Annotated in this window: 46 protein-coding genes, 1 tRNA gene and 1 pseudogene (1 of these 48 cut by a window edge); 24 read left to right on the top strand and 24 right to left on the bottom strand. The window is 72.8% G+C overall.

The features are described from left to right. On the bottom strand, positions 1-1,174 hold the 5' portion of the coding sequence (locus tag ACZ407_RS04455; protein ID WP_468125383.1) for an ABC transporter substrate-binding protein. The gene continues 152 nt to the left of window position 1, outside the view; 1,174 of the gene's 1,326 nt are visible here — the first part of the coding sequence; its start codon is at positions 1,172-1,174; its stop codon lies off the left edge, out of view. A gap of 99 nt (positions 1,175-1,273) precedes the next feature. On the opposite strand from ACZ407_RS04455, the gene ACZ407_RS04450 reads away from it, so the two are divergent. Next, positions 1,274-2,311 carry a LacI family DNA-binding transcriptional regulator gene (locus ACZ407_RS04450; protein ID WP_468125381.1) on the top strand — a complete coding sequence of 346 codons (1,038 nt, stop codon included), beginning with the start codon at positions 1,274-1,276 and terminating at the stop codon, positions 2,309-2,311. A gap of 99 nt (positions 2,312-2,410) precedes the next feature. On the opposite strand, the gene ACZ407_RS04445 is transcribed toward ACZ407_RS04450, so the two are convergent. The 4 genes from ACZ407_RS04445 to ACZ407_RS04430 form a co-directional block, all read right to left on the bottom strand. Beyond that, positions 2,411-2,483: transfer RNA gene (locus ACZ407_RS04445), tRNA-His, on the bottom strand. Positions 2,484-2,601: 118 nt separating this feature from the next. After that, complete coding sequence (gene orn / locus ACZ407_RS04440) at positions 2,602-3,204, bottom strand: oligoribonuclease (RefSeq protein WP_468125380.1); 603 nt, start codon at positions 3,202-3,204, stop codon at positions 2,602-2,604. 83 nt (positions 3,205-3,287) lie between these two features. After that, positions 3,288-4,466, bottom strand: coding sequence for a helix-turn-helix domain-containing protein (locus ACZ407_RS04435; RefSeq protein ID WP_468125379.1), 1,179 nt, complete (start codon positions 4,464-4,466; stop codon positions 3,288-3,290). Positions 4,467-4,842: 376 nt separating this feature from the next. Beyond that, on the bottom strand, positions 4,843-4,992 hold the full coding sequence (locus ACZ407_RS04430) for a hypothetical protein (RefSeq protein WP_468125378.1): 150 nt from the start codon (positions 4,990-4,992) through the stop codon (positions 4,843-4,845). A gap of 465 nt (positions 4,993-5,457) precedes the next feature. Between ACZ407_RS04430 and ACZ407_RS04425 the strand changes: the two genes are divergently transcribed. Then, the gene (locus tag ACZ407_RS04425) at positions 5,458-5,985 is read left to right on the top strand and encodes a universal stress protein (protein ID WP_468125376.1); all 528 of its coding nucleotides are present in this window, start codon (positions 5,458-5,460) and stop codon (positions 5,983-5,985) included. Positions 5,986-6,083: 98 nt separating this feature from the next. Beyond that, entirely contained in the window at positions 6,084-6,647 is a 564-nt protein-coding gene (locus tag ACZ407_RS04420) for a GPR1/FUN34/YaaH family transporter (protein WP_468125375.1), read from the top strand. A gap of 95 nt (positions 6,648-6,742) precedes the next feature. Here the strand turns inward: ACZ407_RS04420 and glmS are convergent, their stop codons facing one another. Both glmS and ACZ407_RS04410 read right to left on the bottom strand, forming a co-directional pair. Next, a complete protein-coding gene (glmS, locus tag ACZ407_RS04415) occupies positions 6,743-8,560 on the bottom strand; it encodes a glutamine--fructose-6-phosphate transaminase (isomerizing) (protein ID WP_468125373.1) in 1,818 nt (605 codons plus the stop codon). Positions 8,561-8,642: 82 nt separating this feature from the next. Next, positions 8,643-8,918 (bottom strand): hypothetical protein, encoded by a 276-nt coding sequence (locus tag ACZ407_RS04410; RefSeq protein WP_030008735.1) that lies wholly within the window; start codon positions 8,916-8,918, stop codon positions 8,643-8,645. 182 nt (positions 8,919-9,100) lie between these two features. Between ACZ407_RS04410 and ACZ407_RS04405 the strand changes: the two genes are divergently transcribed. After that, positions 9,101-10,708, top strand: coding sequence for a beta-N-acetylhexosaminidase (locus ACZ407_RS04405; RefSeq protein ID WP_468125372.1), 1,608 nt, complete (start codon positions 9,101-9,103; stop codon positions 10,706-10,708). A 154-nt stretch (positions 10,709-10,862) separates the two neighbouring features. On the opposite strand, the gene ACZ407_RS04400 is transcribed toward ACZ407_RS04405, so the two are convergent. From ACZ407_RS04400 to ACZ407_RS04355, 10 genes are all read right to left on the bottom strand, one after another. Further along, positions 10,863-12,659: an IucA/IucC family protein gene (locus tag ACZ407_RS04400; RefSeq protein ID WP_468125371.1), complete on the bottom strand. Its 1,797-nt coding sequence runs from the start codon at positions 12,657-12,659 to the stop codon at positions 10,863-10,865. Further along, positions 12,656-13,243 carry a GNAT family N-acetyltransferase gene (locus ACZ407_RS04395; protein ID WP_468125370.1) on the bottom strand — a complete coding sequence of 196 codons (588 nt, stop codon included), beginning with the start codon at positions 13,241-13,243 and terminating at the stop codon, positions 12,656-12,658. Before ACZ407_RS04395 ends, ACZ407_RS04400 begins: the two co-directional genes overlap by 4 nt. After that, a complete protein-coding gene (locus tag ACZ407_RS04390; RefSeq protein WP_468125368.1) occupies positions 13,240-14,544 on the bottom strand; it encodes a lysine N(6)-hydroxylase/L-ornithine N(5)-oxygenase family protein in 1,305 nt (434 codons plus the stop codon). The genes ACZ407_RS04395 and ACZ407_RS04390 overlap by 4 nt, the downstream gene beginning before the upstream one ends. Beyond that, entirely contained in the window at positions 14,528-16,009 is a 1,482-nt protein-coding gene (locus ACZ407_RS04385; RefSeq protein ID WP_468125367.1) for a pyridoxal phosphate-dependent decarboxylase family protein, read from the bottom strand. The genes ACZ407_RS04390 and ACZ407_RS04385 overlap by 17 nt, the downstream gene beginning before the upstream one ends. A 123-nt stretch (positions 16,010-16,132) precedes the next feature. Beyond that, a complete protein-coding gene (locus ACZ407_RS04380; RefSeq protein WP_468125365.1) occupies positions 16,133-17,113 on the bottom strand; it encodes a siderophore-interacting protein in 981 nt (326 codons plus the stop codon). A gap of 28 nt (positions 17,114-17,141) precedes the next feature. Continuing rightward, on the bottom strand, positions 17,142-18,182 hold the full coding sequence (locus ACZ407_RS04375) for an ABC transporter substrate-binding protein (RefSeq protein WP_468125363.1): 1,041 nt from the start codon (positions 18,180-18,182) through the stop codon (positions 17,142-17,144). 202 nt (positions 18,183-18,384) lie between these two features. Beyond that, a complete protein-coding gene (locus tag ACZ407_RS04370; protein ID WP_468125361.1) occupies positions 18,385-19,545 on the bottom strand; it encodes an acyl-CoA dehydrogenase family protein in 1,161 nt (386 codons plus the stop codon). Between the two features lie 7 nt (positions 19,546-19,552). After that, entirely contained in the window at positions 19,553-20,470 is a 918-nt protein-coding gene (locus tag ACZ407_RS04365) for a hydroxymethylglutaryl-CoA lyase (protein WP_468125482.1), read from the bottom strand. An 11-nt stretch (positions 20,471-20,481) separates the two neighbouring features. Continuing rightward, positions 20,482-22,455 carry an acetyl/propionyl/methylcrotonyl-CoA carboxylase subunit alpha gene (locus ACZ407_RS04360; protein ID WP_468125359.1) on the bottom strand — a complete coding sequence of 658 codons (1,974 nt, stop codon included), beginning with the start codon at positions 22,453-22,455 and terminating at the stop codon, positions 20,482-20,484. Between the two features lie 20 nt (positions 22,456-22,475). Further along, a complete protein-coding gene (locus tag ACZ407_RS04355; RefSeq protein ID WP_468125357.1) occupies positions 22,476-24,092 on the bottom strand; it encodes a carboxyl transferase domain-containing protein in 1,617 nt (538 codons plus the stop codon). Positions 24,093-24,187: 95 nt separating this feature from the next. On the opposite strand from ACZ407_RS04355, the gene ACZ407_RS04350 reads away from it, so the two are divergent. From ACZ407_RS04350 to ACZ407_RS04335, 4 genes are all read left to right on the top strand, one after another. Then, positions 24,188-24,784 carry an SACE_7040 family transcriptional regulator gene (locus ACZ407_RS04350; protein ID WP_468125356.1) on the top strand — a complete coding sequence of 199 codons (597 nt, stop codon included), beginning with the start codon at positions 24,188-24,190 and terminating at the stop codon, positions 24,782-24,784. A 60-nt stretch (positions 24,785-24,844) separates the two neighbouring features. Further along, the gene (locus ACZ407_RS04345) at positions 24,845-25,630 is read left to right on the top strand and encodes a phosphatase (protein WP_468125355.1); all 786 of its coding nucleotides are present in this window, start codon (positions 24,845-24,847) and stop codon (positions 25,628-25,630) included. 89 nt (positions 25,631-25,719) lie between these two features. Then, positions 25,720-25,929: a type II toxin-antitoxin system VapB family antitoxin gene (locus tag ACZ407_RS04340; RefSeq protein ID WP_468125353.1), complete on the top strand. Its 210-nt coding sequence runs from the start codon at positions 25,720-25,722 to the stop codon at positions 25,927-25,929. Continuing rightward, complete coding sequence (locus ACZ407_RS04335; protein ID WP_468125352.1) at positions 25,926-26,348, top strand: PIN domain-containing protein; 423 nt, start codon at positions 25,926-25,928, stop codon at positions 26,346-26,348. The genes ACZ407_RS04340 and ACZ407_RS04335 overlap by 4 nt, the downstream gene beginning before the upstream one ends. A 54-nt stretch (positions 26,349-26,402) precedes the next feature. On the opposite strand, the gene tesB is transcribed toward ACZ407_RS04335, so the two are convergent. Together tesB and ACZ407_RS04325 are read right to left on the bottom strand one after the other, a co-directional pair. Then, complete coding sequence (tesB, locus tag ACZ407_RS04330; protein ID WP_468125351.1) at positions 26,403-27,287, bottom strand: acyl-CoA thioesterase II; 885 nt, start codon at positions 27,285-27,287, stop codon at positions 26,403-26,405. A gap of 5 nt (positions 27,288-27,292) precedes the next feature. Then, positions 27,293-28,450, bottom strand: coding sequence for an acyl-CoA dehydrogenase family protein (locus ACZ407_RS04325; protein ID WP_468125350.1), 1,158 nt, complete (start codon positions 28,448-28,450; stop codon positions 27,293-27,295). A 219-nt stretch (positions 28,451-28,669) separates the two neighbouring features. On the opposite strand from ACZ407_RS04325, the gene ACZ407_RS04320 reads away from it, so the two are divergent. The 3 genes from ACZ407_RS04320 (at position 28,670) to ACZ407_RS04310 (ending at position 31,812) form a co-directional block, all read left to right on the top strand. Continuing rightward, positions 28,670-29,638: an IclR family transcriptional regulator gene (locus ACZ407_RS04320; RefSeq protein WP_468125349.1), complete on the top strand. Its 969-nt coding sequence runs from the start codon at positions 28,670-28,672 to the stop codon at positions 29,636-29,638. 289 nt (positions 29,639-29,927) lie between these two features. After that, entirely contained in the window at positions 29,928-30,395 is a 468-nt protein-coding gene (locus tag ACZ407_RS04315; protein ID WP_468125348.1) for a hypothetical protein, read from the top strand. A 244-nt stretch (positions 30,396-30,639) separates the two neighbouring features. Beyond that, positions 30,640-31,812, top strand: a complete 1,173-nt coding sequence (locus ACZ407_RS04310; protein ID WP_468125347.1) for a serine hydrolase domain-containing protein — start codon at positions 30,640-30,642, stop codon at positions 31,810-31,812. Positions 31,813-31,879: 67 nt separating this feature from the next. Here the strand turns inward: ACZ407_RS04310 and ACZ407_RS04305 are convergent, their stop codons facing one another. Next, positions 31,880-33,820 (bottom strand): PucR family transcriptional regulator ligand-binding domain-containing protein, encoded by a 1,941-nt coding sequence (locus tag ACZ407_RS04305; protein ID WP_468125346.1) that lies wholly within the window; start codon positions 33,818-33,820, stop codon positions 31,880-31,882. A 139-nt stretch (positions 33,821-33,959) separates the two neighbouring features. Between ACZ407_RS04305 and speB the strand changes: the two genes are divergently transcribed. The 5 genes from speB to ACZ407_RS04280 all read left to right on the top strand — a co-directional run bounded on the left by speB (position 33,960) and on the right by ACZ407_RS04280 (position 42,908). Then, positions 33,960-34,922, top strand: a complete 963-nt coding sequence (speB, locus tag ACZ407_RS04300) for an agmatinase (RefSeq protein ID WP_468125481.1) — start codon at positions 33,960-33,962, stop codon at positions 34,920-34,922. Between the two features lie 39 nt (positions 34,923-34,961). Next, a complete protein-coding gene (locus ACZ407_RS04295; RefSeq protein WP_468125344.1) occupies positions 34,962-36,644 on the top strand; it encodes a thiamine pyrophosphate-binding protein in 1,683 nt (560 codons plus the stop codon). A gap of 110 nt (positions 36,645-36,754) precedes the next feature. Further along, complete coding sequence (locus ACZ407_RS04290) at positions 36,755-40,639, top strand: ABC transporter ATP-binding protein (RefSeq protein WP_468125343.1); 3,885 nt, start codon at positions 36,755-36,757, stop codon at positions 40,637-40,639. A gap of 134 nt (positions 40,640-40,773) precedes the next feature. Further along, entirely contained in the window at positions 40,774-41,226 is a 453-nt protein-coding gene (locus ACZ407_RS04285; RefSeq protein WP_468125342.1) for a hypothetical protein, read from the top strand. Positions 41,227-41,474: 248 nt separating this feature from the next. Then, positions 41,475-42,908 carry a S28 family serine protease gene (locus ACZ407_RS04280; RefSeq protein ID WP_468125341.1) on the top strand — a complete coding sequence of 478 codons (1,434 nt, stop codon included), beginning with the start codon at positions 41,475-41,477 and terminating at the stop codon, positions 42,906-42,908. Positions 42,909-42,995: 87 nt separating this feature from the next. Here ACZ407_RS04280 and ACZ407_RS04275 read toward each other — a convergent pair whose 3' ends face one another. Both ACZ407_RS04275 and ACZ407_RS04270 read right to left on the bottom strand, forming a co-directional pair. Continuing rightward, complete coding sequence (locus ACZ407_RS04275; RefSeq protein WP_468125339.1) at positions 42,996-44,822, bottom strand: glycoside hydrolase family 3 protein; 1,827 nt, start codon at positions 44,820-44,822, stop codon at positions 42,996-42,998. Positions 44,823-44,831: 9 nt separating this feature from the next. Next, positions 44,832-45,821: a LysR family transcriptional regulator gene (locus tag ACZ407_RS04270; RefSeq protein ID WP_468125338.1), complete on the bottom strand. Its 990-nt coding sequence runs from the start codon at positions 45,819-45,821 to the stop codon at positions 44,832-44,834. Between the two features lie 118 nt (positions 45,822-45,939). On the opposite strand from ACZ407_RS04270, the gene ACZ407_RS04265 reads away from it, so the two are divergent. After that, complete coding sequence (locus ACZ407_RS04265; protein ID WP_468125336.1) at positions 45,940-46,977, top strand: EamA family transporter; 1,038 nt, start codon at positions 45,940-45,942, stop codon at positions 46,975-46,977. Here the strand turns inward: ACZ407_RS04265 and ACZ407_RS04260 are convergent. Both ACZ407_RS04260 and ACZ407_RS04255 read right to left on the bottom strand, forming a co-directional pair. Beyond that, a pseudogene (locus ACZ407_RS04260) lies at positions 46,883-47,383 on the bottom strand (GNAT family N-acetyltransferase); the annotation flags it as partial. The gene ACZ407_RS04265 and the pseudogene ACZ407_RS04260 overlap by 95 nt on opposite strands. Before the next feature lie 54 nt (positions 47,384-47,437). After that, positions 47,438-48,442: a helix-turn-helix transcriptional regulator gene (locus ACZ407_RS04255; protein ID WP_468125334.1), complete on the bottom strand. Its 1,005-nt coding sequence runs from the start codon at positions 48,440-48,442 to the stop codon at positions 47,438-47,440. Between the two features lie 269 nt (positions 48,443-48,711). Here ACZ407_RS04255 and ACZ407_RS04250 point away from each other — a divergent pair, with 269 nt between their 5' ends. From ACZ407_RS04250 to ACZ407_RS04220, 7 genes are all read left to right on the top strand, one after another. After that, positions 48,712-49,521: a hypothetical protein gene (locus ACZ407_RS04250; protein ID WP_468125333.1), complete on the top strand. Its 810-nt coding sequence runs from the start codon at positions 48,712-48,714 to the stop codon at positions 49,519-49,521. Positions 49,522-49,678: 157 nt separating this feature from the next. After that, the gene (locus ACZ407_RS04245; protein ID WP_468125331.1) at positions 49,679-50,251 is read left to right on the top strand and encodes a GNAT family N-acetyltransferase; all 573 of its coding nucleotides are present in this window, start codon (positions 49,679-49,681) and stop codon (positions 50,249-50,251) included. 254 nt (positions 50,252-50,505) lie between these two features. Continuing rightward, positions 50,506-51,090 (top strand): cysteine hydrolase family protein, encoded by a 585-nt coding sequence (locus ACZ407_RS04240; protein ID WP_468125330.1) that lies wholly within the window; start codon positions 50,506-50,508, stop codon positions 51,088-51,090. Between the two features lie 29 nt (positions 51,091-51,119). Then, positions 51,120-52,142 (top strand): hydrogenase expression/formation protein HypE, encoded by a 1,023-nt coding sequence (gene hypE, locus ACZ407_RS04235; RefSeq protein ID WP_468125328.1) that lies wholly within the window; start codon positions 51,120-51,122, stop codon positions 52,140-52,142. A 28-nt stretch (positions 52,143-52,170) separates the two neighbouring features. Next, a complete protein-coding gene (hypF, locus tag ACZ407_RS04230) occupies positions 52,171-54,537 on the top strand; it encodes a carbamoyltransferase HypF (RefSeq protein ID WP_468125327.1) in 2,367 nt (788 codons plus the stop codon). Positions 54,538-54,541: 4 nt separating this feature from the next. Further along, the gene (locus tag ACZ407_RS04225; protein WP_468125325.1) at positions 54,542-55,876 is read left to right on the top strand and encodes a diaminobutyrate--2-oxoglutarate transaminase family protein; all 1,335 of its coding nucleotides are present in this window, start codon (positions 54,542-54,544) and stop codon (positions 55,874-55,876) included. Positions 55,877-55,968: 92 nt separating this feature from the next. Next, positions 55,969-56,688: a hypothetical protein gene (locus ACZ407_RS04220; RefSeq protein WP_468125324.1), complete on the top strand. Its 720-nt coding sequence runs from the start codon at positions 55,969-55,971 to the stop codon at positions 56,686-56,688. The last annotated feature ends 169 nt before the right edge of the window (positions 56,689-56,857 follow it).

Genomic DNA, 56,857 nt, shown 5'->3' with positions numbered 1-56,857 from the left:
CCTGCGCGGCCTTCGCGAAGATCTCGCCGATCGGCGCGTTACCGAAGTACGGGTGCTTCGCCCCGGCCACGACCGGCAGGCCGTATGCTGCCTGCGCGCTCGGGAAGCTGCCCCGCTTCTCGAAGAGCCTCGCCTGCTGGGCGGGCGCGGTCAGCCAGGCGGCCAGCTTCGCCGCCTCCTCCGTGTGCTTCCCGGCCTTCGGCACGACGAGGAAGGAGCCGCCCCAGTTGCTGGGCCGCGGGGCCTGCGCCACGTCCCACTTGTCCCGCCCGGCCGGCCCCGCCTTGTCCTGGATGTAGCCGAGCATCCAGGCCGGGCAGGAGACGGTGGCGAAGCTGCCGTTGGCGAAGCCCTGGTCCCAGGCCGGGGTGAACTGCTGGAGCTTCGCGCTCAGTCCGCCGGTGGAGAAGGAGGCCGCCAGGTCGAAGGCCTCGCGGACGGCCGGGTTGGTCTTGTAGACGACCTTGCCGCTCCCGTCGTAGAAGCGCTTGGCGCTGCTGCCGGTGACCGCGGCCATCACCCCGGAGGCCGAGTCGACGAAAGGCTTCCCCTTGCCGGCCTTCGCCTGGTAGCGCCGGCCCGCCTCCAGGTAGCGCTTCCAGTCCCCCGCCCACAGCGCCCCCACCGCCACCCGGTCGGTGGGCAGTCCGGCCGCGGCGAACAGGTCCTTGCGGTAGCAGATGCCCTGCGGGCCGATGTCCGTGCCGAGACCCACCGTGCGGCCGTCCGCCGTGGAGCCCTGGGCCCACTTCCAGGGGAGGAAGGCCGAGCGGTCCACCCCGGGCGCCTTGCCCAGGTCCACCAGCTTGTCGGCCTGGGTGGCTGTGATCTCCGCGATGTTGTTGACCTCGACCGCCTGGATGTCCGCGAGGCCGCTGCCGGTGCCGAGGTGGGTGAGCAGCTGCGGGTAGTAGTTCTCGTTCCGCTCGATGGAGGTCTGCTTGATCACGACGCCCGGGTGTGCCGCCGCGTACTCCTCGTAGAGACCGGCCTCCTTGAGGCCGAAGGCCCCGAAGACTCCGACCGTCAGGACGGTCTTCCCCTTGCCGCCGGCCACCCCCCGGTCCTCGGGGCCGTCCGGGTCGGAGGCGCACCCGGCGAGCAGCAGGGCGGCGCCGACGGCTGCGGCGAGGGACGTGCGGAGGGCTGTTCCGGGACCTGTTCTGGCGCGCATGGGCTTCTCCCTGAGGGGCTGACGTGCCGAGTGTCGTGTGCCACAGTGTGGGAGCGCTCCCACGCCCGTCAAGAGGTAGATTCCAAGAGGGAGGAAGCCATGAATGGTCGTGGGCGCAGCGGGGGACGGCCGACCCTCGAGGAAGTGGCGGCGCGGGCGGGGGTGGGGCGCGGCACCGCGTCCCGGGTGATCAACGGTTCGTCCAAGGTCAGCGAACACACCAGGGCCCTGGTCGAGGCCGCCGTGGCCGAGCTGGGGTACGTGCCCAACCGCGCGGCCCGGGCGCTCGCCGCGAACCGGACCGACGCCATCGCCCTCGTCGTCCCCGAGCCCGAGTCCCGGTTCTTCGCCGAGCCGTACTTCTCGGACGTGCTGCGGGGAGTGGGCGCGGCCCTCGCAGAGACCGACATGCAGCTGCTGCTCACCCTGGCCGGGAGCGACCGCGAGCGCCGCCGGCTGGCCCAGTACCTGGCCGCGCACCGGGTGGACGGGGTGCTGCTGGTGTCCGTACACGCCGGGGACCCGCTGCCCGAGCTGCTGGAGGAGCTGGGCATCCCGGCCGTGATCACCGGACGCCGGTCCGCCGAGGAGCCGCTGGCCTGTGTGGACTCCGACAACCTGGAGGGGGCCAGGGCGGCCGTCCGGCACCTCCTGGACCGCGGGCGGCGGGCGATAGCCACCATCACCGGCCCGCTGGACGTCTACGGCTCGCAGTGCCGCCTCGACGGGTACCGGCAGGAGCTCGCCGCGGCGGGGGTGGCCGCGGACGAGGGCCTGACCGCGGTGGGGGACTTCACCGAGGAGGGCGGCGGCCGGGCCATGGCCGAGCTGCTGCTCCGCCGCCCGGAGCTGGACGCGGTCTTCGCGGCCAGCGACGTGATGGCCGCGGGCGCCCGGCAGGTGCTGCGGGCGGCCGGCCGCCGGATACCCGGGGACGTGGCGCTGGTGGGCTTCGACGACTCCAGCGTGGCCCGGCACATGGATCCGGCGCTCACCAGCGTGCGCCAGCCGATCGAGGAGATGGGCCGGACCATGGCCCGGGTGCTGCTGGAGCAGATAGCCCGCGGGCCGGCGGCCCCGGGGGAGCGGCCGCGGATCGTGCTGCCGACCGAGCTGGTCGTACGGGAGTCCTCGTAGGCCCCTCGGCGGCAGGGCGGCCCGTCCGGGTCCGGCGGGTCCTCCCGGGGCAACGCAGAGGGCCCCGGTCCGCTTCCGCGAACCGGGGCCCTCGTACAGGGTGAGTGACGGGACTCGAACCCGCGGCCACCTGGACCACAACCAGGTGCTCTACCAACTGAGCTACACCCACCATGTCCGGTCGGAACACCGACCGGCCGAGGAAAAGAGTACAGGGTCCGGGCAGGTGCTCGCTCCCCGGTTCTCCGCCGCCCTTTCCCCCGGGCCTGCCGGAAGGGGTGCCGCGGGGGCTATTCGGCGGGCAGGACGTGCTTGGCGGCGATGCTCTTCGCGGTGTCCGAGTCCGGTCCCGGCTGCGGGACGAAGACGGCCTCGCGGTAGTAGCGCAGCTCGGCGATCGATTCCTTGATGTCGGCGAGCGCGCGGTGGTTGCCGTTCTTCGGCGGGCTGTTGAAGTAGGCCCGCGGGTACCAGCGGCGGGCCAGCTCCTTGACCGAGGACACGTCCACGATCCGGTAGTGGAGGTGGCTCTCCAGGGTGGGCATGTCGCGCAGGAGGAATCCGCGGTCGGTGCCGACCGAGTTCCCGCACAGCGGGGCCTTGCCCGGCTCCTTGACGTGCTCGCGGATGTACGCGAGGACCCGCGCCTCGGCGTCCGCGAGGGTGGTCCCGCCGGGCAGCTCGTCGAGCAGTCCGGAGGCCGTGTGCATCTCGCGCACCACGTCGGGCATCTGGTCGAGGGCGCCCTCCGGCGGGCGGATCACGATGTCCACGCCGTCGCCGAGCACGTTGAGCTCCGAGTCGGTGACCAGTGCGGCCACCTCGATAAGTGCGTCGTCCGTCAGCGAGAGCCCGGTCATCTCGCAGTCGATCCACACCATGCGATCGTTCATACGCCCCACCCTATGGGAGGTCCCGCGGATCGTACGTCGACAGATCCGCGGGACCTCGGCTCACCCGGGCGGTACGGGGACCGCTACGCGTGTTCCCGTGCCCCCGGCAGCAGTGCCCGGCCGGGGGAGTACAGCTCGGTCACGGACGGCCCGCTGGCCGCCAGGGCCGCCGCCGCCCGCTGGGGCTGCGGAGTGCGCTGGTGCGGGACCGGGCCCCCCATCTCCGCCACCTGGGCGTCGGCCTGCGGCCGCCGGGCCCGGTACGCGGACCGGTAGGCGGCCGGGGAGGACCCCAGCTGCCGCCGGAAGTGCCCGCGCAGCGCCACCGGCGAGCGGAAGCCGCAGCGTCCGGCGACCTCGTCGACCGAGTAGTCGGAGGTCTCCAGCAGCCGCTGGGCCTGGAGCACCCGCTGGGTGATCAGCCACTGGAGCGGCGCGCTGCCGGTCAGCGAGCGGAACCGCCGGTCGAAGGTGCGCCGGCTCATGTAGGCGCGGGCCGCCAGCGTCTCCACGTCGAACTGCTCGTGGAGGTGCTCCAGCGCCCAGGCGACGACCTCGGCCAGCGGGTCGGCGCCGATCTCCTCCGGCAGCGACCGGTCGAGGTAGCGCTCCTGGCCGCCGGTACGGCGCGGCGGTACGACGAGCCGGCGGGCCAGGGCCCCGGCCGCCTCGCTGCCGTGGTCCGTGCGCACGATGTGGAGGCACAGATCGATTCCGGCCGCGGTGCCCGCGGACGTGAGCACGTCGCCGTCGTCCACGAACAGCTCGCGCGGATCGACGTGGACGGACGGATACCGCTTGGCCAGCGTCGGCGCGTACATCCAGTGCGTCGTCGCGGGCCGTCCGTCGAGCAGGCCGGCGGCGGCGAGTACGAACGCCCCCGTGCACAGCCCGACGATCCGGGCCCCCTCCTCGTGCGCGAGACGCAGTGCGTCCAGCGCCTCCGGGGGCGGCGGTGAAGTGATCGACCGCCAGGCCGGGACGACGACGGTGCCCGCGCGGGCGATCGCCTCCAGCCCGTAGGGCGCGGAGAGTTCGAGCCCGCCGGTGGTCCGGAGCGGCCCTTCCTCGCCTGCGCACACAAGCAGTCGGTAGCGTGGAACTCCTGCGTCCTGCCGGTCAATGCCGAACACAGAGAGCGGAATGGAACTCTCGAAAATCGGACCGCCGCTGAACAGCAGCACCGCGACAATCTCCCTGCGGCGGCGCCCTGCGAGCTTCCGCCCCGCGTCTGCGATGACGGCGGTGGAATCCTGGCTCATGGCGCTAAGCCCCCCTTGGGTGTCGCGACTCCTTGGTCTGGTCGCACCTGCACGTTTCCCCTCGGCCTTGCACGTGATCCCCCGCCGTGAATACATGATCGAATCTACTGCGTCGCGTGGTGTCGGCGTGACAAGTTCAGCACGCAGCGCTATGTCGACTTGGCAACTTGGCGTAAAGCATTCGATCAGGAAGCGTTCCATTCCGCGACCTTGGTGGGAAGCGGGACGGGCGCCCGTGGCCTGTACCTGTAGGGTCCGAACCCCCCTCCCGCGGTGTCGTCCCTGGTGGTGGGGGGGTTGGGTGGACATTCCGCCAAGGGTTGTGCCCTGGCGCGAAGTTGGCTGAAAACCTACGTTGTGCGGGTGTGCGAACCAGTCAGCCCTGTGGGGGCCGGGAGTGCCGGCCCCGTGCGGCGGCCGCCGGCTCGGCGGCGAGCACCCGGGCGGCGGAGCGCTCGGTCTTCTCCGCGTGCCGGAGCATGATCCGGCAGGCCGTGGTGACGGCGACCAGTCCCAGGGTGGCCACGGCGGCTCCACCGAAAGACGTGCCGTACACCACCAGCACCACGGGCACGAGGACGCAGCTGAATGCTGCCCACCGTACGACCTCGCCTGCCGGATCCCCGGAAGGGTGAACCGTGTGCGGGGACGGGGGCGACTGGACGGGGTGAACCGGATGACCGGGCACGGAGTGCTCCCTGCGGGCTCTTCCTGGGCAGTCGGACTCTTGTCCAACGCCGTCCGCCCGGACTCGGTCACTCTTCCAAAAGGTGGCTCGTCACTGACCGTAGGGACCTCCGGGCATTGCCAAGGAGCCCCGGCTCCGGCATGCTCCGGGGGACGCTTTCCCAAGGGCCGCGGGCTCTGTGCACGGGGGGAGTGTCGCCGTACCCTTGGGGGTATGGGCTTGGGAAGATGATTCCCGGACAGCGCCCCCGACAGCACCGTCACCCTCCGTTGCCTCCCAAGGACCTTCTTCGCCGAGACACCCATGGCCGGTCACGAATTCCCCGAACCCGCGGACCGCAAGCGCAAGCAGGTCGCCGACCCCGTGTCGGACCTCCGAGCGGTCGAAGAGGCGCGCCATCCGTGCGACCCGGCCTTCCGGCACGGCGTCGTCGTCGGATTCGACGGTTCCACCTCCAGTGAGCGGGCGCTCGCGTACGCGATCGGGATGGCCCGCCGCTCCGGATCCGGTCTGATCATCGTCCATGTGGCCAACCGGCTGCCCACCACCGTGTGGGCCGGCTGCGAGCCCCCGGTCTTCGTCGACGTGCCGGACCACCGCACCGAGGTGCTGGGGCTGGAACTGGCCTGCGCCGACTACCTCTCCGAGATCCCCTGGATCCTCGTCGAGCGCGGCGGGGACATCTGCCACGAGCTGGAGGAGGTCGGCCGCGAGTATTCGGCCGACGCCATCGTGGTGGGCTCCACCCACGGCATCGTCGGGCGGATCTTCGGCTCGGTCGCGGGCCGACTGGCCAAACGCGCACAGCGACCGGTCGTTGTCATCCCGTGACCGAAATTGCGGTGCTTGGCCGGTTGTGGCGGGTTGTGAAGGGTACATAAAACTCGCTGGACAACAGCCAAACAACTGCAGATCGAAGGGAGCCCGCCGTGGACAACGAAGTCTCCGCGGGAAACACTGCCTCCGTCTCGACCCTGGGCCACGTCGCCCTCGGTCTCACCCTTCTCGCGATCGGTCTCGGCCAGACCGGCGTCCTCGACGGCGTCGGTGCCGGTGACGCGGTCTCTCTCGCCAAGTACGTCGGCGGCGCCGCTCTGTTCCTCCTCGGACTCCTGGAGTTCCGCGGCGGGAACGGCTTCAACGGCACGGCGTTCGCAGGCGTCGGAGCCTTCCTGTACACGTGGGCCGCGGGCAGCGGCGGAAACGCTTCTGCCGACGCTGCGGGCCTGTTCATGATCCTCTTCGCCCTCCTCGCGCTCACCCTCGCCATGGGGGCGTCGAGCGGGCTGTTCGGCCAGGGGGTCTACGGACTGCTGTGCCTGTCCCTCCTGCTGACCGGCATCGGCTCCTTCGCCGACACGAGCGGTCTGGTGAAGGCCGGCGGCTGGGTGGCCGCGGTGACCGGCCTGCTGGCCTGGTACGGCGCGACGGCGGCGCTGGCCCACTGGCCGACGGCCCTCGGCAAGGCCCGCGGCGGCGCGGTCGCGGCCTGACCGGCGGCGCGGAAGACGGACGGCCCCCCGTGCGGGATGCACGGGGGGCCGTCCGGCGTTCCGGGCCGCCGCCGGGGCGGGCCGGGGAGCGCCCGCTACTCGACGGTGACGGACTTCGCCAGGTTGCGCGGCTTGTCGATGTCCCGGCCCAGGGCCAGGGCGGTGTGGTACGCCAGGAGCTGGAGCGGGATGCCCATGAGGATCGGGTCGAGCTCGTCCTCGTTCTTCGGAACGATGATCGTGTGGTCGGCCTTCTCCTGCTCCTGGTGCGCGACCGCGAGGATCCGGCCGCTGCGGGCCTTGATCTCCTCCAGGGCGGCGCGGTTCTTCTCCAGCAGCGAGTCGCTCGGCACGATCGCGACGGTCGGCATGGCGGGCTCGATGAGCGCCAGCGGGCCGTGCTTCAGCTCGGAGGCGGGGTAGGCCTCGGCGTGGATGTAGGAGATCTCCTTCAGCTTGAGGGAGGCCTCCAGGGCGACCGGGTAGCCGCGGACCCGGCCGATGAACATCATCGACTTGGCGTCGGCGTACTCGGCGGCCAGCTTCTTGATGTCCTCCTCGCCCTCCAGGATCTCCTGGATCTGGGCGGGGAGCTTGCGCAGGCCCTCGATGATCCGCTTGCCGTCGGCGACGGACAGGTCGCGGATGCGGCCCAGGTGCAGGGCGAGCAGGGCGAAGGCGGTCACGGTGTTCGTGAAGCACTTGGTGGACACGACGCAGACCTCGGGGCCGGCGTGCACGTACACGCCGCCGTCGGCCTCGCGGGCGATCGCGGAGCCGACCACGTTCACCACGCCGAGGACGCGGGCGCCCTTGCGCTTGAGCTCCTGCACCGCGGCCAGCACGTCGTACGTCTCACCGGACTGGGAGACGGCCACGTACAGGGTGTCGGGGTCCACGACCGGGTTGCGGTAGCGGAACTCGGAGGCCGGCTCGGCGTCGGCGGGGATGCGGGCCAGGCCCTCGATGAGGGAGGCGCCGATCAGGCCCGCGTGGTACGAGGTGCCGCAGCCGAGGATCTTCACGCGGCGGATGCCGCGGGCCTCGCGGGCGTCGAGGTTCAGGCCGCCGAGGTGCACGGTGGAGAACTTCTCGTCGATCCGGCCGCGCAGGACGCGGTCCACCGCGTCGGGCTGCTCGGAGATCTCCTTGTGCATGTACGTGTCGTGGCCGCCCATGTCGTAGGAGGCGGCCTCCCACTCGACGGTCTCGGGGGTCGCGGTGGTGCGGGTGCCCGAGGTCGTGTAGGTGCGGAAGTCGTCGGCCTTCAGGGTGGCCATCTCGCCGTCGTCGAGGGTGACGACCTGGCGGGTGTGGGAGATCAGCGCGGCCACGTCGGAGGCGACGAACATCTCCTTGTCGCCGATGCCGAGGACGACCGGGGAGCCGTTGCGGGCCACCACGATGCGGTCGGCGAAGTCGGCGTGCATGACGGCGATGCCGTACGTGCCCTCGACCACCTTCAGGGCCTCGCGGACGCGCTCCTCCAGGGACTCGGCCTGGGAGCGGGCGATCAGGTGGGTGAGGACCTCGGTGTCGGTCTCGGAGGCGAAGACGACCCCGTCGGCCTCCAGCTTCACGCGGAGCTCGGCCGCGTTGTCCACGATGCCGTTGTGGACGACCGCGACCTTGTTCTCGGGGTCCAGGTGCGGGTGCGAGTTGACGTCGCTCGGGGCGCCGTGCGTGGCCCAGCGGGTGTGGGCGATGCCGGTGGTGCCGGCGAAGCGCTTGGGGACGCGGGACTCCAGCTCGCGGACGCGGCCCTTGGCCTTGACCACCTTCAGGGCGGGGGTCTTGGGGCTGTTCACGACGATGCCGGCCGAGTCGTAGCCGCGGTACTCCAGCCGCTGGAGGCCTTCCAGCAGCAGAGGTGCCACGTCACGCTTGCCGATGTAACCGACGATTCCGCACATAAGGTTGTTACCCCTCCTGAAGTTCCTGGGTGTGCCCGGTCCTGGCCGGCGGGCGGTTGCGGCCGGTGGGCCGGCGGACGGTTCAGCCGTAGACGATGCGGCGCAGCTGGCGGAGCGAGAGCTCCGGCGGCGCCACGGCGCGGTGCGGCAGCTCCGCCGCGATCCGCTCGAAGATCTCCGCGTTGACCGCGCCTCCGGACTGGAGCTCCCGGTGGCGGCGGCGGACGAACTCCTCGGTCGTCTCGTCGAAGTACGCCAGCACGTCGAGCACCACCCGGGCGGCCTCACCGCGCTGCAGCGCGGTGCTGCGCACCAGGTGGTCCACGAGGTCGTCGTGTGACGGGCGGCGATCGAGCACCCGTAGATACTGAGGGGTCGCCACCTTGAATTGCAAGAATCCTGCCCGATTCCGGGCAGGATCACAATGGTACGGACCAGCGGAACCGAAGAATCCGGTCAGAATGCCGCCAGTCGGGCGCGAATCTCCCACCCCCGGCCTGTTCCGTCGCCGCTCCCGCGAGATTGGCCTATACCTGAGGGATGAGACTTCTGCGCCCCCTGCGCTCCCTCGCCGCGCTGCTCGTCTGCGGGGCCCTCGCGGTCTCCTGCAGCGAGGCGCGGAGCGCGGACTCCCCGAAGTCCGGCGAGCGGGCCGGCCCGGCCGCGGCCCTCACCGCGTACGAACGGATCATCCCGGCCCCCGCGAGCACCGCCCCCGGCGGGCCCGGCTACACCCTCGACGCCCGGACGGCCCTGCGCGCCACCGCGGGCTCCCCGGAGGCCAAGCGGGTCGCCGAGCAGCTCGCCGCCGCCTGGCGCCCGGTCACCGGGCTGCCCCTGCCGGTCGCCGGCACCGACGCCGGGGTGGGCCGGGACGGGCTGCGGCTGCGCCTCGACGGGAACGCGGGGGCCTTCGGCGAGGAGGGCTACCGGCTGGAGATCGACGAGGACGGGGCGGTCCTGACCGCACACCGCCCCGCCGGGCTGTTCCGGGGTGCGCAGACCCTGCGCCAGCTGCTCCCGCCCGCCCGGGGCCCCTGGACGCTGGCGGGCGGCACGGTGACCGACACCCCCCGCTTCGGCTACCGCGGGGCCATGCTCGACGTGGCCCGGCACTTCTTCACCGTCGAACAGGTGAAGCGGTACGTGGACCAGCTGGCCCTCTACAAGATCAACACCCTGCACCTGCACCTCACCGACGACCAGGGCTGGCGGATCGCGGTGGCCTCCTGGCCGCGGCTGGCCACGTACGGGGGCGCCTCCGAGGTGGGCGGCGGCCCCGGCGGGCACTGGACCCGCGAGCAGTACAGGGATCTGGTCGCCTACGCGGGCGAGCGCTACATCGAGGTCGTCCCCGAGATCGACATGCCGGGCCACACCAACGCGGCCCTGGCCTCGTACGCCGAGCTGAACTGCGACGGCAGGGCCCCCGCCCGCTACACCGGGACCAAGGTCGGCTTCAGCTCCCTGTGCGTGCCCAAGGAGCGCACGTACGAGTTCGTCGACCAGGTGCTGCGCGAGATCGCGGCGCTCACCCCGGGCCGCTACCTGCACATCGGCGGGGACGAGGCGCACTCCACCAGCCACGCGGACTACGCGGTCTTCATGGACCGGGCCCAGGCCCTGGTCGCCGACCGGGACAAGACGGTCCTGGCCTGGCACCAGCTGACCGGCGCCCGGCCGGCCCCCGGCGCGGTCGTCCAGTACTGGGGCCACGACAAGACGAGCGCCGCGGAGAAGGCCCGGGTGGCCGAGGCCGCGCGCGCGGGCCACAAGATCGTCATGTCCCCCGCGGACCGGGTCTACCTGGACATGAAGTACGACCGGACCAGCCCTGTCGGGCTCACCTGGGCCGGGTACGTGCCGGTCCGGCGGGCCTACGACTGGGACCCCGGGGCCTACCTGCCCGGAGTGCCCGAGGAATCGGTGCTCGGCGTCGAGGCCCCGCTGTGGACGGAGACCGTCACCACCAGCCGGGAGCTGGAGTACCTGGCCTTCCCGCGGGTCATCGGGGCCGCCGAGCTCGGCTGGTCCCCGGCCGCCGCGCGGGACTGGACGGCGTACCGGCTGCGGCTGGCCGCGCAGGGCCCGCGCCTGGACGCGCTCGGCATCCGCTACTTCCGCGCCCCGGACGTCCCCTGGGAGTGAGCCGGGGCCGGGACGGGACGAAGGAGCCGGCGGAGGAGCCGGCGAAGCAGCCGGCCGAAGAGCGGGCGCACCCCCCGAGGGACCGTATTCGGAACGGGTGCGCCCGCTCTGCCGTCTGCCGGCCGGCGAGGGCCTGGGACGCCGGCCGGCGGTCTCAGCGGCGCGCGAAGGGCGCGACCGGGTTCTTGAGGGTGCCGACGAGCTGGAGCGCGGCGGCCGGGTCGGACAGGTCGACCATCTGCCGGTTGTTGCGCAGCTGGAGCCGGTTCAGGCAGGACAGCTGGAACTCCTCGGCGAACAGGTCGTAGCGCGCGAACCGCTCCGCGAGCTGCGGCATCGAGTCCTGGTAGGCCTGCCCGCACTCGGCCACGGCCCGCCAGAAGACCTCCTCCTCGCAGACCCCCTCGGAGGCCAGCAGGGAGCCCAGGAAGCGGAAGAAGCAGTCGAAGACGTCCGTGAACACGGACAGCAGCTTCATGTCCTCCGGGATGTCCGCCCGGATCCGCTCGACCGCGGGCGGCAGCACCGCGTCCGGGTCCATGACCACGATCTCCTCGGCGATGTCCTTGAACACCGCCCGCTTCACCACGCCGCCCTCGATGACGAGGATCGTGTTCTCCCCGTGCGGCATGTACGCGAGGTCGTACTGGTAGAAGCAGTGCAGCAGCGGCACCAGGTAGGCCCGCAGGTAGTGGCGCAGCCACTCGGCCGGGGTCAGCCCCGACTCCTCGATCAGCGCGGCCGCGAAGGACCGGCCCTCGGAGTCCACGTGCAGCAGCGCCGCCATGGTGGTCAGCCGCTCGCCGTCCTTCAGGGAGGCCACCGGGGACTCGCGCCACAGGGCGGCGAGCATCTTGCGGTAGGGCGAGTAGCGGTCGGTGGCCCGCTCGTACTGGCGGTGGTGGTAGCCGATCGCGGCGCGCTCGCGGATGATCGAGAACTCGACGCCGCGGAGCACCTCGTCGCCCTCGATGAGCTGGTGCAGCCAGTCGTTGATGGCCGGGGTGGCCTCCATGTAGGCGGCCGACAGGCCGCGCATGAAGCCCATGTTGAGGACCGAGATCGCGGTCTTGACGTAGTGCTTCTCCGGCGCGCTCCGGTTGAAGAACGTACGGATCGACTGCTGCGCCAGGTACTCGTCCTCGCCCTCGCCCAGCAGGACCAGCCGGCGGTTGGCGATCTCGGCGGCGAAGGTGACCGTGGTCTTGTTCCACCACTGCCAGGGGTGCACCGGCAGCAGGTGGTAGTCGGCGAGGTCGAGGCCCAGCTCCGCCAGCCGGGCGGCGAAGCGCTCGACGGCGGCGTCCCCCAGCTCGGCGCGGACGAAGGAGTCGTGGTCCAGGCCGGCGCCCGCGGTGAAGGTGGACACCTCGCGGTGGGCGGCCACCCAGACCAGTCGGACCGGGCTCGCGGCCTCGGGGGCGTACGCCCGGTACTCGTCCACGCCGAAGCCGAGGCGGCCGTTGTTGGCCACAAAGCACGGGTGGCCCTCGGTCATGCCGGTCTCGATGTCCTGGAAGCCGCTCTTGGCCAGGACGGCGGCCGGGACCTGCTCCTTGGTGTACTTGTAGGCGGCCCCGGCCAGGGTGGAGGAGATCTCCTCCAGGTAGACCGGGAGCACCTCGGCGCTCAGCCCGAGGGACTCGCGCAGCTCGATGTGGAAGTCGAGGGCGTCGAGGGGCAGCTCGGCGCCGTCGCGGTGGCGGGTGACCGAGGCCTCGTCCACCGCCCAGTGGTCGAGGGCGTGCCGCGCGGCGGCGAAACGATACTCCACGGTGCCGTCGTCGCTGCGGACGGCGTAGCGGCCGTCGCCCAGCGGCTCGGGGGTCAGCAGCCGCTCGTGGGAGAACTCGGCGAGGCCCTTGCGGACCAGGGCGCGGTTGGCGCGGGCCCACAGCTCGGGGGAGAGGTGGGAGACGGCGCCGGCCAGGTCGGTGCGCGCGGTGCTCATATCGAGGCCTCCGTGGTGAGGCCGGTGGCGGCCTCGAACTGCTCGCGGGTGCAGAAGCTGAGGAGCGCCTGCTTCTCGGGCTTGCGGATCTCGCGCTCGGGGACGAAGCCGACGGCCTCGTTGAGCGCGTGCACGGCCGTGTTGGACACGTCCGGCTCGACGACCACGCGGCGGACGGCCGGGTCGGCGAACAGGGCGGCCATGACCGTGGTGATCACGGCGCGGGTGAAGCCGTGCAGAGGGGTGTCGGACGGGGCGACCAGGAAGTGCATGCCCACGTCCCCGGGCTCCGGGTCGTAGAGGCCGACCAGCTCCAGCTGCGTCGGGTCGTAGCGCTCCATCAGGAAGGCCGGCCGGCCCTCGTGCAGGCCGATGAAGGCCTCGTGGTGCGGGTGCCCGGCGATCCGCGCGTACTCGCTCTCGACCTCCGCCGGGGACGCGTCCTGCATCATCCAGAACGAGGCCTTGGGGTGGGTCACCCAGCCGTGCAGCAGCGCGGCGTCGGCGTGCGGGTCGAGGGCGCGGACGGCGAACTCGCCGAGTGCCGCGTCCGTACGGGCGTGGAGGAGGTGGGTGGTGCTCATGCCAGGGTGCCTTCCGGGGCCGCGAACTGCTGGAACGCGATGGACTTCTCGACCTTGTAGTACTCGCGGCCGAGCAGCTCGCCGATGATGTACGCGTTCCGGTACGCGGCCATGCCCAGGTCGGGCGAGGTGATGGAGTGGGTGTGGACGCCTGCGTTCTGCAGGAAGATGCCGCTGCCGGTGGAGTCGATGCTGTAGTTCCGGGCCACGTCGAAGCGGCCGCGGCCGTCCCAGCGGATCCGGTCGCGGACCGGCTCCAGGAAGGCCGGGACCTCGTACTTGTAGCCGGTGGCCAGGATCAGGCCCTCGGTGGCCAGGGTGAAGTCGCGTTCCTGCTCCTCCTGGCGCAGCCCCAGGGTGTAGCTGCCCGAGGCGGCGTCGTACCCGGCGGCGTGCAGGGCGGTGTTGGTGAGCAGGGTGGTGGGGACCGGGCCGCCCAGGTTCTTCTGGTAGAGCAGGTCGAAGATCTCGTTGACGAGGTCCCCGTCGATGCCCTTGAACAGGCCCTTCTGCTCGCCCTCCAGGCGGTAGCGGGTGTCCTCGGGGAGGGCGTGGAAGTAGTCCACGTACTCCGGGGAGGTCATCTCCAGGGTCAGCTTCGTGTACTCCAGCGGGAAGAACCGCGGGGAGCGGGTCACCCAGTTGAGCCGGTAGCCGTACACGTCGATCTCGGAGAGGAGGTCGTAGTAGATCTCGGCCGCGCTCTGGCCGCTGCCGACCAGGGTGATGGACTTCTTCTTCTGGAGCTCCGCCTTGTTCTGCACGTAGGCGGAGTTGTGGATGACGTCGCCGGCCAGGCCCTCGCAGGCGGCGGGGACGTACGGCGGGGTGCCGGTGCCGAGCACCAGGCGGCGGGCCCGGTGGGTGTCGCCGCGGTCGGTGCGGACCTCGTACAGGCCGGCCTGCTCGTCGTACGCCACCTCGGTGACGGAGGTCGAGTACAGGACGTTGTCGAGCCGGTCGGCGGCCCAGCGGCAGTAGTCGTTGTACTCGGTCCGCAGCGGGTAGAAGTTCTCCCGGATGTAGAAGGAGTACAGCCGGTCCTTGTCCTTCAGGTAGTTCAGGAAGGAGAAGGGCGAGGTCGGGTCGGCGAGCGTGACCAGGTCCGACATGAAGGGGGTCTGGAGGTGCGCGCCCTCCAGGAACATCCCGGCGTGCCACTCGAAGTGCGGCTTCGACTCGATGAAGAGACCGTCGAGCTCGTCGATCGGCGCGGTCAGGCAGGCGAGCCCCAGGTTGAAGGGCCCGAGCCCGATGGCGATGAAATCGTGCGGCGCGCGGGGCTCACGAGGCGTGGACAAGGGATTCTCCCAGGTACTGCTCGGCGTGTTCGGCGAGGAGGTCGAGGACGGCCGCGATGTCGGACGTCGTGGTCTGCGGGTTGAGGAGGGTGAACTTCAGGTAGTGGGCGCCGTTCACCTTGGTGCCCGCGACGACGGCCTCTCCGGAGGCGAAGAGGGCCTTGCGGGCGTAGAGGTTGGCGCGGTCGATCCGGTCCGGGGACGTGATGCCTGCGGGCACGAAGCGGAAGACGAGGGTGGACAGCTGCGGCTGGACGACCACCTCGAAGCGGGGGTCGGCGGCGAGCAGGGCGTGACCGGCCGCGGCCAGGTCGCACACCTCGTCGAAGAGCTGTCCGACCCCGTCGGCGCCCATGACGCGCAGGGTCATCCACAGCTTGAGGGCGTCGAACCGGCGGGTGGTCTGGATGGACTTGTCGACCTGGTTCGGGATCCGCTCCTCGGCCATCCGGCGCGGGTTGAGGTAGTCCGCGTGGTACGTGGCGTGCTTGAGGGTGTCGCGGTCGCGGACCAGGACGGCGCTGGAGCTGACCGGCTGGAAGAAGGACTTGTGGAAGTCCACGGTGACCGAGTCGGCCAGCTCTATGCCGGAGAGGAGGTGCCGGCGGGTGGGCGAGACCAGCAGGCCGCAGCCGTACGCGGCGTCCACGTGCATCCAGGCGGAGTAGGCGGCGGCCAGCCCGGCGATCTCGGGGAGCGGGTCGATGGACCCGAAGTCGGTGGTGCCCGCGGTGGCGACGACGGCCATCGGGAAGAGGCCTTCGCGCTCGCAGGCCGCGAGCTCCCGGGCCAGGGCGGCGGTCTGCATGCGCTTGTTCCGGTCGACCGGGACGGAGACGACGGCCTCGTAGCCCAGGCCCAGCATGGCGGCGGACTTCTTGACGCTGAAGTGGCTGGCCTCGGAGGTGAAGATGCGGAGCTTGGGGAGGAGTTCCGCCTTCGTCAGCGGCGTCTCGCTGTTCTTCATCACCAGGCGGCAGGCCTCGTCGCGGGCCAGCAGCAGGGCGTGGAAGTTGGACTGGCTGCCCCCGGAGGTGAACACGCCGTCGGCGCCCGGGCCGAAGCCGATCCGGCCGGTGGTCCAGTCGATGAGCCGTCGCTCGATCAGCGTGCCGCCGATGGACTGGTCCCAGGTGTCCAGGGAGGAGTTGACGGCGGACAGGACGGCCTCGCCGAGCACGGCCGGGATGACGACCGGGCAGTTGAGGTGGCCGAGGTAGCGCGGGTGGTGGAAGTAGACCGCGTCCCGCAGGTAGACCTCCTCCAGCTCGTCGAGGGCGGCGGAGGCGTCTTCGAGCGGGGTGTCCAGGTCGATGTCCGCGATGACCGGGGTGAGTTCCTCGACGGAGATCCCGGTGTGCGGCCTGCTGGTGGCGGCGAGTTTGGCAGCGACACGCTCGACGCCCTCGATGACGGAACGCCGGTAGCTGTCCGCGGTCGTGTCATTGAGCAGATGCGAACGCATCAGGGGTTCCTCCGGGCAGGGAGAGGTCGGGGGGCTTGCTGCTTAGGTTAGCCTAACCTTAGTGCATCCCAAAACGAAGAGGGGCCCCGGTTTTCACCGGGGCCCCTCTTGTGAACTGCCTTACTACAGAGCCGAGTCGGGATCCTCGCTGGGAGCCCGGCCCGCGTACGCCTCGGCGAGGAGCTCCTCCTCGCTGGCGCCCAGCCGCCAGTAGCCGGTGAACTTCACCGCACGGCGGTCGATGTGACGTTCCTGCACGACGTGCCGGCGTACCGCCCGCACCGTCCCGGCCTCGCCCGCGATCCAGGCGTACGTGCCCGCACCCGCGGGGGAGTCCTCCGCGGGGGCCGCGGCGCGCAGGGCCGCGAGCGCCTGGGCGGTGCGGCCGGAGCCGTCCGCCGCCGGGTGGATCCAGACCACCTCGGCGCCGGCCGGGGCCGTCAGCTCCAGCCGGTCGTCCGCGTGCGGGACCTGGAACCAGGCGTGCACGGCGGTGCCTTCGGGCAGCCGCTCCAGGATCGCCGCGGCGGCCGGCAGGGCCGTCTCGTCCGCGTACATGAGGACCGTGTGCGTGCCGGCGGGCGGCTGGAAGCGCACCGACTTGTTCGCGGCCACGGTCGGGCCGATCGCCATGATGCGGCTGCCGGGCCGGGCGCGGCCCGCCCAGTGGGAGGCGGGGGAGGAGTCCCCGTGGAGGACGAAGTCGATGTCCACCTCCACCTCGCCGCCGGGGGAGCGGCGCTCCTCGCGCACCGTGTAGGAGCGCATCACGGGCCGCTCCGCCTCGGGCACGGCACGCCAGGCGCCGAACCAGGTGTCCTCGGCCGTGGACGGGAGCTCGGTGTGCTCCTGGTGCGGCAGCGGCAGGAACAGCGACAGGCTCTGGTCGTACCCGCCGGAGCGGAACTCCCGCAGGGACTCCCCGCCGAAGGTGACCCGCAGGAAGGAGTGGCCGATGCGGCGGGTGCGCAGCACCTCGAACGTGAAGAAGCGGAACTGCGCGGCGGCAGCGGCGGCCGCCTCCGCCCCGCTCGGCGCCTCGGCTGCCGGTGCGGTCGCAGCGCCTTCGGTGGCGCCGGACGTGGCCTCGGTCGGTGCGGTCATGGTGGTGAGTCCCCCCGGGGGCGTCGGGTCAGCTGACCTTCTTGGCGTTCTGGATGGCCTTCGCGAGGTCCTCCAGGATCAGGGCGCACTTCTCGTACGAGTAGATCGGCTCGGTCACGCGCGGGGTGACCTGGTTGGCCTTGACGGCGGGCAGCTGCGCCCAGGTGGGCTTGGCCGCCAGCTCCTTGGGCTGGAGGGTGCCGGTGCGGTTGTCCAGGAGGATCAGGTCCGCCTTGTACTCGTCGGCGTTCTCCCAGCTGAGGGTCTGGAAGAAGCCGCCCTGGTCGAGCTTCTTCGGGATGACGAACTGGACGCCGAGCTGCTCGAAGTACTTCAGGTCCGCGGAGGTCTTCGGGGTGGAGACGTAGAACTTGTCCGCCGCGCCGGAGCCGACGAGGACCTTGATGCCCGGGTTGGCCTTGGTGGCCGCGCGGACCTTGGCGGCCGCGGCCTCGAAGCGGGCCTTGGCGTCGACCGTCTTCTTGGCGTTGAGGTCGGCGCCCAGGGCCTTGGCGAGGTCGGCGGTGCGCGCCAGCGCCTTGTCGAGGGTGGCGTCGCCGCCCACGGAGACGGCGGCGGCCGGGGCCAGCTTCAGGATCTTGGCCTTGGACTCCTCCGGCACGTACCAGTACGTGCCGTCCCAGGTGTTGGTGACGAGCAGGTCAGGGCGCAGGGAGGCGTACTTCTCGACGTTGAACTCGCCCCAGACGTTGCCGAGGAGCTCGACCTTGGAGATGTCCATCGAGCCGGCCTGGACGTCGGGCTTGCCGTCGGCGGTCTTGGTCGGGCCGAAGACGCCCTTGACCTGGACCCCGTAGTCGTAGAGCGCGGCGGCGGTGCCGGTGAAGGCGACGACGTTCTTCGGGGCGGCCTTCAGGCTGATGTCCTTGCCCAGGTCGTCCTTGAAGCTCCAGGGGCCGGAGGCCGCGGTGCCCTTGTCCTTGCCGCCCGTCTCGTCCTTCGCCGAGTCGGAGCCGCCACCGCACGCGGTGAGGGCGGCGACGAGGCCGAGGGCGCCGCCGGCGGCGAGGATGCCGCGACGGGAGAGGGTGGTTCGGGACTTGGGCATGTCGATGTCCGCTTTCGTGCGTGCCGGGCGGCCACTGGGCCGTTCGGAGGGAAGGTTAGCCTAACCTTGGCCGAAAGCGGTAAGGGGGCCCTAAGTTTTCTCAGGGCCCCCTTGAGTTCCATCTGCGCACGCCCGCACGCGGCGGACGCACGGACACCGCGTGCGGGCGCCCAACCCGCAGGTCGGGCAACGGATTCGAGCGTCAGGCGCCGAACCCCAGCTCGCGGGCGATCAGCATGCGCTGCACCTCGCTGGTGCCCTCGCCGATCTCCAGGATCTTGGAATCGCGCCACATGCGGGCCACCGGGTACTCGTTCATGAACCCGTAGCCGCCGTGGATCTGGGTGGCCTCGCGGGCGTTGTCCACGGCGACCGTCGAGGAGTACAGCTTCGCCAGCGCGGCCTCCTTCTTGAAGGGCTCGCCGTGCACCAGGCGGGAGGCGGCGTCGCGCCAGCCGAGCCGCGCCATGTGCGCCCGCAGCTCCATGTCGGCCAGCTTGAACTGGATCGCCTGGTTGTCGCCGATCGGACGGCCGAAGGCCTCGCGCTCCTTCGCGTACTTCACCGACTCGTCCACACAGCCCTGCGCCAGGCCGGTGGCCAGCGCCGAGATGGCGATCCGGCCCTCGTCAAGGATCCGCAGGAACTGCGCGTAGCCGCGGCCCTCCTCGCCCACCAGGTTCGCCAGCGGCACGCGGACGTTGTCGAAGGAGAGCTCGCGGGTGTCCGAGGCGTTCCAGCCCACCTTGGAGTACGGGGCGGCCACGGTGAAGCCGGGGGTGCCGGAGGGCACGATGATCGAGGAGATCTCCGGACGCCCGTCCGCCTTGCGGCCGGTCACGGCGGTGACCGTCACCAGGCCGGTGATGTCCGTGCCCGAGTTGGTGATGAAGCACTTCGAGCCGTTGATGACCCACTCGCCGCCGTCCTTGACGGCGGTGGTGCGGGTGCCGCCCGCGTCCGAGCCGGCACCCGGCTCGGTCAGGCCGAACGCGCCCAGCATCTCGCCGGAGCACAGCTTGGGCAGCCACTCCTGCTTCTGCGCGTCCGTGCCGAACAGGTACAGCGGCATGGCGCCCAGGGAGACCCCGGCCTCCAGGGTGATGGCCACCGAGGAGTCGACGCGGGCCAGCTCCTCCAGGGCGATGCCGAGGGCGAGGTAGTCGCCGCCCATGCCGCCGAACTCCTCGGGGAAGGGCAGGCCGAACAGGCCCATCGCGCCCATCTCGCGGACGATCTCGTACGGGAACTCGTGCCGCTCGTAGAAGTCGCCGATCTTCGGGGCGACCACGTCGTGCGCGAACGCCTCGACGGTGCGGCGGAGTTCCTCGTGCTCGGGGGAGAGCCGGTGGTCGAGGGACATGATTCTGCTACTCCTTGTGGGAGAGGGCGCGGACGGTACGGGAGGGGCTGGGACGGCCCAGCCGTTCGGCCATCCACACGCTCGTGGCGGTGAGGGCGGCCAGGCCGACCCCGGTCTCGATGCCGAGGCCGTCGAGCATCCACACCAGGTCTTCGGTGGCGAGGTTGCCGGTGGCGCTCTTGGCGTACGGGCAGCCGCCGAGGCCGCCCGCGGAGGCGTCCACGGTGGTGACCCCGTGCCGGAGCGCCGCATACGTGTTGGACAGGGCCTGGCCGTAGGTGTCGTGGAAGTGCACACCGATCCGGTCGGTGCCCACCCCGGCCTCGTTCAGCCCGGTCAGGAGGGCCGTGACGTGCCCGGGGGTGGCGACGCCGATGGTGTCCCCCAGGCTCAGTTCGTCGCAGCCCAGGTCGAGCAGGGCCTTGGCCACGCGGACCACCTGCGGCACCGGGACAGCCCCCTCCCAGGGGTCCCCGAAGCACATCGACAGGTAGCCGCGGACGTGCATCTCCGCCTTCTTGGCGCGCGTGACGACCGGCTCGAACATGGCGAGCGACTCGTCCACGGTGCGGTTCAGGTTCCGCGCCGCGAAGGTCTCGGTGGCCGAGCCGAACACCGCGATGCGGCGCACCCCCTGCTCCACGGCCCGGTCCAGCCCGCGCTCGTTGGGCACGAGCACCGGCAGGTCCGCGCGGACGTCCGCGAGCAGGGGCAGCAGCTGCTCGGCGTCGGCGAGCTGGGGCACCCAGCGCGGGTGCACGAAGCTGGTGGCCTCGATGGTGGTCAGGCCCGCGGCGGCGAGGCGGTGGATGAACTCCGCCTTCACCTCCACCGGGACGGTGCTCTGCTCGTTCTGGAGGCCGTCCCGGGCCCCGACCTCGTGGATGCGGACCCGGGCCGGGAGGCCCGGCGCGGGCACCGTCATGGGCAGGCCGATCACTTCGCCGCCTCCTTGTCGTCCTCGTCGTGCGGGGTGACGACCGCGAGCACCTGGTCCATCGCCACGGTGGTGCCGGGGGTCACGTCCAGCTCGGTGACGGTGCCGGCGTGCGGGGCGGAGATGACGTGCTCCATCTTCATGGCCTCGACGACCAGCAGGCTCTGGCCCTGGGCCACCTCGTCCCCGACGGCCACCTTGACCACGGTGACCGTGCCGGGCATCGGCGCGGCCAGGGTGTCGGCGCCGCCGTGGCGGGCCCCGCCGAGGCTCGCCGCCACCGGGTCGTGGTCCAGGACGTGCCAGGTGTCCCCGTCCCGGCCCAGCCAGACGCCCTCGGCGCTGCGGGCGTACGAGAAGTGGTGCACGATCCCGTCGACGGTCACCGACACCCGGTCCGCGGCCACCTCGTGGCGGCTCCGGTCCTTCGCCTCGTACTGCACCGGCTCCTGGCCGGACAGCCGGAACCAGTGCCGCAGCGGGGCCGGGGTGCCGCCCAGGCGCCAGCCGTTCGGCACGCCGAACGGGTCGGTCCAGCCCCCCTGTGCGGCCGGGGCGGCCAGAGCCGCCTCGCGGACCGCCGCGGCCGCCTCGAACACCTCGGCCGGCACCCCCTCGGGCAGCAGCCCGTCGAGCTCGCGCTCCACCAGGCCGGTGTCCAGCTCCCCGCCGACCACGTCGGGGTGGGCCAGCAGGCGGCGCAGGAAGCCGGTGTTGGTGGCCACGCCCAGCACCGTGTTCTGCGCCAGCGCGGCCCGCAGGGTGCGCAGCGCCGCCGCCCGGTCCGGACCCCAGGCGATCACCTTGGACAGCATGGGGTCGTAGGTGCTGCCGACCTCGGCCCCGGAGCTCAGCCCCGAGTCCGTACGGACGGCCGGCCCGGCCGGTTCGGACAGCGAGAGGACGGTGCCGCCGGAGGGCAGGAACCCGCGGGCCGGGTCCTCGGCGCAGATCCGGGCCTCGACCGCGTGCCCCTTCAGGGCGATGTCCTCCTGGGCGACCGGCAGCGGCTCGCCCGCCGCCACCCGCAGCTGGAGCTCCACCAGGTCCAGCCCGGTCACCAGCTCCGTCACCGGGTGCTCGACCTGGAGGCGGGTGTTCATCTCCATGAAGTAGTACGAGGAGGGGTCGCCGCCGGGGACGATGAACTCCACCGTGCCCGCGCCCACGTAGCCGCAGGAACGTGCCGCCTGAACGGCCGCCGCGCCCATCGCCTCCCGGATCTCCGGGGTCAGCAGGACGCTCGGGGCCTCCTCGATGATCTTCTGGTGGCGGCGCTGGAGGGAGCACTCGCGCTCGCCGAGGTGGACCACGTTCCCGTGGGCGTCCGCCAGCACCTGGATCTCGATGTGGCGCGGCCGGTCCACCCAGCGCTCCACGAGCAGGGTGTCGTCGCCGAAGGAGGAGCGGGCCTCGCGCCGGGCGGCCGCGATCTCCTCCGCGAGCACCGCCTCGTCGCGCACCAGGCGCATGCCCTTGCCGCCGCCGCCCGCCGAGGGCTTCAGCAGGACCGGCATGCCGATCGCGGCCGCCGCGGCGGCCAGTTCGGCGTCGGACAGGCCGCTGCCGGAGGAGCCGGGGACCACGGGCACGCCCGCCGCCTTCACCGTCTCCTTGGCCGTGATCTTGTCTCCCATCAGGGAGATCGCCGAGGCCGGCGGGCCGATGAAGGCCAGCCCGGCGGCCTCGCAGGCGGCCGCGAACGCGGCGTTCTCGGCGAGGAACCCGTAGCCCGGGTGGACCGCCTCGGCGCCGGTGCGGGCGGCGGCCTCCAGCAGCCGCTCCACCGAGAGATAGCTTTCTGCAGCCGCGGCGGGGCCGAGGCGGACCGCGGTGTCCGCCTCCCGTACGTGCCGGGCGTCGGCGTCCGCGTCGCTGAACACGGCCACCGAGCGCACCCCCAGCTCCCGCAGGGTGCGGATCACGCGGACCGCGATCTCGCCCCGGTTGGCGACCAGGACCGTGCTGAACATCGGAGACATGAAAAGGGTCCTCACATGCGGAAGATGCCGAAGGCCGGATCGCCCAGCGGGGCGTTGCCGCAGGCCGTCAGGGCCAGACCCAGCACCTGCCGGGTCTCCATGGGGTCGATCACGCCGTCGTCCCAGAGCCGGGCGGTGGCGTAGTAGGCGTTGCCCTGCTCCTCGTACTGGGAGCGGACGGGGGCCTTGAAGGCCTCCTCCTCGTCCTGGGACCAGTACTCGCCGCGGGCCTCCAGCTGGTCCCGCTTGACCGTGGCCAGCACCGAGGCGGCCTGCTCCCCGCCCATCACGGAGATCTTGGCGTTGGGCCACATCCACAGGAAGCGGGGGCTGTAGGCCCGGCCGCACATCGAGTAGTTGCCGGCGCCGTACGAACCCCCCACGACCACCGTCAGCTTGGGCACGCGGGTGCAGGCCACGGCCGTCACCATCTTCGCGCCGTGCTTGGCGATGCCGCCGGCCTCGTAGTCCCGGCCGACCATGAAGCCCGAGATGTTCTGGAGGAAGACCAGCGGGATGCCGCGCTGGTCGCACAGCTCGACGAAGTGCGCGCCCTTCTGGGCGGATTCGGCGAACAGGATGCCGTTGTTGGCCACGATCCCGACCGGGTGGCCGTGGATCCGGGCGAAGCCGGTGACCAGCGTCTGGCCGAACTCGGACTTGAACTCCTGGAACCGGGAGCCGTCCACGATCCGCGCGATGATCTCCCGGGCGTCGTAAGGCGTACGGGAGTCCACCGGCACCGCGCCGTACAGCCCCGCCGGATCCACCTTGGGCTCCTCGGGAGCCTCCACCGGCCACGGCAGCGGGCCGCGCTCCGGAAGGGTGGCCACGATGTTGCGGACGATCCGCAGGGCGTGCGCGTCGTCCTCCGCGAGGTGGTCCGTCACACCGGAGATACGGGAGTGGACCTCGCCGCCGCCGAGCTCCTCGGCGGTCACCACCTCGCCGGTGGCCGCCTTCACCAGCGGCGGGCCGCCGAGGAAGATCGTGCCCTGGTTGCGGACGATGACGGCCTCGTCGCTCATGGCGGGCACGTACGCGCCGCCCGCCGTGCAGGACCCGAGGACCGCGGCGATCTGCGGGATCCCGGCGCCCGACATGCGGGCCTGGTTGTAGAAGATCCGGCCGAAGTGCTCGCGGTCCGGGAACACCTCGTCCTGCATCGGCAGGAAGGCGCCGCCCGAGTCGACCAGGTAGAGGCAGGGCAGCCGGTTCTCCAGCGCCACCTCCTGGGCGCGCAGGTGCTTCTTGACGGTCATCGGGTAGTACGTGCCGCCCTTGACCGTGGCGTCGTTGGCCACGATCACGCACTCGCGGCCGCTGACCCGGCCGATGCCCGCGATCACGCCCGCCGCCGGGGCCGCGCCGCCGTACATGCCCTCGGCGGCCAGCGGGGCCAGCTCCAGGAACGGCGACCCGGGGTCGAGGAGGGTGTCGACGCGGTCGCGGGGCAGGAGCTTGCCGCGCGCGGTGTGCTTGGCGCGCGCCTTCTCCCCGCCGCCCGCGCGGGCCGCCTCCAGGCGGGCCCGCAGCCCGTCCGTGAGCTCCTGGTGGGCGGCCTCGTTCGTCCGCCAGGCCGCGGAGGCCGGGTCCGCGGCGCTCGCCAGCACCGGTGCCTGCTGCATCCGTCGAGCTCCCTTGCTCGGTCCATGCGGTTAATGAGCGTTAACGCCGCCCTCAGGTTAACGAGCGCTAACAGCCCTGTCTAGAATGAATTCCCATGAGCACCAGAGCCGCCGCGCCCACCCGCCGCGAGCAGATCCTCAAGGAGGCCGCGCGCCTCTTCGCCGAGCGCGGGTTCCACGGCGTCGGCGTGGACGAGATAGGCGCCGCCGTCGGCATCAGCGGCCCCGGCCTCTACCGGCACTTCGCCGGCAAGGACGCCATGCTCGCCGAGCTGCTCGTCGGCATCAGCGAGCGGCTGCTGACCGGCGGGCGCTACCGGGTGGCGGAGGCCTCCGGGGACCCGGCCGACGTGCTCGCCTCGCTCATCGACGGCCACATCGACTTCGCCCTCGACGACCGGCCCCTGATCACCCTGCACGACCGCGAGCTGGACCGCCTCCGGGACGAGGACCGCAAGCTGGTCCGCCAGCTCCAGCGCCAGTACGTCGAGCTGTGGGTGGACGTCGTACGGCAGCTGCACCCGCTGGCCCCGGAGGCCGAGGCCCGGGCCGCCGTCCACGCGGTCTTCGGCCTGCTGAACTCCACCCCGCACCTGGGGTCCGCCCACGGCGCCGGACCGGCCGGGCGGGACGCCGCCGAGTCCCTGCTGCGGCGGCTCGCACACGGGGCCTTCGGGGCGCTCTCGGGCTGATCCGTCCGGACGGCGGAACGGACCGCCCGCCTCCGCGCGGACGACGGCAGAATGGGCGCCATGCCGATACCCAGCCGCGCCGCCCTGATCGAGCACCTCGTCCGCACGCGCATCGCGGGGGAGGTGGCGACCCCCCGGGACAACAACCTCTCCCACTACCGCAAGCTCGCCAACGGAGACCGCCACTACTGGCTGGGGCTGGAGCTCGGCGACCGCTGGGCCGACGAGCAGGACGTCCTCGCCGTCATGGCCGAGCGCTGCGGGGTCGTCGACGACCCGGCGCACCGGCACGGCCAGGACACCATCGACCCCGAGCTGACGGTGGACGCCCTGGAGCGGATGGCCGCCCGGCTGCGCAAGGCGGCCCTCGACCGGCAGTCCGTACTGCTGGCCACCGGGCACCCCGGCGGGCTCCTCGACGTGCACCGGGCCACCGCGGCCGCCCTGCGGGCCGCCGGCTGCGAGATCGTCGTGATCCCGCAGGGGCTGACCGCCGACGAGGGCGCGGTCTGGCAGTTCGCGGACGTGGCGGTCCTGGAACGGGGCGCGACCCTCTGGCACACCCACTCGCCGAACCCGATGGCGGCGATCCTCGACGGCCTCGCCGCGACCGGCCGCCCGCAGCCCGGCCTGGTGGTCGCCGACCACGGCTGGGCGGGCTGCGCCGCGCAGCGCGGCCTCGACGTGGTCGCGTACGCCGACTCCAACGACCCGGCCCTGTTCCTCGGCGAGGCCGAAGGCACCGTCGAGGTCGTCGTCCCCCTGGACGACCACGTCCGCGACCCCCGCTTCTACGACCCCCTGACGGCGTACCTCCTGGACGCGGCGGGGCTGGCGGGGGCTTGACCCGTGCGGGTGAGGGTTGTTGCCCCACCAGGTCGGCAGACCTATGCTCCATATGGAGTTGCCCAGGGAAGGATATGGCGATGGCCAAGATGTCCAACCTCTATGTGGAAGTCGACGACGAGGCGCTCAGCGAGGCCGCCTCGATACTGGGCACGAAGACCAAGAAGGACACGGTGAACGCCGCCCTCCTCGAAGTGGCGAAGCGCCATCGCCGCCTGAAGGCGCTGGAGGCACTCACCGCCATGGCCGAGCGCGGGGATTTCGAGATCCTCAGGGACAAGAAGAACTACCGCCGGTGAGCGCGGTGACGCACCTCATCGACACCTCGGCGATCGTGCGTGTCCTTGAGGACAAGGCGGTTCAAGCCCGCTGGGCCGACCACTTGGTCGAGGGGGTGATCGCGGTCTGCGAAGTCACCGAGCTGGAGCTGCTCTACTCGGCCAGGACGCTCGGTGACCGGATCGCCAAGCAGGAGCAGCTGGCCGAACTGTTCAACCGGGTGCCCATGCCCGATGACGCGGTCCGGCGGGCACTCACGGTGCAGCGGATACTCACGGACAGGGGAGAGCACCGGAGCGCAGGCCCGGTGGACCTGCTGCTGGCGGCCACGGCGGAACTGAACGGCCTGACCCTGCTGCATTGCGACGCCGACTTCGAGACGGTGGCCAGGGCCACCGGGCAGCCCACCGTGTGGGCCACCAGGCCGGGCGCGGTCTAGCCGGTGCTGGTCCGGCAACGCAGCGAGAGGCCGTGACACGGTGGACCTCTGCGGTCACGGCAAGGAGGACCGCGGTACCCGGACCACGCCCTCCTGGATGACCGTGACGGCCAGGCGGCCGTCCTGGGTGTAGATGCGGGCCTGGCCCAGGCCGCGGCCGCCGTGGGCCGAGGGGGACTCCTGGTCGTACAGGAGCCATTCGTCGGCGCGGAACGGCCGGTGGAACCACATCGCGTGGTCGAGCGAGGCGCCCACCACGTCGCCCACCGCCCAGCCGCCCCGGCCGTGCGCGAGCAGCACCGAGTCGAGCAGGGTCATGTCGGAGACGTACGTGGCCAGGCAGATGTGGAGCAGCGGATCGTCCGCCAGCTTCCCTTCGGTCCGGAACCAGACCTGCGTGCGCGGCTCCCGCGGTTCGCCGACCGAACCCCAGGGCGGGGTCGTCGCGTACCGCAGGTCCACCGCCCCGCGCGCCTCCAGCAGCCGTTCCACCGTGCCCGGGTCGCGGAAGATCCCGCGGTGGGCCGGCAGCGCCTCGGCCGCGGTCGGCAGGGACTCGGGGTCCGGCGCGGCGGGCATCGGGCTCTGGTGCTCCAGCCCCTCCTCGTACGTCTGGAAGGACGCGGAGAGGTGGAAGATCGGCTGCCCGTGCTGGAGCGCGACCACCCGACGGGTGGTGAAGGACCGGCCGTCGCGGATCCGGTCCACCGTGTACACGATCGGCGCACCCGTGTCGCCGGTCCGCAGGAAGTACGAGTGCAGCGAGTGCGGCAGCCGGTCCGCGGGCACCGTACGGCCGGCGGCGACCAGGGCCTGTGCGGCGACCTGCCCGCCGAAGACGCGCGGCACCAGGGAGGTCCGGCTGGTGCCGCGGAAGATGTTCTCCTCGATCTGCTCCAGGTCGAGCAGATCGAGGAGATCCGTCAGTGCCTCGTTCAAGAGGGTCAGAGACCCATCGACTTGGCGATGATCGACTTCATGATCTCGCTGGTGCCGCCGTAGATGCGGTTGACGCGGTTGTCGGCGTACAGGCGGGCGATCGGGTACTCGTTCATGTAGCCGTAGCCGCCGTGCAGCTGGAGGCAGCGGTCGATGACGCGGTGCGCGACCTCGGTGCAGAAGAGCTTCGCGGAGGCGGCCTCGGCCGGGGTCAGCTCGCCGGCGTCCAGGGCCTCCAGGGCGCGGTCGGCGACGGCCTGGGCCGCGTCCACCTCGGCCTGGCAGGCGGCCAGCTCGAACTTGGTGTTCTGGAAGTGCGCGACCGGCTTGCCGAAGACGGTGCGGTCCGTCACGTACTGCTGGGCGAACCGGACGGCCGCGGCGGCCTGGGCGTACGCACCGAAGGCGATGCCCCAGCGCTCGGAGGCCAGGTTGTGGCCGAGGTAGTAGAAGCCCTTGCCCTCCTCGCCGAGCAGGTCCTCGACCGGGACCTTGACGTCGACGAACGCCAGCTCGGCGGTGTCGGAGGTCTTCAGGCCCAGCTTGTCGAGCTTGCGGCCGACCGAGTAGCCCTCGGACTTGGTGTCCACGGCGAAGAGGGAGATGCCGAAGCGGCGGTCCTGCTCGCTCGGGGCGGAGGTGCGGGCGCAGACGATCACGCGGTCGGCGTGCACACCGCCGGTGATGAAGGTCTTGGCGCCGTTGAGGACGTAGTGCGTGCCGTCCTCGGAGAGCTTGGCGGTGGTCTTCATGCCCGCGACGTCGGAGCCGGTGCCCGGCTCGGTCATCGCCAGCGCCCACATCTCCTCACCCGAGGTGAACTTCGGGAGGAAGCGCTTCTTCTGCTCGTCGGAGGCGAGCATCTTGATGTAGGGGAGGGCGAGCAGCACGTGCACGCCGGAGCCGCCGAAGTTGACGCCCGCGCGCGAGGTCTCCTCGTACAGGACGGCCTCGAACTTGTGGGTGTCCAGGCCCGCGCCGCCGAACTCCTCGGGGACGTTGATGCCGAAGATGCCCAGCTCGCCGAGCTTGTAGTAGAAGTCGCGCGGCGCCTGGCCGGCCGCGAACCACTCGTCGTAGACCGGGACGACCTCGGCCTCGATGAAGGCGCGGAGCGTCTCGCGGAACGCCTCGTGGTCCTCGTTGAATACCGTACGGCGCACGGCCGCCTCCTTGCGTCTACGGGCCGACTCGTCGATCGGACTTTCGGCTAAGCGCTTGCTCAGATTAATAAGTTACCGGGGAGTCACTGCGGCTGTCCAGAGGAGCCGGACACGCCCCCGAAACCTTTCGCCGCGGCGGCGGCCGCCCGGCATCCTGCTGGCGAGCCCGGGGCCGCGCCAGGGGGGATGCGGCGGGGCGGAAGCGTTTCGGGGGACAGCATGACGTGGTCGGCCGGAGTGTCGGCGGAGGCCGTGGCGGAGGTCGTGGCGGGGGTCGTGACGGAGGTTGTGGCGGAGGTCGGGCCCGGGGCCGGACTCGGGCCGGATGCCGGATCGGAGTCCGGGGCGGGGTTCGGATCGGGGTTCGGGCGGGAGTCGGGACCGGCGTCCGGTGCGGGCCGGCCGGTACGGGCGGGCGGACGGGCGGCGCGGGGCGGGGCGAAGGGCCGCGGCCGGGGCACGGCGGGGGCCGCGGCGAGCGTCGCGCCGGAAGCCGCGTCCGCGCCGGGGGAACGGGGCCCCGGTCAGGGCCGCGGGGTGCTGGAGGGCGCCTTCGCGCTGCTGGAGGCGCTCCGGATGCACGGGGACGAGGCCGGGGTGACGGAGCTCGCGCTCGCCTGCGGGGTCCCCAAGGGGACCGTGCACCGGCTGCTGGACCAGCTCGTGGCGGTGGGCGCGGTGGAACGCAAGGGCACCCGCTACCGCGTCGGGCCGCAGATGTTCCGCCTCGGCCAGTCCTGGCAGCCGCACCCCGGGCTGCGGGCCGCGGCCCGGCTGCCGCTCCACCGGCTGCGCGCGGTCACCGGCGCGAGCGCGGTGCTCGCCGTGATGCGCGAGGACCTGGCCATGACGGTGAGCTCGGTGCCCGGCGACCTCGAACCGCTCGTCCCGGTCCGAGACGGCATGAGCTTCCTCCTCGACACGGCCGCCGGGCAGGCCCTGCGCGGCCCGCGGCGGACGGCTCCACTGCTCGACAAGGAGGCCGTGATGGACGGGGTGACCTGCGCGGCGGTGCCCGTTCGCACGGTCGACGGGCGGACCGTGGCTGCCCTGGCCGGACTCGTGCGGGCGGGCCGCTCGCTGGAATCGCTGGCCCACGCGGTCGCCGAGACCGGGCTCGCCATCTCCAAGGCGCTGGCCCGCGGGGCGGGCGGTCCCGGCCCGCTCCCGCCGGTCGTCGTGCCCTGACGGCGGGGGTGTCGGCGGGGTGTCGGCGGGTGTCGGGGGTCGGCGGGCGTCGGGGGGTCGGCGGGCGGGCGCGGAGGGCGTGGGGCCGGGCTCCCCACAGGCGGCGCCGGGGGCTCGCGACAGGCGCGGCGGGGGCGCGCCCGGTCTGCGGCGGGGCGCGGCCGGGTCTGTCTGCGGGCGCGTTCCGCTCAGCGGAACGCGTGTGGAGGGGAGGCGGGGCGGACCGGCACCTTGGTGGACGTGCCGGGGAGGGGCCCCGGCGAACGGATGGACCCACGGGGGGAATCCCATGTTCGGCAAGCGCACCGCACGCATCGTCACCGCCGCCGCATTCGGTCTGGGCAGCCTGGCCGTCTTCGCGGGCACGGCCCAGGCCGAGCCCATCGACTACGTGCGGATCGAGCTGCTCGACCTGACCTGCCACCAGCAGAGCGAGGGCGACCACGACGAGGCGTACCTCAAGATCACCGACGCCAACGGCAACCAGATCAAGGTCTGGCCCGGCAGTGCCAAGTACCAGACCATGGGCACGAACTACGTCCGCTCGCTGAGCGACGGCAACGGGAACGCGGCCCTCGTCCTGGGCCGCGAGCAGGCCCGCACCCTGACCCTCTGGGACTACGACACGACCAGCGGCGACGACAAGCTCGGCGCCACCCTGGTCACGGGCAGCGAGGCCGGGGGCGAGGTCCAGTACCGCTCGCTGGAGGGCTCCGGCGGGGTCTACACGATCGCGTACCGGGTCATCGACATCTGAGTCGGGTCACCCGCAGCGATGTGACACCACGTGATGAGGGGGCGTCCGGCCGCGCCGGGCGCCCCCTCGGGGATTTCCCCTACAAGCGCCCCGAGGTGAGGGGGCGTTACCCCGAAGGGGGTGGGGCTCCAAGGTCGTCTTGGAGGAGGATTCGACCACGCTCCGTAACCGCCAGGATGGGTGTTGTCAGCGACCGAGTGCTCACGGAGCGCTCACCGAGTGCCACGACCACCCAGGAGTGACCATGAACCGCCGCACGCGCACCGCCGTCACCGCAGCCCTCCTCCTCGGGCTGGCCGGTGGCCCCGCCACCGTCACCGTCACCGCCACCGCCTTCGCCGCCCCGGCCGCATCGCCGCCCGGGCCTGCCGGCACTGCCGCCACACCGGTCGGCCCGGACGCCGAGGCGCTGCGCGCCGGGATCGCCGGGCTTCCGGACCGGGAGGCGACGGCGGCCCTGATCCGGGTCGGCGGGAAGGGCCGGTGGACGGGCACGGCCGGGGTGCGCGACCTGCACACCGGCGCCCCGGCGCTGGACCATGCGCGCTTCCGGGCCGGTTCGACCACGAAGGTGGTCACCGCGGCCCTCGTCCTCCAGTTGGCGGCCGAGGGCAGGGTGGATCTGGACGAGCCCGTGGACACCTACCTTCCGGGCCTCCTCCCCGCGAGCTTCAGCAAGCCGGTCACCGTCCGGCACCTCCTCAACTTCACCAGCGGCATCCAGTCGGGCAGCTCCCTCGGTGACACCGTCGAGGAGGAGTACCCGCACCGCTTCGAGACCCTGCCGTTCGAACAGGTCGTGGCCGAGGGGCTGAGCCGGGGCCCGGAGTTCGATCCCGGCACGCAGCAGCACTACAACAACATCAACTACACGATCCTCGGGATGCTGATCGAGAAGGTCACGGGGGACGCGTACGCCCACCAGGCCGAGGTGCGGATCTTCCGGCCGGTCGGTATGACCGGCACCTCGTTCCCCAAGCCCGGCGACCCCCGCATACACGGCCCGCACAACCGCGGCTACCAGCTGATGGACGGCCGGCCGGTCGACGTCACCGACTGGAACATGACGGACCGCTTCGCCGCCGGGGACATGATCAGCACCACCCGCGACCTGGAGCGCTTCCTCTTCGCCCTCTTCCGCGGCCGGGTCGTCCCCGAGCCCCAGCTCCAGGAGATGTTCACCGTCCCCGACATCCCGGGGGCCACCCGCAGTGCCGGCCTCCAGCGGCTCGACGGCGCCGGGCCGGGCGGGGCCGCGGTCTGGGGCAAGACGGGCTCACGCCCCGGCTACCACACGGTCATCGCGGCCACCCGCGACCTGTCGCGGACCCTCGTCTACTCCGTGAACAGCACCGACGCGAAGGGGGACGGGATGAAGATAGTCCAGCGCTTCGGACTGGCCGCCTTCAACCGCTGACCGGCTGCGCGCCCCCGGTGAGGCGCCGCTCGCCCGGCAGTTCCCCGACAGGGCCTGATCCCAGGCCCTAGGGGTGGCGCAGGGCGAACCACAGCTCCATGCGGGTGTCCGGGTCGTCGAGGTCGCGGCCCAGCAGGTCGGTGCAGCGGGCGATGCGCTGGCGGACCGTGTTGCGGTGGATGCCCAGGGCGGCGGCCGACCGGTCCCAGCTGCCGTGGTGGGCCAGCCAGGCCCGCAGCGTCTCGCGCAGCGCGGGGGAGAGCGGGCCGAGCAGGGCCTCCGCGTGAGCGCGGGCCTCGGCCTCGCCGACCAGCCCGGCGAAACCGGCGTCCGCATGCCGCGCCAGCGGGGCCCGGGCCGCTTCGGCGCGCTCCAGAGCGCGGGCCGCCTGGGCGTCGGCGACGGCCAGTGCGGCCGGTCCCGCGGGGGCACTCAGTCCCAGCCGCCAGCCCGGCTGCGGCCCCGGCACCCGCTCGGTGAGCAGCCGGACGTACGAGCCTTCGGCCGCGTAGAGGGCGGTGTCCAGGGACGCGGCGAGCGCCGCCGGGTCGCCGGACCCGCGGGCGTGGACCACGGTCCGAACACCGGGCCCGAGCGCGTCGGCCGGGCTGCCGCCCAGCAGGAGGCGAACCAGGGCGGCCGCCTCGCCCCCGCCGGGGGCGGTGCGCGCGGCCAGCAGGGTGAGGAGCACCGCGGCCACCCCGGCGATGGTGTGGTCGCCAGGGGTGCGTTCGGGGGTGGCGATGACCAGCACCGGACCGCCGGCACGGGCCGCGTCTCCCGTCCGGCCCAGGGAGTAGGCAGCCAGATGGTGGCCCCCGGCCGTGTCCGTGGCCGTGGCCGGCCCCCCGGGGCCGGTCCGACGGGCCAACGCGGCCAGTGCCACCAACGCCTCCGCGGGCGGCAGCACCCCGGCGGCGTGGGAGGCGGCGGTCAGGTGCGGGGCAGGGGCGGCATGGGCGGCGGGACCGGCGGGCGTGCCGGGGGCGGCGGGGGTGTCGGGACCGGCGGGGCCGGCGGGGGTGCAGGGACGGGCTGGGGCGGAGGAGGTGCCGGGGACGGCGTGGGTGCCGGGGGCGGCGTGGGCAGAGGGGGTACCGGGACCCGCTGGGGCGGCAGGGGTAGAGGGAGCGGAAGGGACGGCGTGGGCGGCGCCGCGGCTCGCAGCGGCGGCGGGGCTGGACGGGGCGGAGGAGGTGGTGGGGGCGGCCGGGGCGGCCGGGGTGGCAGGGGTGGTGTGCGGGTCGGGGGCCGGGTTTGCCTGAGGTTCCTGGTCGGCGGGGAGCAGGGCGGCCCAGCCGCCCAGGGTGGCGGCGAGGCGGCGGAGGACCGCCGGGACCGGGTCCGGGCGGGCGGCCGCCGAGGCCAGGGCCTGCTGGGCCTCGGTGACGCGGCGCAGCTCGCGGGTGCGGGCCTCGGCCATCAGCCGCCAGACCGACCGGGCCACCGCCGTGAAGGGGGTGCCCGGCGGGATCTCCAGCAGGGGCAGGCCCTGCCGCTCGCAGGCGGCCACCAGGGCCGCGGGCACCGCCGCGTGCACCGGTGCCACGCCGAAGCCGAGCGCGGCCACCCCGGCCGCGCCCAGCCGGGCCACGTAGGAGGCGTAGGCCTCGGGACGGGAGCCCAGCTCCTGGCCGGCGGTCAGCAGCAGCTCCCCGCCGAGGAGGTACGGCGAGGGGTCGGCCATCTCCGAGGCGTGCACCCCGTACACCTCGGCCCGGGTGCCCCCGGCGGCTGCCCGGAGCCCCAGCGCCGGGTCCCCGAGCAGCGCCTCCAGGGCCACGGGCGTGCCTTCGAGACCGCCCGAGGGGCCGCCCGCGGGGGTGCCCGCTGGACCGCTCGCGGGTGTGCCGGCGGGACCGGCTGCGGCACCGCGCGCGGGTGTGCCGGCGGGACCGCCCGCGGGGTCGGCCGCGGGTGTGCCGGCGGGGCCCCGGGCGGGTGCGGGCGGCGGGACGGGTGCGGGCGGCGGGACGGGTGGGGTGGGGTCGGGGAGGGGGGTCGGCATGGATGGTCCGTACATTCCGGAGTCAGGCTATGGAGGAAACGTACGCTTCGCAGTATCCGGCGGGCCACTTACGCTCGGAGGAGGACCCGGGACCCCCAGCCCGGGCGGCATGACACAGAAGGCACAGAAGGGCACCCTCATGAGCACGCAGCCGCGCGGCCCCGTCGACTCCTCCCGCATCCCCCGGTACGCGGGCCCGGCCACCTTCGCCCGGCTGCCCCGCCTGGACGAGGTCGGCTCGGCCGACGTCGCCGTCGTCGGCGTGCCCTTCGACTCGGGCGTGTCCTACCGCCCCGGCGCCCGCTTCGGCGGCAACGCCATCCGCGAGGCCTCCCGCCTGCTGCGCCCGTACAACCCGGCCCAGGACGCCTCCCCGTTCGCCCTCGCGCAGGTGGCCGACGCCGGCGACATCGCGGTGAACCCGTTCAACATCAACGAGGCCGTGGAGACGGTCGAGGCCGCCGCCGACGAGCTCCTCGGCAACGGCTCCCGCCTGATGACCCTCGGCGGCGACCACACCATCGCCCTGCCGCTGCTGCGCTCGGTCGCCAAGAAGCACGGCCCGGTCGCCCTGCTGCACTTCGACGCGCACCTGGACACCTGGGACACCTACTTCGGTGCCGAGTACACCCACGGCACCCCGTTCCGCCGCGCCGTCGAGGAGGGCATCCTCGACACCGAGGCCCTGTCCCACGTCGGCACCCGCGGCCCGCTCTACGGCAAGCAGGACCTCGACGACGACGCGAAGATGGGCTTCGGCATCGTCACCTCGGCCGACGTCTACCGCCGCGGCGCCGACGAGATCGCCGACCAGCTGCGCCAGCGCATCGGCGACCGCCCGCTGTACATCTCCATCGACATCGACGTGCTCGACCCGGCCCACGCCCCGGGCACCGGCACCCCCGAGGCGGGCGGCATGACCTCCCGCGAGCTGCTGGAGATCATCCGCGGCCTGTCCTCCTGCAACCTGGTCTCCGCGGACGTGGTCGAGGTCGCCCCGGCGTACGATCACGCCGAGATCACCTCGGTCGCGGCCTCCCACACCGCGTACGAGCTGACCACCATCATGAGCCGCCAGATCGCCGCGGCGAAGGTGCAGTAACGAAGGTGCAGTAACCGGCCAAGAAGGGCGCGTACGAGCGTGACGCACGACCACGACCTGGTTCTCCGTCCCACCGAGGCCCAGACGGCGGCCGCCCTGGCGCCGCCGCCGGGCCGCACGGGCGGGGACCTGGTCGTGGAGACCCTGCGGAGCCTCGGCGCCACCACCGTCTTCGGCCTGCCGGGGCAGCACGCCCTCGGCGTCTTCGACGCGCTGGGCCGCTCCGACCTGCGCCTGGTCGGGCTGCGGGTGGAGAACAACGCGGGCTTCGCCGCCGACGCCTACGGGCGGATCACCGGCGAGGCCGCCCCGCTGCTGCTCTCCACCGGCCCCGGCGCGCTCACCTCCCTGGCCGCCCTCCAGGAGGCCGCGGCCGCCTCCGCCCCCGTGGTCGCCATCTGCTCCCAGGTCCCGGCCGCGGGCCTGGGCGGGGGCCGGCAGGGCCACCTGCACGAGCTGCGCGACCAGGCGGCGTCCTTCCGGGACATCGTGAAGTCGGTGCACACCGCCCGCACCCAGTCCCAGATCCCCTCCGCGATCGCAGCGGCCTGGGAGTCGGCGCTGACCGCCCCGCACGGCCCGGTCTGGGTGGAGATCCCCGAGGACGTGCTCCGCGCCGAGACCGTGATCCCGCAGGTCACCGGCGTGGACGCGAGCCCGCACGAGCTCGCCCCGCGCCCCGAGCTGACGGCCCTCGCGGCCCACTGGCTGGAGAACGCGGCCCGCCCCGTGATCATCGCGGGCGGCGGGGTGGTGCGCGCCGACGCCTCCGGCAAGCTCCGGCAGCTCGCCGAGCGGCTGAACGCCCCGGTGGTCACCACCTTCGGCGGCAAGGGCGCCTTCCCCTGGACGCACCCGCTCTCCCTCCAGTCCTGGCTGGAGGACCGCCACATGACGGACTTCCTGGAGGACGCCGACGTCCTGCTGGTCGTCGGCTCGGGCCTGGGCGAGCTGTCCTCGAACTACCACACCTTCTTCCCCGGCGGCCGGGTCGTGCAGATCGAGGCCGACCTCGGGAAGCTGGAGTCCAACCACCCGGCCCTCGGCATCCACGCCGACGCCCGCCTGGCCCTCCAGGCCCTGCTGGAGACCGTGGCCGAGCGCCCGGACCCGTACGCCCCGGCCCGGGTGCAGATGGTCCTCGCCGAGATCGAGGCCCGCCTCGCCGGGCAGGACCTCGGGCTGGAGCGCTCCCTCCTGGCCTCGATCCGCTCGGCCCTGCCGCCCCGCTCCCCGTCCTTCTGGGACATGACGGTGCTCGGCTACTGGGCCTGGTCCGCCTTCGACCCCCGGCACCCCAACACCATGCACTCCGCCCAGGGCGCGGGCGGCCTCGGCTACGCCTTCCCCGCCGCCCTCGGCGCCGCCGTGGCCGAGCCCGGCACCCCCGTCCTCGCCGTCTCCGGCGACGGCGGAGCCATGTACTCGATCGCCGAGCTGGCCACCGCCCGCCAGCACGACCTGGACGTCACCTGGCTCATCGTGGACGACGGCGGCTACGGCATCCTGCGCGCGTACATGACCGACGCCTTCGGCCGCACCACCGGCACCGAGCTGACCCGCCCCGACTTCGCCGCCCTGGCCGAGTCCTTCGGCGTACCGGCCGCGCACACCACGCCGGAGTCCCTGGCCGCGGACCTCAAGAAGTCCCTCGCCACCCCGGGCCCCTCGGTCCTGGTCCTCCCGGCCGTCCTGAAGATGTTCGCCCCGACCCACCTGTAGCCGCCCCGCCGCGGCCGCCCCCGGGCCGCCCGGATTGTTGCGGCGGGATGAAATCGGCAGCTCGCCGCGTTGGGCCTTCCGGCAGGACAGGACGAAACGGGGAGGCTCACGTGGCGGTGGCGGAGACGGCCGGGAAGCAGGGATGGGCCAGGCGACTGGCCGGATACACCTGGCGGTACCGGCTCAACGTGCTGCTCGCGCTCGGCTCCTCGCTGGCCGGCATGGCCGTCATGGCCCTCGTGCCGCTCGTCACCAAGGTGATCATCGACGACGTCATCGGCGACCGCAGCAAACCCATGGCCCCCTGGGCGGGCATGCTCATCGGCGCGGCGGTCCTCGTCTACGTGCTGACGTACATACGCCGGTACTACGGAGGCCGCCTCGCCCTCGACGTGCAGCACGACCTGCGCACCGACATGTACGCGACCATCGCCCGGCTCGACGGCCGCCGCCAGGACGAGCTGTCCACCGGCCAGGTCGTCGGCCGCGCCACGAGCGACCTGCAGCTGATCCAGGGCCTGCTGTTCATGCTGCCGATGACCATCGGGAACTTCCTGCTCTTCGGGATATCCCTGGCGGTCATGCTGTGGCTCTCGCCGCTGCTGACCCTCGTGGCCCTCGCCATGGCCCCCGCCCTCTGGTTCATGGCCAAGCGGAGCCGGATCAAGCTCTTCCCCGCCACCTGGTACGCCCAGGGCCAGGCCGCCGCCGTCGCCACCGTCGTGGACGGGGCCGTCACCGGCGTCCGCGTGGTCAAGGGCTTCGGCCAGGAGGAGCAGGAGACCGGGAAGCTCCGCGAGGCCGGCCGCCGGCTCTTCGCCGGGCGGCTGCGCACCATCCGCCTGAACTCCCGCTACACCCCCGCCCTGCAGGCCGTACCGGCCCTCGGCCAGGTCGCGATGCTCGGCCTGGGCGGCTGGATGGCCACCCGCGGACAGGTCACCCTCGGCACCTTCGTCGCCTTCTCCACCTACCTGGCCCAGCTCGTCGGCCCGGTCCGGATGCTCGCCATGGTGCTCACCGTCGGCCAGCAGGCCCGCGCCGGCGTGGAACGGGTCCTGGAGCTCATCGACACCGAGCCCGCCATCGAGGACGGCACGGTGGAGCTGCCCGCCGACGCCCCCGCCACCGTCGAGTTCGACGAGGTCTCCTTCGGCTACGGCACCACCGGCGACGGTGCAGCCGGCGAGGCGTCCCTGCGCCCCGTCCTCGACGGCTTCTCCCTGAGCATCGCCCCCGGCGAGACCGTGGCCCTGGTCGGCGCCTCCGGCAGCGGCAAGTCCACCGTCTCGCTGCTCCTGCCCCGCTTCTACGACGTCACCGGCGGGGCCGTGCGGGTCGGCGGGCACGACGTCCGCGAGCTCACCCACGACTCCCTGCGCGCCGCCATCGGGCTGGTCCCCGAGGACAGCTTCCTCTTCTCCGACAGCATCCGCGCCAACATCGCGTACGGGCGCCCGGAGGCCACCGAGGAGGAGATCCGGGCCGCCGCCCGGGCCGCGCGCGCCGACGGGTTCATCGAGGCCCTGCCCGGCGGCTACGACACCAAGGTCGGCGAGCACGGCCTGACCCTCTCCGGCGGCCAGCGCCAGCGCCTCGCCCTCGCCCGCGCCCTCCTCACCGACCCCCGCCTGCTCCTCCTCGACGACGCCACCTCGGCGGTCGACGCCCGGATCGAGCACGAGATCCACGAGGCCCTGCGGGCCGTCATGGCCGGCCGTACCACCCTCCTGATCGCCCACCGGCGCTCCACCCTCGCGCTCGCCGACCGGATCGCCGTCCTCGACCGCGGCCGGCTCTCCGACGTCGGCACCCACGAGGAGCTGGAGCAGCGCTCGGCGCTCTACCGCCGCCTGCTCACCGACCCCGACGCCCTGGCCGCCGGCTCCCCGCGGCTGCCCGAGTCCGACGCCGCGGTCATCGCCGACCTGGAGCGCGACCTCGAGGACCTGGAGATCGAGGCCGAGATCGACGCCGAGCCGGTCAACGCCAAGCGGCGGCTCGCCGACGGCATCACCCCCGAGCTGTGGCGGCGCCCCGAGGAGGACGGATCCCGCCCCGGCGGCCCGGCCGCCCCCGGAGCCGCCGCCGCGGCCGCGCCCGGACCGCCCTCCGCGGCCGCCGCGGTGGCCGGCATGCCCGCCACCCCCGAGCTGCTCGCCCAGGTCGCGGCCCTGCCGCCGGCCCTCGACACCCCGGGCATCGACGAGGACCGGGCCGCGGCCCCCGAAGAGAGCTACGGGCTGCGCCGCCTGCTGCGCGGGTTCTGGGGACCGCTGGCGGTCAGCCTCGGCCTGGTCGCGGTGGACGCCGGCGCCGGGCTGCTGCTGCCGATCATGATCCGGCACGGCATCGACGAGGGCGTCCAGCGCCTCGCCCTGGGTGCGGTGTGGGCCGCGGCCGGCCTCGCGCTGGCCGTGGTGCTGGCCCAGTGGGCCGCCCAGATCGCCGAGACCCGGATGACCGGCCGGACCGGCGAGCGGGTGCTCTACGCGCTGCGCGTCAAGATCTTCGCCCAGCTCCAGCGCCTCGGCCTCGACTACTACGAGCGCGAGCTGACCGGCCGGATCATGACCCGCATGACCACCGACGTGGACGCGCTCAGCACGTTCCTCCAGACCGGTCTGGTCACCGCCGTGGTCTCCGTCTTCACCTTCTTCGGCATCCTGATCGCCCTGCTGGTCCTGGACGTGGAGCTCGCGCTCATCGTCTTCGCCACCCTGCCGCTGCTGGTCCTCGGCACGATCGTGTTCCGCCGCAAGTCGGTCCGGGCGTACGAGCTGGCCCGCGACCGGGTCAGCCTGGTCAACGCCGACCTCCAGGAGTCCGTGGCCGGGCTGCGGATCGTGCAGGCCTTCCGGCGCGAGCGGGCGGGTGCGGCCCGGTTCGCCGAGCGCAGCCACGGCTACCTGGAGGCCCGGGTCCGCGGCCAGTGGCTGATCTCCGTGTACTTCCCCTTCGTCCAGCTGCTGTCCTCGGTCGCCGCGGCGGCCGTGCTGATCGTGGGCGCCGGACGGGTCGAGGCGGGCACGCTCACCACGGGTGCGCTGGTGGCCTACCTCCTCTACATCGACCTGTTCTTCGCCCCCGTGCAGCAGCTGTCCCAGGTCTTCGACGGCTACCAGCAGGCCACCGTCTCGCTGGGCCGGATGCAGGAGCTGCTGCGCGAGCCCACCAGCACCCCGCCGGCCGAGCGGCCCCGCGAGGTGACCGCCCTGCGCGGGGAGATCGCCTTCGAGGACGTGCACTTCACCTACGGCACCGCCGAGGAGCGCGGCGCCAAGGGGGAGGCGCTGGCGGGCATCGACCTGCGGATCCCCGCCGGGCAGACGGTGGCCTTCGTCGGCGAGACCGGGGCTGGCAAGTCCACCCTGGTCAAGCTGGTGGCCCGGTTCTACGACCCGACCTCGGGCCGGGTCACCGCCGACGGCACCGACCTGCGCGAGCTCGACCTGACCGGCTACCGGCACCGGCTCGGCGTGGTCCCCCAGGAGCCCTACCTGTTCCCGGGCACCGTCCGGGACGCCATCGCCTACGGACGGCCCGACGCGAGCGATGCGGAGGTCGAGGCGGCCGCCCGCGCGGTCGGAGCCCACGCGATGATCGCCACCCTGGACGGCGGCTACCTGCACACCGTCGCCGAGCGCGGCCGCAACCTCTCGGCCGGCCAGCGCCAGCTGATCGCCCTGGCCCGGGCCGAGCTCGTCGATCCCGACGTGCTGCTGCTCGACGAGGCCACCGCGGCCCTGGACCTGGCCACCGAGGCCCTGGTCAACCAGGCCACCGAGCGGCTCGCGGGCAAGCGGACCACCCTCGTGGTCGCCCACCGGCTGAGCACCGCCGCACGCGCCGACCGGGTCGTGGTCATGGACCGCGGCCGGGTCGCGGAGGACGGCACGCACGCCGAGCTGCTCGCACGCGGCGGCCGGTACGCGCAGCTGTGGCAGACCTTCATCGGGAGCGTCGGCGAGGACGAGCCGGCCGCGGCGGCCTGACCCGGGCCGGGTCCGCCCGGGGGTCCCGCCCGGCCCCGGCACGGCCCCGCCCGGGCTGCGCCGGGGCCCGGCCGTGCAACCATTCCGGCCCTCCGTGCGTCGTAGAGGCGTACACATGGCGGAGGGGGACAAGCGTGTTCGAGGCGTGGGGCGGGTCCGGCCGGGCCCGCGGGACCGGCCCGGTCCGCAGGGTGCGCACGGTCCGCACGCCGGTACGGCGCGCCGCCCTGCGCATCTGGGGGGTCCTCGCCGTCGGGCTGTTCCTCGCCGTGGCCGCCCTGCCGGCCCCCGCGGCCCAGGCGGCGTCCGGCTGTTCCGGCCGGCTGGTGAAGACGCTCCCCTTCAGCACCGGCGAGGTCCGCGTGTACAAGACGCGCACCCACGCGTGCGCCGTCACCCTCCCCAGGCGGCCCGGCCGCCAGTACATGATGGTCAGCATCCAGCCTCGGGGCGGGGTCCCGGTCTCGGACGGGGACATGTACAGCAGGATGGCCGGCCCGGTCAGCGTCTCCGCGCTGAGCCGCTGCGTGTTCGTCCGCGGCCGGGTGGGATCGGGTTCGGTCTCTTCCGGCTGGATCCTGTGCTGATGCGGACCCGCTCCGGACCTGATGCGGACCTGATGCGGACCTGATGTAGTCCCGATGTGGGCCCACGTACGGACACATCTGACGTCGATTCGATCCGACCCGGTCTCACCTGATCCGTCTCGGTTTGCCGGCGCTGTTCGGCCCCTTTTCCGGACCCGTGCGGCGGCGCGCGCCAACCGGGTCTGTTCACAAGCGTGTTGCCCCCGCTAGGTTTCACCGCGTTCGCAGTGTTTTCAAGGGGAGGGTGCATGCGCAAGGCGCTCAGATGGCTGCTGTCGCTCGTGGTGCTGATCGGCACGATGGGCGCGGCCGGCGCGACGGCCGGGGCGGCCACCGCCGCCGGTGCCGCCGACGGCCCGGACATCAAGGACCGCATACTCGCGGTCCCGGGGATGAGCCTCATCGAGGAGAAGCCGTACCCGGGCTACCGCTTCTTCGTACTGAACTACACGCAGCCGGTCGACCACCGGAAGCCGAACGGTGCCACCTTCCAGCAGCGGCTGACCCTGCTGCACAAGGACACCACCCGGCCGACGGTGTTCTTCACCTCCGGCTACAACGTCAACACCGCCCCGCGGCGCAGTGAGCCGACGACGATCGTCGACGGCAACCAGGTGTCGCTGGAGTACCGCTTCTTCAACCCGTCGCGCCCCGACCCGGCCGACTGGTCGAAGCTCACCATCTGGCAGGCCGCCAGCGACCAGCACCGCATCTTCAAGGCCCTCAAGGCCATCTACCCGAAGAACTGGCTGGCCACCGGCGGCAGCAAGGGCGGCATGACCGCCACCTACTACGAGCGCTTCTACCCGCGCGACATGGACGGCGTCGTCGCGTACGTGGCGCCCAACGACGTGGTGAACAAGGAGGACTCGGCCTACGACCGGTTCTTCGAGAAGGTCGGCACCAAGGAGTGCCGCGACCGCCTGAACGCGGTGCAGCGCGAGGCCCTCGTCCGCCGTGAGCCGCTGGAGGCCAAGTACCAGGCCGCCGCCGCCGAGAACGGCTGGACCTTCAACACCATCGGCAGCCTGGACAAGGCCTACGAGGGCGTGGTCCTGGACTACGTCTGGGCCTTCTGGCAGTACAGCCTGCTGAGCGACTGCGCCGCCATCCCCGCCGCTGCGACCGCGAGCGACCAGGAGATCTGGGACACGGTCGACGCCATCTCCGGCTTCTCGGCCTACACCGACCAGGGCCTGGAGACGTACACGCCGTACTACTACCAGGCGGGCACCCAGCTCGGCTCGCCCGACATCAAGCTGCCCCACCTCAAGGGCCTGAGCCGCTACGGCTACCAGCCGCCGCGCAACTTCGTGCCGGCCTCCATCCCGATGAAGTTCAAGCCGCAGGCGATGCGCGACGTGGACCTGTGGGTGCGCAACAACGCCCGCCACATGCTCTTCGTCTACGGCCAGAACGACCCGTGGGGTGCCGAGCCCTTCCACCTGGGCTACGGCGCGCGCGACAGCTACGTGATGACCGCCCCCGGCGCCAACCACGGTGCCAAGGTCGCCGGCCTGGTCGAGGACCAGAAGGCCCTCGCCACCGCGAAGATCCTGAAGTGGGCCGGCGTGGCCCCGGCCGCCGTGCTGAAGGGCGAGGCCAAGGCCCGTCCGCTGGCCAAGGCCGACGCCCGGCTGGACCAGCGCGACCTGGAGCGCGAGCCGCAGCTGCGGCCGTAGCACCGGGAAGCGGGCGAGGCCCCCAGGACCCCACCGGGTCCCGGGGGCCTTCGCCGTTGCCGGGCCCGCGCGGGAGCGGCCGGCGGGTCAGTACGACAGGCCGTGGCCCAGCGGGAAGGCGCCCGGCACCGGCACCGGAAGCCGCCCCGAGGGATCCGTGCGGCCCGCCAGCACCCGGGCGGCGGCCCGCAGTTCCACGTCCGTCCAGGCGTACGAGGCCAGGGCCGCGGAGGTGCGCGGCAGCCGGGCCGGGTCGTACGGGTTGCGGACCGCGAGGGTGACCACCGGGACGCCGGTGGCGGCCAGCCGCCGGACCAGGGCGTGCTGGGGGTTCTCGGCCGCATCCGCCGTTCCGGCCCCCGCAGCCGTTCCGGCCGCCGGCTCCGGCACGTTGTACGTCAGCACCACCAGCGCGTCCTGGCCGCGGGCGGCGGCCACCGCGGAGGCGATCGCCTCCTCCGCGGGTGCGGTGCCGGTGGGCAGCACCGTGGGGGTGAAGCCGAGGGCGGCCAGCTCGCGGGCCAGGGCGGCCGCGGGCGGGCCGGTGGTGCCGCTGGGCGAGGCCGGATCGGCGCCCGTGACCAGCAGCCGGGGGCGGTCGGCGGGGGAGAGCGGCAGCAGTCCGTCCGGATTGGCGAGCAGGGTGGTGGTGCCCGCCGCGATCTCGTCGGCGGCCTCCAGGTGGGCCGCGGTGCCCACGGTCCGGCCCACCTCCCCGGTCCGGGGGAAGGGGTCGGTGAACAGGCCCCGCCGGGCCTTGAGTTCCAGCACCCGCAGGACCGAGGCGTCGACCCGGTCCTCGGAGAGCTCCCCGGACCGGACGGCCGCCAGCACCGCCCCGATCGCCAGCCGCAGGTCCGGGGGGTTCAGCAGCTGGTCGCAGCCCGCCTTGAGGGCCAGCACCGGCACCCGGTCGTCCCCGTACTTCTGCCGTACGCCGGCCATGTCGAGGGCGTCGGTGACCACCACCCCCCGGAAGCCGAGGCGTTCGCGCAGCAGGCCGGTGACGATCGGCCGGGAGAGGGTGGCCGGGTCGCCGGAGGGGTCGAGGGCGGGGAACACGATGTGGGCGGTCATGACCGCGTCGGCCCCGGCCCGTACGGCCGCGCGGAACGGCGGCTCGTCCAGCTCCTCCCACTGGGCCCGGGTGTGCCGCATCACGGGCAGCCCCACGTGGCTGTCGGTCTCGGTGTCCCCGTGGCCCGGGAAGTGCTTGGCGGTGGCGGCGATCCCCGACTCCTGGTAGCCGCGCACCTGGGCGGCGGCCAGGGCGGCCACCGCCTGCGGGTCCGAGCCGAAGGAGCGGACGCCGATCACCGGATTGGCGGGGTTCACGTTGACGTCGGCCACCGGCGCGTAGTCCTGGCGGATACCGAGGGCGGCCAGTTCGGCGCCCGCGATCCGGGCGGCGCGCCGGGCGGCGGCGGTGGAGCCGCCCGCGCCCAGCGCCATCGCCCCCGGGAACAGGGTGGCGGGGCGGCCGATCCGGGCCACGGCCCCGTGCTCCTGGTCCACCGACAGCAGCAGCGGGACGCCCGAAGGCCCGGCCAGCGCGGCCCGCTGGAGCCCCTCGGACAGCTCGGCCACCTGCTGCGGGCTGCGGGTGTTGTGGGCCCAGGAGAAGTAGATGATCCCGCCGACGTGGTACGCCTCGACCAGCTCGGCGGGGGTGCGCACCCCGAAGAGCTCACGGTTGGCGGCGGCATCGGCCGGGTCGGGCGCGGTCGCGGAGTGGCCGTACACCCGGGTGACGAAGAGCTGGCCCACCTTCTCGGCCAGGGTCATCCGGCCGAGGAGGCGGTGCGGCCGGGTCACCGGCGGGACCCGGCGGGTGCCGGCGGCTGCGGACCCGGCCGGGAGGGCCGCGAGGGCGGCCGCGGCGAGCAGGGTGCGGCGGGAGGCGTGGTTCGGCACCCGGGCACGCTACTGCCGGGCCGGGTCCGCGGCCGCGGGGACACCCCCGGCGTCCTCCGGACGTGGGACCCGGGCGCGGCTCGCGGGCGGGTCGGGGTAGCCGGCCGGCGGCCAGTGGGCCTGGAGGGCGCGCACCGCCTCGGTGATCGCGGGGCGGCGGGCGGCGCCGGTCCGCCACAGGGCGTAGAGGCGGCGGGTGGGGATGGGCTCCAGCGGGACGGGCACCACTCCGGGCGGCAGCGGCCCGCTGCCCAGCCGGGGGATCACCGCGACCCCGAGCCCGGCGGCGACCAGGGCGACCTGGGTGTGGTTCTCCGCGACCACGTGGGCGATGTCGGGCTGCACGCCCACCGCCCGCAGGGTCCGCACCAGCCAGTCGTGGCAGGTGCGGCCGGGAGGCTGGGAGACCCAGCGCTGTCCGTGCAGGTCGGTGCGGAGCACCAGCTCCCGCCGGGTGAAGGGGTGGCCCTCGGGGACGAGCAGGTCGCACAGGTCGTCGCCGATCACGGCCTGTTCCACCCCCTCGGGGGTGGGCAGCGGGGCGATGTCCCAGTCGTGGGTCACCGCCAGGTCGGTCACGCCCTGCGCGACCAGGTCCATCGACAGGTGCGGGTCCACCTCGGTGAGGCGGACCTCCAGGGCCTGGTGCCGGCGGGCGAGGTCGGCGAGCACCCCGGGCAGCAGTCCCCGGGCGGCCGAGGCGAAGGCGGCCACCCGCAGCTGTCCGCTGGGCTGCCCGCGGCGCTCCTCCAGGGTGGTTTCGGCCCGCTCCACGATGGCCAGCAGCTCCTGCGCGGTGGCGGCCAGGTGGCGGGCCTCCTCGGTGAGGGCGACCCCGCGGCCCCGGCGCTCCAGCAGGGTGGTGCGGGTCTCCCGCTCCAGCTTGGCGATCTGCTGGGAGACGGCCGAGGCGGTGTAGCCGAGGGCTTCGGCGGCCGCGCCGACGGAGCCGTGGACGGATACGGCGTGCAGGGCGCGCAGCCGGGAGAGGTCGAGCATGCGGGCAGCTTAGAGGCCCGGCGCGGACGGGCGCCGGGGTTTGGATGAAGCAATCCTTCATCCGACCCTGAAGAAATCCGCGCTGGTGCTACATGGTTGATGGTCGGATCCTCGGATCATGCGTCCTGTGCACCTTGCTCTTGCCGTCCTCGTGACCGCCGTCTGGGGCTTCAACTTCGTCATCATCCAGATCGGGCTGGGCGAGTTCCCGCCCCTGCTGCTGTCCGCCCTTCGGTTCCTCGCGGCCGCCCTGCCCGCCGTGTTCTTCGTGGGGCGGCCCAAGGTCGCGTGGAAGTGGGTGGTGGCGGTCGGGCTGGTGCTGGGCGTGGCCAAGTTCGGGCTGCTGTTCAGCGGCATGGACGCGGGCATGCCCGCCGGGCTGTCCTCGCTGGTGCTCCAGGTCCAGGCCGTGTTCACCGCGGTGTTCGCGGCGGTGGTGCTGAGGGAGCGGCCGGGCGGGCTGCGGATCGCGGGCATGGCCGTCGCCTTCACCGGGATCGCGGTGGCCGCGGTGGACGAGGGGGCCTCCGGGCCGGTGCTGGGCTTCTCGATGGTGGTGGCGGCCGCCGCCTGCTGGGGCGTGTCCAACGTGCTGACCCGCAAGGCCGCCCCGCCCGACGCGCTGAACTTCATGGTCTGGGTGAGCGCCGTGCCGGTGCTGCCGCTGCTGGCCCTGTCCCTGGTGCTGGAGGGGCCCCGGCGGGACCTGGACGCGCTGCGCGGGATGGACTGGAGCGGGGTCGGGGTGGTGGCGTACCTGGCCTGGGCCACCACCGTGTTCGGCTTCGGGGCGTGGGGCTACCTGCTGCGCCGCTACCCGGCCTCCTCGGTGGCCCCGTTCTCGCTGCTCGTGCCGGTGTTCGGGATGAGCTCGGCGGCCCTGGTGCTGGGCGAGGAGGTGCACGGGCTGCGCTGGGTCGCGGCGGTGCTGCTGGTCGGCGGGGTGGCGCTGACCTCGCTGGTGCCCGCCCGGCCGAAGGCGCAGGCGGGCGCGGAGCCGGCGGAGGGCGCGGACGCGGGGGCGCAGGGCGCGGACGCGGCTGCGGAGCCGGGGTCCGGGGTCAGTGCGGGGAGTGCCCTTGCAGGGACAGCCGCCAGTCCTGCCCCGTCAGATCCGCTCCGAACGAGCGGTGCGGCTTCTCCGCGACGAGGGTGAAACCGGCCCGCTGGTAGAGGACGCGGGCGGCGGCCAGCACGTCGTTGGTCCACAGGACCAGCTCCCGGTAGCCCGCCTCGCGGGCGAAGGCCACGACCGCGTCCACCAGCCGGGCCCCGATGCCGTGCCCGCGGCCCGCCGGGTCCACGAGGAGCAGCCGCAGCCGGGCGGTGCCCGGGGCGTCGTCGCGTACGCACATCACGCAGCCGGCCGGGCGCCCGTCGAGCTCGGCGATCCAGACCCGCTCCAGATGCGGGTCGTGGTCCTGGGCGAAGTCCGCGACGATCCGCGCGACCAGTCCCTCGAACTCGGCGTTCCAGCCGTACTCGGCGGCGTAGAGCGCGCCGTGCCGCTGCACGATCCAGCCCAGGTCGCCCGGCTCCGGGTCGCGCAGCCGGACCGTGTCGTGTGGCCCCATGGGCCCGAGCGTACCCGCGGGGCCGGGGCCGCCGGGAGGCGGTCAGAACGAGCTGAACGGCTCCTTGCTGAGCAGGTATCCGGCGTGCAGCCGGTTCCGCGCCCCGATGCTCTTCATGATGTTCGAGATGTGGCGCTGGCAATTGCGCAAGGAAATTCCCACCACCTGGGCGATGCGGTTGTCGGACTCTCCCTGCACCAGCAGGGAAATAATGGTCTGCTGGATCTCCGAAGTGATCGCCATTCGTCCCGCCCGGTCCCCTTCCGGGACGAATTTCACCGCTCCGCTCCAGGCGCGTTCGAAGGCATCCACTATGAATGCGACAAGGTGGCGATTTCTGGCCACTGCCGCGCCGACTGTGCCATTCATGAGCGGCAGGATCGCGATTTCCTCGTCGAAGACAATGCAGCGCGGAAAGCCGCCGGCGAGGGTGGCCACTTCCGCCCCCAGCGGGGTGACGACCCCGACGAACGAGGCCGTGACCGGGCTGAAACGGGCGGTGTGCTGATAAAGGGTGCGCATCTTCACCCCCCGCTCCAGCAGGTGGACGGTGCGCTCCATGCTCTCCCCGAGCACCTCCTCGTCCCGCGCGCCGCCCGGCTGCGAGGTCAGCACCTGCGAGCGGCAGGACTCTGCGAACCCGGTGATGAGGTCGCGCACGTCCGTCAGCTCCGGCACCACCTCCAGCGCGGCATCGTCCGGAAAACGGCCCGACTGGAGGTCCAACTCGTCTAAGTCGCTTCGAAGATGGTCGATCAGGGCCTGCAACCGGTGCAGATCCTGCTGGAGTGGGTTCAGCACCTTGATGCGTGCGTGGTCCACCGGATATGGCATGAATGGTCCCGATCCCATCCGTCTCGCACTGAGAAGTCCGAGTCGCCGGAGGGTCTGGGCCGCCTCCTCCACCTCGGCCGCGTCCATGCCCAGGGCCGCAGCCGCCGAATCGAAGGTCGCACCGGGGGTCCTGGTGATGAACCGGTAGAGCCGGTCCGCCGCGCTGCTCAGCTGGGGCAGGGTGAAATCGCTGCCTTGTCCGAGTATTTGCATTTTAGCCTCCTGTCATGTTTCCGCCAGGGTCAACATGATCCCAGGGGAGGCTGGTATTGCATATCCGCTCCAGCGCAGGATGAGAACCAGCCGCTGATGACCTCAGCACCTCTCGAAAGGCAGGTACCCATGCCACGCGCAGCGAGAATCGTTCTCGCCATCGCAGCATCCGTAGCGGTGTCCTTCTTTCTCGCGCAGGGCGAAGGCGAATCCGCCGCCCTGGTGGCCGCCGCCGGTCCGGTCGCGGCAGTCGATGATCTTGGGTGGGGATGACGATGCCTCGTAGCAAGTCGTACAACACGTACTCCAACCTCCAGCGGCCCGAATTCCGCAAGCGCGTCGACGAGCTGCTGCTGAAGTTCGAGCGGGACTTCTACGAGCGCAGCAAGGGCGCCGAGGGCATGCTGGACGCCGCGAAGTTCGACATGGAGCTGTACAAGCGCCACAACGTCGAGACGATGATCCGCATCGGCCTCAAGCGCGCCGTCGACCCGCTCATCGCCAACTACTGGGCCACCCGCGACCCGCAGCTCTGCAAGGAGTGGGGCCTGTACGGGGCCGAAGAGGGCCGCCACGACCGCATGTTCGCCGGCGACCTGCACAAGGTGGGCATGACGGACGAGGAGATCTACGCGATCCGCCCGACCTTCGCCACCGAGCTGCTCAACGGGTACTTCTACTACACGATGGCCACCGAGGGCCCGCTCGCCGCGATGATCAGCGGCTTCTACCTCGAGTACATCGCCGGCAAGACCCAGCCCGAGTGGCTGGACATCATGGAGCAGCACGTCGGCGCCGGGAACACCAAGGGGGCCCGCGCCCACCTGGCCCTCGACGAGGACGACGACCACGTGGACATGGTCTGGAACATGATCATGCGCGTGATCAAGGACGAGGCCGACGAGGAGCGCTTCGTCGAGCACCTCACCAAGATCAACTCGCTGTTCGTCTCGTACTTCGTCGAGGTCTACGCCTCCACGGTGCTCGGAGCCGGTGCCGACCCCTCGGCCCTGACCCAGGCGGCACCGGCCGCGGCCGTCCAGACCAACCTGCAGTCGAGGGCCGGCGCCACGGCCTGACCCGGCCGGACGCACGTACGCGCTCCCGACACCCCAGAACGCTCCGGCGACCCCGGACATCGCGTTCAAGGCCTGCCACTCGCCCCCGCACGCCGGGGGTCGCCCAGTGATGTCCGGGGTCGGGCCGTCCGCCACCGTCTGCACACCGAGGAAGACGATGCACTACTCATGGCCGCGCGAACTGTCCGAACAGGACATGCGCGAAATGATCGAGCTGATGGACGCCGTCGCCGTCAAGGAGATGACGCTCGGCTTCTACGAACCCGTCGGCCTGGAGAAGGGCCTGCCGCTGATGCGCGCCTTCGACGCCGACCTCCGCAAGGGCGCCGTCGAACTCCTCGCCGTGCGCAACGACGAGCACCGCATCGTCGGCATGGTGACCCTGGCCCGGGCCCCGCTGCCGGCCCGCCGCCACGTCGTCGAGATGCGCCGCTGCGTCATCGCCCCGGACCACCGCGGGCAGTTCCTGCTGGAAGGCTGGGCCGAGGCCCTGCGCAAGGTCGGCGAGATGGGCTGCGAGGTCATCACCCTCGAAGTCCGCGACGACGGACCGGCCGTGCTCTGGCAGCGGCTCGGCTTCCGCGAGTACGGGCAGCTGCCCGACTACGCGCGCGCCGACGGCCGCCCCGTGACCGGCTACTTCATGTACGCCCGGCGCAGCGAGATCGTGGCCCACTTCGAGGCCACGGGCACGTGGCTGCACGAGCCGGAGGGCGCGGCCGCGCGCTGATCCCGCCGGGCCGTTCAGGGGCTCCGTCCCCGGCCCCCCGCACCTCACACTCCCGAGCCCCCAGGGGGCTGGGAGGTCACCCCCCGCCCGGCGAGGCCCGGCCCGCCCACGGCCGCCGCGCCTCCACCCGGAGCCGGATTCCGCTCCTGCGCCACCACCCCACGCCGCCCGTCCCCCTCCCGGGCCGGCCCGCCGCCGTGCGCGCGCACGGCGGCCCCCCTCACGCCGACACGGCCTCACCGAAGGGCACAGCCATGTCCAAAATCGCCGTCCTCACCAACGACCTGCAGTACGAGCTGGTCGAGAAGAACCCCGAGCGGATCGCCGCCGTCGCGGCCGCCACCCCGCACTTCACCGGCTTCCTCGACGAGATGCGCCGCCGCGGGCACCACATCTTCCACCTCCAGCTGGTCAACGACCCCGACGACCCCAACGCCGAGCGCTACGACGGCCACCTGCCCGTCCAGCGCGGCACCCGCGGCGCCGAGATCATCGAGGAGTTCCTCGCGCCCGAGGACGTGGTCATGGAGAAGAACAAGGACAGCGGCTTCTACGAGACCGACCTGCACGAGCGCCTCCAGGCCCTCGGCGTGGACACCGTGCTGATCACCGGCATGCAGACGCAGATATGCGTCCAGACCACCGCCGCCGACGCCTTCTTCCGCGGCTACAACATCTGGGTCCCCTCCGACTGCGTGGTCTCCGCGCGCACCGAGGACAAGGACCGCGCCCTGGAGTGGCTGGCCGGCTACTGCGCCACCGTCACGGACTCCGCCGAGGTGCTGCGGACCCTCGACGCCGAGGGCTCGCTGCCGCGCAAGAACATCAAGACCCCGTGACGCAGACCCCCTCCGCGGAAGGAACACGCATGCCGACGAGTGCGGCCACCGAGCACATCCTCCTCGACCACGGCACGGGGGCGAAGCTGAGCCAGGAACTGGTCCAGCTCATCGCGGAAACCCTCGGCGACGTCTACGTCGGAATCATGGAGGACAGCGCGATCCTGCGGGTCGAATCCGACCGGATCGCCATGACCACCGACTCCTTCGTGGTCGACCCGCCGTTCTTCGGGAACGGCGACATCGGCAAGATCGCGGTCTGCGGCACGGTCAACGACCTGGCCGTCGCCGGTGCCCGCCCCAAGTACCTCACCCTGGGCATGATCCTGGAGACCGGGCTGCCGGTCGCCCGCCTGGTCCAGGTGCTGGAGTCGATCCGCGAGACCGCCCGCGAGGCCGGGGTGCAGATCGTCGGCGGCGACACCAAGGTGGTCCGCAAGGGCGAGGCCGACCAGATCTACCTCAACACCGCGGGGGTCGGGGTCTTCGAACGCGACCCGCTGTCCATGGCCGACGTACGCGCCGGGGACCGGGTCGTCCTCAGCGGGCCGATCGGCAACCACACCGTCCACCTGCTCTCCATCCGCGAGGGCCTCGGCTTCGAACAGCGGGTGGACAGCGACTGCGCGCCGCTGAACAACCTGATCGACGGGGTTCTCGGCAAGGTCCCGGCGGGCGCCGTCCGCTCCATGCGCGACGTCACCCGCGGCGGCCTGTCCGCCGTGCTCCACGAGTACGCCGGCAAGGTCGGCCGCACCATCCGCGTCGAGCGCGACAACCTCCCCGTACAGCACGAGACGGCCATGGCCGCCGACATGCTCGGGATCAACCCCCTGCACTGCGCCAACGAAGGCTGCCTCGCCCTCTTCGTCGACCCGGCCGCCGAGGCCGAGGTGCTGGCCGCCCTCCGCGCCCAGCCGTACGGGGAGCACGCCGTGGCCATCGGCGAGATCACCGAGGACCCCGAGGGGCTCGTTCTGCTGCGCGACCGGGACGGCCGGGAGACCCAGCTCGAGGAGCTGCTCGGCGCCGAACTCCCCAGGCTCTGCTGACCCTGCCGAGAAGCGAGGAGACCGTCACATGAGCACCGAGAGCAGCGCGGACATCGGGGCGGCCGCCGGGGAATGGCGGCTGCGGGTCACCGGCGTGGTCCAGGGCGTGGGCTACCGGCCCTTCGTCTACAAGCTGGCCCGCGAACTCGGCCTCTCCGGCTGGGTCCGCAACGACCCCGAAGGCGTCCTGGTGGAGGCCGCCGGACCGGCCGCCGACCTGGCCCGGTTCGCCGAGGGGCTCAGCGCCCGCGCCCCCGAGCTCGCCCGGGTGGACGAGGTCCGCGTGACCAGGGGGCTGCCCGCCGGCAGCGTCCCCGAGGGCCCGTTCACCATCGTGCACAGCGAGCACACCGGCGCCCGGTCCGCGCTGCTCCCGGCGGACACCCACGTCTGCGCCGACTGCCAGGCGGAACTGCGCGACCCGAAGGACCGCAGGCACCGCTACGCGTTCATCAACTGCACCAACTGCGGCCCCCGCTACTCCATCATCCGGGACCTCCCGTACGACCGTCCGATGACCACCATGGCCGCCTTCACCATGTGCGCGGACTGCAAGAACGAATACGAGGACCCCCTCGACCGGCGCTACCACGCCCAGCCCAACGCCTGCCCGGACTGCGGCCCCCGGCTGCTCTTCCGCGACCGCGAGGGGAACTCCGCCGAAGGCGACGAGGCCCTCATCCGGACCGCCCGGGTGCTGGCCGACGGCGGGATCGCCGCCGTCAAGAGCGTCGGCGGCTTCCACCTCGCCGTGGACGCCACCCGCCCGGAGGCCGTGGCCCTGCTGCGCAGCCGCAAGCGCCGCGACTCCAAGCCCTTCGCGGTGATGGTCCGCGACCTGGCCACGGCCCAGCGGCTGGTCCAGCTCTCCGAGGCCGAGATCGACGTGCTGCGCTCCCCGGCCCGGCCCATCCTGCTCGCCCGCAAGCAGCAGGACTCCCTGCCGGAATCCGTGGCCCCCCGCAACCCCAACCTGGGCATCATGCTGCCCTCCGCCCCGCACCACCACCTGCTGCTGGACGAACCGGGCCTCGAAGCCCTCGTCATGACCAGCGGCAACATCTCCGGCTACCCCATCGCCTACCGCAACGAGGACGCGCTGGCGCAGCTCTTCGAGATCGCGGACGTGATCCTCTACCACGACCGCGGCATCGAGATCCGCGTCGACGACTCCGTGGTCCGCCTCTCCGACCACGAGGAACTCGGCGAACCGCTCATGCAGTTCATCCGGCGCGCCCGCGGCTACGCCCCCTACCCGGTGGACGTGGGCCGCGAGGTGGCCTCCGTGGTGGCCCTGGGCGCCGAGCTCAAGACCACCGTCGCCCTCACCAACGGCTCCCAGGTCTTCCTGAGCCAGCACATCGGCGACCTCAAGAACGACGAGACCTTCGCCGCCCACCGCCGCACCGCCCGCCACCTGGCCCGGCTCTACGCGCTGGAGCCGCAGATCACCGCACACGACATGCACCCGCAGTTCCGCTCCACCCGCGCCGCCCTCGACGAGGACCCCGCCGCCCCCGCCGGCGCAGTCGTGGAAGTCCAGCACCACCACGCCCACATGGCCTCCTGCATGGCCGAGAACCACGTCACCGGCACCACCCTCGGAGTGGTCTTCGACGGCTTCGGCTACGGCGAGGACGGCACGGTGTGGGGCGGCGAGTTCCTCCTCGGCGACTACGCGGCCTACCGCCGGGTCGGCCGGCTGCGCAGGCTCCCGCTGATCGGCGGGGACCAGGCGGTCCGCGAACCGGTCCGCACCGGCTACGCCCTCGCCCTGGACGCCTTCGACGGGGACCCCGCCCGGGCCGTGCAGGCCTTCCCCGCCCTCGCCCGCGACCTCGGCGAACAGCAGCGGCACGTGTTCGCCACCATGGCCGCCCGCGGGATCAACTCCCCGCCCACCTCCAGCATGGGCCGGCTCTTCGACGGCGCCGCCGCCCTCGCCGGGATCTGCGCCCGCGCCGAGTACGAGGCCCAGGGCCCCATCGAACTGGAGGGCCTGCTCGCCCGCGACTCCGCGCAGGAACACGCGTACGCCTTCGGTGCGTACGAGGCCGACGGCCTGGCCGAGGCGGACCCGCGGCCCGTGATCCGGGCCATGGCCGCCGACCTCGCCGCCGGGCTGCCCGTGGAGCGGATCAGCCGCCGCTTCCACACCGCCGTCGTCGACATGGTCCGCGAGCGCTGCCGGGCCGTGCGCGAGGAGACCGGCGTCAACCAGGTCGTCCTCTCCGGCGGCGTGTTCCTCAACGAGTTCCTGCTGCTCAACTGTCTGACCGGGCTGACCGCCGACGGCTTCGACACGCACGTCCACCGACTGGTCCCGACCAACGACGGAGGGATCGCCCTCGGCCAGGTCATGGTCGCGGACGCCCGCACACCCAGGGGGAAGTGAAGACGTGACCACCCTCACGCCGGACGAGATCTACGAGTTCGTCCGGGCCCGCGAATCCGGCGCCCGGACCTACGCCACCGCCTTCGGCCGCCTCCTCACCGGAGGGCTCGGCGCGCGCATCCGCGACGGCCACGGCCGCGAGTACCTCGACTGCCTGGCCGCCGCGGGCACCCTCGCCCTCGGCCACAACCACCCCGAGGTGCTGCACCGGGTCCGCGAGTACCTCGGCTCCGGTCAGGTCCAGCAGGCACTGGACCTGACCACCCCGGCCAAGTACGAGTACCTCGCCGCCCTCTACGACCGGCTGCCCGGCGCCATGCCGGACCACTTCAAGACGCAGTTCTGCGGACCGGCCGGCGCCGACGCCACGGAGGCCGCGGTCAAGCTCTTCAAGACCGCCACCGGCCGCCGCACCGTCCTCGCCTTCCACGGCGGCTACCACGGCATGACCGCCGGGGCCCTCGCCCTCACCGGCAACCTGGCCGCCAAGGAGGCCGTCCCCGGCCTGATGCCCGACGTGCACCACCTGCCCTACCCGTACGACTACCGCTGCCCGTTCGGGCTCGGCGGCGAGCAGGGCGTGCAGGTCGGACTGACCTACCTGGAGCGGCTGCTCACCGACCCGGAGAGCGGCATCACCAAGCCCGCCGCCGTCTTCGTGGAGGCCGTACAGGGCGAGGGCGGGGTCGTGCCCGCACCGCCGCAGTGGCTGCGCGGGCTGCGCGAGATCACGGCGCGGCTCGACATCCCCCTCGTCCTCGACGAGATCCAGGCCGGGTTCGGGCGCACCGGCACCATGTGGGCCTTCGAGGAGGCCGGGATCGAGCCGGACGCCGTCCTGGTCTCGAAGGCGGCCGGCGGCGGCTTCCCGCTGTCCCTGCTGCTCTACCACGGCAAGTACGACGCCTGGGGCCCCGGGGCGCACGCCGGCACCTTCCGCGGCAACCAGATCGCGCTCGTCGCGGGCCTCGCCGGCATGCAGGTCATGGAGTCCGAGGACCTGGTCGCCAAGGCCGCCGCCAAGGGCGAGCTGACCGGCCGGCTGCTGCGCCGGCTCGCCGCCTCCCACCCCGAGATCGGCGAGGTCCGCGGCCGCGGCCTGATGTGGGGCCTCGAGATCGTCGATCCGCAGGGCCCGGCCGACGCCCTCGGCTCCCGCCCCGCCGACGGCGCCCGCGCCCGCCGCATCAAGCGGGCCTGCCTGGACCACGGACTGCTGCTGGAGAGCGGAGGCCGGCACGGGGCCGTGCTGCGCCTGCTGCCGCCGCTCGTCATCACCGAGGAGGAGATCCGCGAAATGGCCGGTTCCCTGGAGAAGGCTCTGATCGACTGCGCCTGAGGCCGCCGGCCTCGGTGCGGCAGCGCACGGACCGACGCACGCACCCGCGGGGCCGCCCCGCACGCGCGCAAGAACACGTAAGGACGACGCACATGACCACGGGAACCGGGAACGGGCAGCAGTGGCGGGTCGACTTCGATGCCGAGGTCGTCTTCAGCAACGGCGGATCCCTGCAGACCCAGGGCTTCCGCCTCGACATCCCCGGCGACTCCATCGAGGACGGGGAACTCGGCGAACTACTGGTCCGCCACCTCGGACTGCTGATGGTCGGCAGCACGAAGATCACCCGCAAGGAGCTCCTCCGGGAGCCCCACAAGGGATCCCGGCACACCGGAGCCCGGGCCGCCGGCCGCCGCACCGCCGACCTGACGGGGCCCGCCACCCGGGCCTCCTGGCCGGCCGGTGCGGACGCCGCCGAGGCGCCCGCACTCGCCGCCCTGGTGGACCTGCCCGTCGTCCTGGTCCGGCTCACCGGAGCCGCCGAACCGGTCGCCGACCGCCTCGCCCTCGCCCCGTTCGACCTCGCCGGGCAGGCCGTCGTCATCCACACCGGCCGCGCCGCGGGCCCCTGCCTCACCGAGGACGCGGCGGCCCTGCTCGCCGCGCAGGGCGCGGCCCTCGTGGCCACCGACGCCACCGGGGACACCGGCCCGGCGGCCGCCGCCCTCGCCGCGGCTGGCATCCCCGCGGTCACCGGACTCACCGGCCTGGCCGACCTGCCCGCCACCGGGGTACGGCTGCACGCCGTGCCCTCCCCGGCCGCGGCCACCCCCTGGATCAGGGTCTACGGAGTGACGGATGACGAGCACTGAACCCACCCGTCCGGCTCTCGCCCCGCCGCCGGCCACCCCCGGCGGCGGGGGGGGGGGGGGGGGAAAACACCCACACCCCCCCCCCCCCCCCCCCTCGCTCTTGGTTGCGTACGCCCAACAGGCATCCTTCTGTCCCATCGCCCCCCCCCTCTCTTACCAGCCGGTTCTC

It is taken from the genome of Streptomyces sp. NPDC030809 (genome assembly GCF_055572195.1).
Note: the sequence above shows the minus strand (reverse complement) of the source record. Positions and strands in the feature narration are given on the sequence as shown.

What these genes read in the sequence shown, in the direction of transcription:
- ACZ407_RS04280 (WP_468125341.1), top strand. Translation starts at nt 41,475, where the DNA reads ATGCGCAAGGCGCTCAGATGGCTGCTGTCGCTCGTGGTGCTGATCGGC.
- ACZ407_RS04405 (WP_468125372.1), top strand. Translation starts at nt 9,101, where the DNA reads ATGAGACTTCTGCGCCCCCTGCGCTCCCTCGCCGCGCTGCTCGTCTGC.
- ACZ407_RS04350 (WP_468125356.1), top strand. Translation starts at nt 24,188, where the DNA reads ATGAGCACCAGAGCCGCCGCGCCCACCCGCCGCGAGCAGATCCTCAAG.
- ACZ407_RS04380 (WP_468125365.1), bottom strand. Translation starts at nt 17,113, where the DNA reads ATGACCGCACCGACCGAGGCCACGTCCGGCGCCACCGAAGGCGCTGCG.
- speB (WP_468125481.1), top strand. Translation starts at nt 33,960, where the DNA reads ATGAGCACGCAGCCGCGCGGCCCCGTCGACTCCTCCCGCATCCCCCGG.
- ACZ407_RS04375 (WP_468125363.1), bottom strand. Translation starts at nt 18,182, where the DNA reads ATGCCCAAGTCCCGAACCACCCTCTCCCGTCGCGGCATCCTCGCCGCC.
- ACZ407_RS04250 (WP_468125333.1), top strand. Translation starts at nt 48,712, where the DNA reads ATGACGATGCCTCGTAGCAAGTCGTACAACACGTACTCCAACCTCCAG.
- ACZ407_RS04255 (WP_468125334.1), bottom strand. Translation starts at nt 48,442, where the DNA reads ATGCAAATACTCGGACAAGGCAGCGATTTCACCCTGCCCCAGCTGAGC.
- hypE (WP_468125328.1), top strand. Translation starts at nt 51,120, where the DNA reads ATGCCGACGAGTGCGGCCACCGAGCACATCCTCCTCGACCACGGCACG.
- ACZ407_RS04365 (WP_468125482.1), bottom strand. Translation starts at nt 20,470, where the DNA reads ATGACGGTGCCCGCGCCGGGCCTCCCGGCCCGGGTCCGCATCCACGAG.
- glmS (WP_468125373.1), bottom strand. Translation starts at nt 8,560, where the DNA reads ATGTGCGGAATCGTCGGTTACATCGGCAAGCGTGACGTGGCACCTCTG.
- ACZ407_RS04265 (WP_468125336.1), top strand. Translation starts at nt 45,940, where the DNA reads ATGCGTCCTGTGCACCTTGCTCTTGCCGTCCTCGTGACCGCCGTCTGG.
- ACZ407_RS04270 (WP_468125338.1), bottom strand. Translation starts at nt 45,821, where the DNA reads ATGCTCGACCTCTCCCGGCTGCGCGCCCTGCACGCCGTATCCGTCCAC.
- ACZ407_RS04310 (WP_468125347.1), top strand. Translation starts at nt 30,640, where the DNA reads ATGAACCGCCGCACGCGCACCGCCGTCACCGCAGCCCTCCTCCTCGGG.
- ACZ407_RS04220 (WP_468125324.1), top strand. Translation starts at nt 55,969, where the DNA reads ATGACCACGGGAACCGGGAACGGGCAGCAGTGGCGGGTCGACTTCGAT.
- ACZ407_RS04395 (WP_468125370.1), bottom strand. Translation starts at nt 13,243, where the DNA reads ATGAGCACCACCCACCTCCTCCACGCCCGTACGGACGCGGCACTCGGC.
- ACZ407_RS04315 (WP_468125348.1), top strand. Translation starts at nt 29,928, where the DNA reads ATGTTCGGCAAGCGCACCGCACGCATCGTCACCGCCGCCGCATTCGGT.
- hypF (WP_468125327.1), top strand. Translation starts at nt 52,171, where the DNA reads ATGAGCACCGAGAGCAGCGCGGACATCGGGGCGGCCGCCGGGGAATGG.
- ACZ407_RS04340 (WP_468125353.1), top strand. Translation starts at nt 25,720, where the DNA reads ATGTCCAACCTCTATGTGGAAGTCGACGACGAGGCGCTCAGCGAGGCC.
- ACZ407_RS04355 (WP_468125357.1), bottom strand. Translation starts at nt 24,092, where the DNA reads ATGCAGCAGGCACCGGTGCTGGCGAGCGCCGCGGACCCGGCCTCCGCG.
- ACZ407_RS04435 (WP_468125379.1), bottom strand. Translation starts at nt 4,466, where the DNA reads ATGAGCCAGGATTCCACCGCCGTCATCGCAGACGCGGGGCGGAAGCTC.
- ACZ407_RS04305 (WP_468125346.1), bottom strand. Translation starts at nt 33,820, where the DNA reads ATGCCGACCCCCCTCCCCGACCCCACCCCACCCGTCCCGCCGCCCGCA.
- ACZ407_RS04360 (WP_468125359.1), bottom strand. Translation starts at nt 22,455, where the DNA reads ATGTTCAGCACGGTCCTGGTCGCCAACCGGGGCGAGATCGCGGTCCGC.
- ACZ407_RS04425 (WP_468125376.1), top strand. Translation starts at nt 5,458, where the DNA reads ATGGCCGGTCACGAATTCCCCGAACCCGCGGACCGCAAGCGCAAGCAG.
- ACZ407_RS04370 (WP_468125361.1), bottom strand. Translation starts at nt 19,545, where the DNA reads ATGTCCCTCGACCACCGGCTCTCCCCCGAGCACGAGGAACTCCGCCGC.
- ACZ407_RS04385 (WP_468125367.1), bottom strand. Translation starts at nt 16,009, where the DNA reads ATGCGTTCGCATCTGCTCAATGACACGACCGCGGACAGCTACCGGCGT.
- ACZ407_RS04240 (WP_468125330.1), top strand. Translation starts at nt 50,506, where the DNA reads ATGTCCAAAATCGCCGTCCTCACCAACGACCTGCAGTACGAGCTGGTC.
- orn (WP_468125380.1), bottom strand. Translation starts at nt 3,204, where the DNA reads ATGAACGATCGCATGGTGTGGATCGACTGCGAGATGACCGGGCTCTCG.
- ACZ407_RS04345 (WP_468125355.1), top strand. Translation starts at nt 24,845, where the DNA reads ATGCCGATACCCAGCCGCGCCGCCCTGATCGAGCACCTCGTCCGCACG.
- ACZ407_RS04245 (WP_468125331.1), top strand. Translation starts at nt 49,679, where the DNA reads ATGCACTACTCATGGCCGCGCGAACTGTCCGAACAGGACATGCGCGAA.
- ACZ407_RS04320 (WP_468125349.1), top strand. Translation starts at nt 28,670, where the DNA reads ATGACGTGGTCGGCCGGAGTGTCGGCGGAGGCCGTGGCGGAGGTCGTG.
- ACZ407_RS04400 (WP_468125371.1), bottom strand. Translation starts at nt 12,659, where the DNA reads ATGAGCACCGCGCGCACCGACCTGGCCGGCGCCGTCTCCCACCTCTCC.
- ACZ407_RS04450 (WP_468125381.1), top strand. Translation starts at nt 1,274, where the DNA reads ATGAATGGTCGTGGGCGCAGCGGGGGACGGCCGACCCTCGAGGAAGTG.